Raw genomic sequence first — 57,671 nt, 5'->3', positions numbered from 1 at the left:
GGGAGACACCCCAGGGGTGCGGCGGCGACCTGGGCTTCCGGAGCCTGTTCAGCCACGCTCACGACGTGGCGCCCGGTGCCGGCTGCCGGTTGCGCGGGTCGGCTGCCGCCATCGGTCCTCGTCTCGGCCCAGTGCCCCGGCAGAGAGTGGCTGCTTGACGTCCGGCTCAGGGAACCTCTGTGCCTGAGGCTGTCCAGTTGATCAGCATCACGCCGCCGCTGGCACCGCTGGCCAGACCGAACAGGGCGATCTTCATGCCGGGGTGCAGTCGTTTCTGTTCGGCGGCGAGGGCGAGTTGCAGGGGCAGGGTGGCGGCGGCCACGTTGCCTGTGCGGGGGAAGGTGGGCACGACCGTGTCAGGCTGGACGCCGAGGCGTTCGGAGAAGATCCGCACGAACGGGACGGACGGCTGGTGGACGCAGATGAGGCTGAGTTCGCCGGGATCGGTGTCATGCTCCTTCAGCCACTGGACGGCACGGGTGTCCAGAAAGGCTGAGCAGCAACCGGCGGGAACCCGCCCGCACCCGGTGTGAAGGAGCAGCAGGAATGTCTCGAAGCGGAGTTGGCCTCTCTAACGAGTGCGTGACCAAGTTCGATGAGCTCAAACTGAAGAAGCAGCTCAAGTACGTGGTCTACAAGCTGAACGACAACAAGACCGAGATCGTCGTCGAGAACGACAGCTCGGATGATCAGGAGGCGACCTACGACAGTTTCCTCGAAAGGCTGCCGGAGAAAGACTGCCGTTGGGCGGTGTACGACTTCGACTACCACAACGCGGAGGGCGCCCCGCGCAACAAGATCGTCCTTTTCGCCTGGTCTCCCGAAGGCTCGCCGATCAAGAGCAAGATGGTGTACTCAAGCTCCAAGGATGCCCTCCGGCGCGCACTCAGCGGCGTCGGTGTTGAAGTCCAGGGGACCGACTTTGACGACGTGTCTCACGAATCCGTCCTGGACAAGTGCCTGAAGGGGCGCTGACCAAGACTTGCGGACCATCAGTACAGCCGCGGGCGCCGAGAGCGGCCATCAGCAGGGTGCCGCACGGCGGGCGGGAAAGCAGCTGCCGGCAGGCCCCCTGGTCTTCAGTCTCCGAGGCGCGGGTAACCGCAAACTGCGCAACAGCTCACGAACCCTGCTGAGCTCCGCCGGCTGATCGGTGCCGCGGCCGGCGAACGCCTGAGCGCGGCCGGACGACCCGGCCGCGGTCGAATTTGACGCGGACGACGCGTGAGCCAGGCGAGTCCCCCGGGTGGTTCCCGCCACGCAGGGGCTCGACGCTCGACGGGTGCGCCCAACACGGCCGGGCTGTGGGTCCGGTGCTGGAGTGGCATCCCAGCGGCGGCATCCGCTGCACGACCCTACAGCCCGTGCAGCGACCGAACGCGCCGGCATTGTGCCAGCCTGGCCGGACCCGCCGGAGGTCCCGCCCTACATCTACCGCGGCCGCGCCCACTCCACCTCGAGGGCGGCCGGGGCGGCAGTGGCTGCGCACGCTGAGCGCCGCCTGGCCGCACGAGTGGTGCGTGCAGTATGGGGGGCCGCCGAGCGGCGGCCCCCCATACTGCGGGGTCTAGTCAGTGGAGGGGCGTCACCACAGCTCCGAGAAGTTGACGGCCACGTTCGCGTTGGACTGCTCGATTTCGGTGAAGGCGCTGCCGTTGATCTGCGCCGTGTTGGACCGGTTGGCGCCGTCCGTGATCACGATGGACGAGGTGCGGTCGTTGATTCCGCTGCTGAGGTTCGGTGCGTCGCTGGTGAGTTCGATGCTTTCGCCGTCGAAGTTGCGGCCGTCGAACAGGGTGACCGTCCATCCGGCCGGGACGCGCACGGAAGAGATGGTGTCGTTGAAGTTCTCGTCGAGCACGTGTCGGCCCGGGCCGAGCGCTGCGCTCTTGCCCTGGTGGTTGGTGTCGGAGAAGAAGACAGCTTCAGCCATGACAACTCCATCACTTGAGGTGCTTGGGGTGGCACAAAGAGTAACTAAGATCCATTCTGTGCCAGCCCACCCCGAGGACGGCGAGGGTGGCGAGCTGGTCGGCATCGAGCCTGTCGCGGCGCTGCTTCTGGTTGACGATCCACACGCCAGTGCGATGCTGCGTCCCGTCCGGGAGGTGCTCGACATGGGCCCGTCCGGGCAAGCCGCAGCCTTCCCGTTGGATGTATTGCGTGAGGGCCTGTACGCCCTTGTGGAATCACCCCAAGTTCGGCGAGGCGGCGCTGCTGTTCCTCGAGCGCCGGCCGCGCTGGGGCGGGCGAGTGTGGTGTCGTGCGCTTGCCGGTGGGTGGTTGCGAGGTCAGGTGGTGGGCGGGGTGCACAGGGGGCGGACGGTCTCGGCGGCGTGGAGGATGCGGTCCACGTCCTAGCTCCGGGCGTTCCAGCGTGACGTCCAGGACGTGCTCGTCCTCGGCCGCCACGACCAGGACGGCCGGCTGCGCGCGGTCGGCCGCACGGTCCCGCTACGCCCGGAGGTGGCCCGGCAGGTTGCCGAGCACTTGGCCGCGGTCCGTTCCGGGCACCCCTGGACGGGCGTCACGTTCGCGGCGGCGTGGGGGAGCCGGGAGGGCTCCGCTCAGTAGTGCGCTGGTGCGGCGGGACAGCAGTTGCAGCAGTTCATGACCTGCTCGACTTGGGCCTCCGCAGCTGCGGTGTCAGTGGGCCGGGCTATGCTTCCCCGGCAAGCCCGCGTACCCCGGCGGTTCGTGGCACGTCGAGGGCATGCTGAACGAGCGGATCGTCTCGACCGGCATCTACTACTGGGACAGCGAGAACATCACCGTAAGCCGGCTGGGATTCCGGGCCGCACTCGACGACCCGCATTACGAACAGAACGACGACGCCGGGCTGCGCGAGGTCTACGGCCTTGAGGACGAAGACGCGCTGAACCAGGTGCTGGGCTCGGTACTGACCCCTGCGGGCCGCTGCCTGGCGTTCCCCAACGTCCTGCAGCACCGCGTGGACGCGTTCCGCCTCGCGGACCCCACCCGCCCGGGACACCGCAAAATCCTCGCGTTCTTCCTGGTCGATCCGGCAGAGCAGATCGTCTCGACCTCCGACGTGCCGCCGCAGCAGCCCTGGTCCGACACCTCGACCATGACGCTCGAGCAGGCCAAGACGTACCGCGAAGAACTCATGAAGGAAAGGAAGTTCTTCGTCGACGAACACAACGAGCAGCTCTACGAACGGTAGTTCTCCCTCTGTGAGCACTGAACCGCTGGTGCGGGGACCCGGTGACATCGGCCCTGGGATATCCGTAGGAGTCTCGACGGCCTACGTCCCCCTCCAGACGTCATAACCGGCCGGCGGACGTTGCCGTAGCGGCGGGCCGTGGGGTCTTCGGGACTCGGTCCAGGCTCACGCCGGGGATGGGGGCTGCGCCTGCCGCCTCGGGACAGGGCGGGAGCAGCGCCGGGTAGGCGTCAGCCGGGCCGGCCTTCGGACTGCCTGCGCAGGAAGGCCTCCCGGTCGGGCTGCATCCTGCGCCGGTAGTAGATGCGCTTGGCCCAGGTCGCGGTGAGCCCCTCGATCATGTTGTCGGCGCGCATCGTGAACACGCGAAAGACGGCCAGGAGTACCCACGCGAGGAACGCGAGGGCCGCCGCGCTCTGGTACGCCCAGTCCACGGGTGCTCCCTGTCGCTTACCGGGCGGTTCACCGCAGCCATGGAGGCCGGCACCATGGCACGGAAGCGTCCGAGATTCACCGGGATGAGTACTACCGCGCCCAGTCCACGCCGACCTCGGTGAGGGTTGCGAGCTGCCCGGGATCGGAGCTGGCCGCGGCGAGCTTTGGTGTTCGAGTACCAGGCCCCGATGCGGTGCTCGGTTCCGTCGGGCAGCACCTGCACCACGCCGCGCCCGGGCAGGACGCCCTCCCGCGCAACGTACTGCGCGAGGCCTGAACTGGACGCCGACGCCGCGCCCATCTGCACCGGCTGGCCGGAACGACGCGGACCCGCCCGCCCGCCACCGCCACGGACCAGGTCGAACCCGCCCTGCGCGCACTGATCGGCGGCTACCCGGACACCCCCGCGTTCGTCATCAACCGGGCGCTGGACATCCTGCCGCCAACGCCCTCGCGAGGCCCTCCACTCACCCTTCGGGCAGGCGGACAACCTGGCCAGGATGGTCTTCCTCGACCCGGCGGGCCGCCCGTTCCACACGCGGTGGGACCGCACGGCCCGGGCCGTCGCCGGTCATCTGCGCGAGGCGGACGGACTGAATCCGGGCAGCCCGCGGTACGGCACCTGGTCGCCGAACTCACGGACCGAAGCGCGGACTTCGCCCGCTTGTAGGCTACCCACATCGTCCGCGGCAAGACCCGGGCGGCCAAGGACTTCCTCCACCCGGACGTCGGCCCGCTGCACCTCACCAACCACGCCTTCGACCTACGTGACGCCCCAGGCCGGCAACTGATCGTCTACCACGCCGAACCGGGAAGCCCGAGCGCGAAGGCGCGCAGCCTGCTCGGCTCCCTGCACGCCACGCCGAGCCGACGTACCGCGACGCCACCCGGGGACCGCCGGACCGGCCCGCCCGCCGGCACGCTCGACCAGCCGTGGCGAACCAGCAGCCGGAGGCCGCCCGGCCCCGTACGCTCGGCCGCGCTGTCCGGATGTCCCGAGACCTGTTCGACGTGGAGGCTGCCGTCGACGCGGTCGGCGATCAGATGGGCGACCGGCACGTCAGCCCCCTCGACCGCGGCCCAGGCCAGCCCGGCCTGCCGGCACCGGGGCGAGCCCGTCGAGCCCGATCGGCTCGTCATCGGCGGCGCTCCCGCGGACGGCGGCGACCGCTCGCCGTGGGCGGGGACGGGCTGCTTGGGTCGAAAGTGTGCGCTACCGAGAGACGATCTTCAGTACAGTGAGGGGCAGTTGGCCCTTCGTACTGTTCCAGGCGGGAGAACCATGCAGATCGCCATCACGGCGCGGGACGACGGCGGTCGGGTCGGTACGGACGATCTCAGGGGCTGGCTTGGGAAGCAGCGGGAGCTGCGCGGGCGCGTGCAGCGCGGGGCCGGTGAGCCGCCGGCGCCCGGGACGATGGGGACGGCCACCGAGTTCGTCACCGTGCTGCTGGAGCCGGGGGGCATCGTCACCGTGCTGGTGGCTGCGGTGGTCACCTGGGTGCAGAACCGCAGCGGCAGTCAGACCGTGACCATCACGCGGCCCGACGGCACCGAGGTGACCGTGACGTCCGACCGAGTCAAGGGCCTCAACGCCCAGCAGGCCGGCGCACTCGCCCAGGAGATCGCGGGGCAGCTGGGCGTCCCGATGCAGCGCCGGGAGGCGGCCGAGCGCACCGAGCCGGCCGAGCGCGCCGAGCGTGAGATCCAGGCCGAGCCGGGCGCCGCCCCGGCAGAACCCGGGGCGGCGGACGGAATCGCCCAGGCACCCCGTGACGGACGGCAAGAACCCCGGCCCGACCCCGACCCCGACCCCGAGGCTGACGGCCGCCGTCCGTGACCGCTCCGCCGCGCCGTACCAGCGACCTCACGGGCCCCGGCGTCCGTGCCGTGGTCGTCGGTACAAGCGTCCACGGTGCCGGGTCCCAACTCCCGGACCTGCCCAGCGTCGAAGCGTCCGCCCGCGACCTCGCCCGCGCCCTCCACGAGATCTGCGGCATGGAGCCCTCGCAGATCGAGCTGCTCCTCGACCCCGCCGACGGCGCCACCGTCGTCGAGGCCGTCGAGCAGGCCGTCGCCGACACCCGCGGCCTGGTCCTCTTCGCGTTCATCGGCCACGGGCTGCTGGGCCCGCAGGACCAGCTCTACCTCGCCACCGCCACCAGCTCCGCGCAGGGCATCGCGCGCTCCATCCCGTACCAGGTCATCAGGGACACGCTCGGCAACAGCGGCGCCCGCGTCGTCGTCCTACTCGACTGCTGCTTCTCCGGCATGGCGCAGGCCGCCTCCCGGGGATCCGTCCGCGACCCCTACGTCACCGCACGGCCCGACGGCAGCTTCCTGCTGACCTCCGCCTCGAACTACGCCGTCTCCTTCGCCCCCGAGGGCGAGCGTCACACGCTCTTCACCGGGAAACTGATCGACCTCCTCCACGAGGGCGATCCCTCCGCACCCGCCTGGCTCACCCTGGACGGCGTGTACGCCCACCTCGACCGCCGGTTCCAGGACGGGCCCGTACGCCCCCACCGGCAGAGCGAGGACCGGGCGGGCGAACTCGTCGTCGCCGCCAACAGGGCCTATCCCGCCGCCTCCGTACCGACGCCCGGGCCCGCGCACCCCGCCGACGGCACGGCCTGCCCCTACCCCGGCATGGAACCCTTCCGGGCCGAGGACCACGAGCGGTTCTTCGGCCGCGAGGCGCTCGCCGGCGATCTGATCGCCGAAGTCGTGCGGCCCGCACAGCCGACGGACGCGCCGGAGGCGGCGGCCCCCGCGCCGGTCGTCCTGGTCGGCGCCTCCGGCGTCGGCAAGTCCTCCCTCCTGCGGGCGGGTCTGCTCGCCGGCCTCGAACGCCGCTACGAGTGCGACCCCGCCACGCCCTGGCCCGCGCTGCTGCTCGCGTCCCCCGGACCGCACCCGCTGCGCGCCCTCGCCGACCTGTGGTCCCGGGCCTCCGGCACACCGCGGGCGGAGGTCGAGCGGCAGCTCGGCAACGGCCGCCTGCCCGACGACGGGGCCTGCCGGGTGCTGGTCGTGGACCAGTTCGAGGAGATATTCACCGCCTGCAAGGACACCGACGAGCGCGCCCGGTTCATCCGCGCCCTGTGCCGCGGCGCGACCGCCGCCACGGACGGCGACAGCCCCCGCGTCGTCCTCGGCCTGCGGGCCGACCACTACGGCAGCTGCCTCGAACACCCCGAACTCCGTCCCGCCCTCAAAAGGCAGTGGAACGTCTGGCCCATGGACGAGGACGCCCTGCGCGCCGCCATCGAGCACCCGGCCCACGACGCCGGACTCCGGCTGGAGACCGGACTCGTCGGCCTCCTCCTCCGCGATACCCGCGAGGGCGGCGGCCGCGACCACGGCTCGGCGCTGCCGTTCCTCGCCCACGCCCTGCGCGAGACCTGGACGCGCCGCAGCGGCGCGACCCTCACCCTCTCCGGATACGCGGCGACCGGCGGGATCTGGGAATCCGTGGCCCGTACGGCCGAGGACATCTACGAGGGCTTCGACGAGCCGGGCCGCGAAGCCGTCCGCGAACTGGTCCTCGCCATGGTCACCCTCACCGGCAGCGGCGACGAGGCAGTCCGCCGCCGCATCGGCCTCGACGAACTGCTCGAGGACCGCTCCGGGGCCCGGCGGCGCACGGTCACCGGCGTCCGCGACCGGCTCGCCCGGGCCCGCCTCATCACCGTCGACCAGACCACGGCCCAGATCTCCCACGAAGCGCTCCTGCGTGCCTGGCCCCGGCTCCGGCGCTGGATCGAAGAGGACCGAGCCGGGCTCGTGACCCGCCAACAGCTGACCGACGCCGCGGACGCCTGGAACCGCGCCGGGCGTTCCACCGAGTACTGCTACCGCGGTACGCGCCTGGTGGCGGCCGTCGACTGGCTGGGCGAGCAGCGGCACGTACGGCTGGTACGCCCCCTCGACCGGGAGTTCGTCGCCGCGAGCCAGGCCCTCGACCGCTCCGAACGACTGCGCGAGCGGCGCCAGCTGGAGCAGGAGAAGCGCCGTACGCGCGAGCTCGGGGAAGCGCTGGCACGGGAGCAAGGGCAAGCGGAGGACCTCCGTCAGGCGGGGTTACGGCTGCAGCGCCAGGCGCGCCGGCTGAGGCAGTTCGCCGGGGTGATCGGCGGGATACTGTGCCTGGCCCTGGTCGCCGCGGGAGTCGCGCTCCAACAGCGGTCGAACGCCCGGGCCAACGGCGAACAGGCACAGAACCGCCAGCTCCAGGCAGCCGCCCGCGCCGGCATCGGCACCGATCCGCGCGCGGCCCTGCTGCTCGCGGTCGCCGCCTACCGCGAGGCCCCGTCCTCGCAGACCCGCGACACACTGATGGACGTACTGAGCGGAACGCAGTACGCGGGCTCCCTCGACGCCGGGGGCGCGGTCGAATCGATGGCGTACAGCGACGACGGCCGGACCCTGGCCGTGGGCCATTACGACGGGGTCGTCGGCCTGTGGGACCCGTCACGGGCCGACGGGGAGCCGCGCAAGCTCGCCGAGGTCGTCGCGAAGAAGCCGGGCATCCTCGGAAAGACCGCGCTCTGGATCGGCGACGGCACGTCCCTGCTGCTCACCGGGGCGGACGACGAGAAGTCCGTGGGCGCGTTCTCGCTCGCCGCCGACCGCGGCCGCCCGCAGCCCCGGGGCAGGAACGCGCTGCCGATGGAGGGGTTCGTGCAGCAGGCGGAGTTCAGCCCCGACGGCCGGCTGCTCATGACGGCCTCCTCCTACGAGACGAGGCTCTGGTCGGTGGACCCGGGACGCGGCGCCGTCCGCGCCCGCGCAACCTTCCCGCAGCGCGAGAGCAACGTCCGGGCCGCCGCCTTCGGGCCGGGCGGGGCCTTCGTCGCACTGGCCTGGCAGGACGGCACGGTGGAGCTGTGGGACGTCGGGGACCCCGGCCGGCCGCGCAGCTTCGGCACGCTGGAGGGCACCGGCGGCCCGGCCCGCGCCATGGCCGTCAGCTCGGACGGGAACACCCTCGCCGTCGGCACCGGCGACGCCCAGGTCCGCCTGTGGGACGTCTCCGCGGCCGCCGGCCGAGGCCTTGCCGCCGCGGACCGCCGCCCCACCGCCGTGGTCAGCGGCCACGGCGGCCCTGTAGAAGCCGTCGCATTCAGCCGGGACGGCCGCCACCTCGCCCTCGGCAGCACCGACAACTCGGTTACGGTGTGGGACGTCTCCGGGGCCCGCCCGGCCCGTTCGGCTGTCCTGTCCGGTCACGCCACCACCGTCTCGGCCCTGGCATTCGCGCCCGACGGCCGCACGCTCGCCACCGGCGACACCGACGGGGACGTGCGGTTCTGGTCGCTGACGGACCGGCTGCTCCCCACCGTCGCGGCGCGGCCGTTCACCGCACCCGCATCGGACTACGACCGGTGGCTGCAATCGGAGGTCCCCCACGTCCTGTCCCCCGACGGGAGCGTGCTGGCCGTGGCCATCACCGACGATCAGCTCGGTCTGATTCCGCTGACGGGGCTGTCCGCGGGCCACCGGGCGGACGCGGTCCGCCTGGACGCGGGCGGGGAGTCCCGGTACGGGGCGATGTGGTTCTCGACCGACGGCGGTCGGCTGGCGGCCGAAGGCCCGCCGGGCGTCCTGACGGTGTGGAACGTACGGGATCCCGCCCGCCCGAAGCAGGAGTTCCGGTTCCAGGCGGGCGCGGCGGGCGACACGTACGATCTGAAGGTCTCCATCCGGGACGGCCTCATGGCGACCGGCTCCGAGGCCGGAGTCACCCTGTGGGACCTCTCCCGGCCCGGCCGGCCGGAGCGGCTCGGCTTCGTCAAACGGGATTGGAAGCGCGTCCCGGACGTCCTGCTCGCCCCTAACGACCCCGTCCTGGCCGTCGACGGGGCACTGTACGACGTCGGCGACCCGCGCAAGCCCGGCCGGCTGTCCGCCCTGCCCTCCGCTGACGGCAGCCGTGCCTATCCGACGCCGCGCGCGTTTTCCCCCGACGGCACCCGGCTGGTGGTGACGGATTTCGGTGAATGGGGAGGCTTTCTCTACGATGTCTCCGACCCGGCCCGGCCCCGGTTCCGGGGCCACCTCCCCCAGGGCAGCGAGACGGGGCCGTACGCGTTCAGCGCGGACGGCCGACTGCTCACCGGCGCCGGCGCCAGCTCCGGCACCCGGCTCCTGGCCTGGGACGTGTGGGACCCCACCGCTCCGCACCCCGTCGCGACCCTCACCCTGGACGACGAGGCGGGCGCCCTCGGCATGTCCTCCGACGGCGCCACACTGACCACGTACAACCACCCCGGTCAGGCCGTCCGCTGGAACATCGCCCAGCTCGGCGCCACCCTGCGTGACCCGGTCGCCCGCGCCTGCAGCCTCGCCGCGGCCAACCCCACCCTCGCCGAATGGGAGCGGATGGCCCCGGGCGTCCCCTTCCGCCGCGTCTGCCCCACCCTCACCCCCGCCCCCTCCCCACCCCCCACGGACGCCTTGCCGACCCTCCCTGCACGCCCGACTCCGCTCCCCGCGGGGAACTGAGGACGGCGGGCCCCCGAACCGCTGGATCGGCCTGCCAGCCCTGACCACCCTCATCGCCGACGAGGAAGCCCCCTGACCCCTGCCGTTGCGCTGCGCCCATGGCAGCAGACCGGGACTTCTTCCCGCCGATCCTGCCTGCCGTCACTGAGGCAGAGGTCGCCTGGCGACTTCGCCGCGCCACCCCTGACCCGCACATGGCTGCGCTCCTGGCCACCCCAGTGTTCACCGCGGCTTCGACTACCCAGCTCGATACCGTGCACGTGAGTGACCTCGCACCGGAGGGTACGGCCGTCACGCTTCACGACCACGGGCTCCGCTGGAGCTGCATGACCTATTACGTCCCCGCTTGGGCCCGGGCCCTGCTGCGGCTACAGCCTTCATCTGGAGGATCGAGGAACGTCGCAGCGGTGCAGCGAGAGCTCGTCGAGCGTGCTGCCCGGCAGTCTCCTCCAAGGTTGGCACCGTCGTTGACTACGTTGCAGTGTGCGATCCGGCGGGATCTGTCGCCGGGGGAGCGGGCGGGGCTTGCCGGGGGTGAGCGCGAGGCCCGTAAGCATGACGTGTTCCTGGCCCGGCCGCGGGGCTGACGGAATCAGGTGTGGGAGGCCGATCACGCGTGCAGGCCCCTGTCCTGGTCGATGTCGACGACACCGCTCCGAGGCCGTGGGTCACATGGTTCGTGGACTGCGCCACGAGCAGGATCAAGGATGTCGCGGTCACGCCGGGGCATCCGTCGCGGGAGTCAGTGCTGGCTGTGTGCTGCGGGCGGCGGCCTCCGCACCGCCCCATTGGTTGCTCGCCAGCGGCATGCCGGTGCCCCCTGATCGCCCAGTTGGGGCACGTTGCAGCTGGCTTGGTAGAAGGGGATAGGGATGTCGTGAGCCCTGAGAGCCTCCCGTGTAGCGGGCCAGCAGCTCGTCGAGGCTGGACAGGCGGATGGCCGTCGCCTCTCGGGCCTCACCAACGCCCTGGTCGCAGGCTTCTGGATCCCCTCCGCGGCAGGCCCGTTCGATTCAGCCCGCCACGCCCTCCGCTGCTGCCGGCCCCCGCGGAGCAAGCCGACTCGTGAGCACGCTGCGGGACGCGGCGATATAGGGATCGGAATCAGGGTGTCCTGTTCTGTGTTGCGTCAGCTGGTGGGGCGGGGGCACACGGTCCCGACTGACTGGCCTGGCTGGTACGCCATCCGTTCCTCGCGGGTGAGGTCGTGGTTGACGGCCTGGCAGATCCTCTTCACTGCTGCGGCCGGCTGGGGCAGTACGACGTTCCACAGCCGCATGGTCTTGTCGAAACCGCCGGTGCCGAGGGTGCGTCCATCCGGGCTGAACGCCACCGAAACCACCTTCTCGGCATGCGTGTCGAGGGTGGAGACGACCTTGCCGGCAGCCACGTCCCACACCCGTGCGAACTGGTCCAGACCGCCGGTGGCGAGGGTGCGCCCGTCGGGAGTGAAGGCCACGGAGAGCACCGCCGGGCCCTGCTTCAGGGTGGAGCGTGGTGTGCCGGCGGCAACGTCCCACAGGACGACCGTCCCGTCGCCGCTGTCGGTCGCGAGAGTGTGTCCGTCGGGGCTGTACTTCACTGCCAGCCCCCGTGGTGTGCCCGGTCATTGTGGTGCGGTCGGCCACCTCCCACAGCCGTACGGAGCGGTCGTAACTGCCGCTGGCGAGGGTGCGTCCCTCGGGGCTGAACGCCACCGGCTCCACGGTGCTGGGCCTCTCAGGCAGGGTGGTCCGGGGCTTGCCGGTGGCCACGTCCCACAGCCGTACGGTCAAGTCGTTGCCGCCGGTCGCGAGGGTGCGTCCATCTGGGCTGAACGCCACCGAGTTCACCGGGTCGGTGTGCCCGGCGAGGGTGGCGCGCGTGTGTGCCGACAGCCGCGTCCGACAGCCGCACCTTGCTGTCCTACTGAGGATTTCAGGGTGGGGTCGGTGGGTTGATGGTCAGACCGGTGGCTGTGAGACAGCCGTCGATGAGGTCGGGTCGGAGTTGGATTGTGCGTAACTCGCGGCGGAGTGTGCGGTCGAGGTCGTCGGGGGTGTCGAAGGCGGTGTTGGCCGTAGCTCTGCGCACGAGCGACCAGACGGCTTCGACCGGGTTCAGGTCTGGCGCGTATGCCGGGAGGCGGATGGTGGTGAGCCAGTCGTGCTCGGCCTCATACCGCTTCAGCCCGGTGGCCAGGTGGGTGTTGAGATTGTCCCAAATCACCACGATGGGTCCGCCGAGCTGGATATGGGCCCTCACCAGCAGGTCGCGGTAGTCCTGCCAGGAGAAGCTCTTGCGGGCGCCCTTGAGCAGGAGATGGTTGCGGGGCCGGTGGATGAGACGGCTCTTCTCGCCGGGTTTGTAGCAGCACAGCGCGGCGACCGAGGTCCGGCGGCGGGAGCGACCGCGGACGCGGATGACGGGGGTGTGTCCGCGCCGGCCCCAGGTGCGGGCGCGGGGCGGCGTCATGGAGAATCCGGCCTCGTCCTCGAAGACGAGCCAGCCCCCACACGCCGCCGCGAGCCTTTTACCCGCGGCCACACTTCCTTCTTCCACAGCTCCACCGCGTGCTCGTCGCGCTCGAGGGCTCTGCGGGCGGGTGCCTGCCAGGACCAGCCGTGCCGTTTCAGCAGCCGCCACTCTAAAATTCGACAGGGGTCAGTCGGCAGAGTGCGGCTTGTATGCGGCGTCGGTCATAGGTCCGCTCGATCCAGGTCACGATCGTGATCCGCAGTTCCTCGCGGGTGGTCCAGCTTCGGCGGTCGAGGACGTTCTTCTGCAGCAGGCTGAAGAGACTCCATGGCCGCGTGGTCGCCTGCTGCCCCGACCCTCCCTATCGATCCGGCCATCCGGTGCCGGTCGAGAGCGCCCGGACGAACTTCCGCGACCGGAACTGCGATCCGCGATCGCTGTGCAGGACGCATCCGTCGACGTGTTCACGTCGGGCCACGGCGTTGTCAGGGCGGATCTCCGCGGTGCGAACCTCCAAGCGGACTCCGACACGCGAACCTCTAGAACGCGGACCTCATTAACGCCAACCTCGAAGGCGCGGACCTCCGGGGCGCAGACCTCCGTGGCTCAGACTTCTACGACGCAGAGCTACGCAGGGCAAGACTTGAAGGCGCAAACCTCGCACATACCGGCCTCCACCAGGCGAACTCTGTTGAGGTGAACTTCATTGCCGATGCTCTCATCTACCGGTCGACCAAATTGCCGCCTGATGCGGCCAGTGACGCGACGATCAACACTCGGATCGAGAAGTGCGAGCAGGCGCTGACATGTGAGAGTGCCGAGATCACGGGGACCGAAGCGTAACCAGCAGGGTGGCTCCGAAGGAGCCGGCCATCGAGCATTCGTTCAACCACGGCAGATGATCAAAGCAGACGCCTTCAGCGTCTGAGTCTGCGCCCCGGTGTGCCCTGAGAGGCTAGGACTGTGTCTCCATCGCCAGTGTCCGGCGCAGGGTTTCGCTGATGGGGTTGTCAGCCGTACGAAGTCAGCTTGGGGCTGGCGTACGCGTACGGTCACCCGCGGCCGGTGCTGGCGGTGGCTTCGTCGTATGCGGCCAGGGTCCGGTAGAGGGTGGAGCGGCCGACGCCGAGGTGCTCGGCGATGGCGGTGACGGACTCCTTGGCGTCGCGGCGGCGCAGGGCGACGGCGAGCATGTCGGCATCGACGGCCGGGGGCCGGCCGTCGTGGTTGCCGTTCGCGGCGGCGGTGTCCAGGCCGATCAGGGTCCGTTCGTGGATCAACCCCCGTTCGACCTCCGCCATCGTGGCGAACACCACGAAACAGGACCTTGCCCGCGCCCTGCGGGTCGTGGATGCCGGACAGCGGAGCGCTGAGGATCTCCAGGCGGGGGTCGCGTTCGGCGAAGTCCTGCGCGGAGGTGATGAGCTCGACCATGTTGCGGCCGAGGCGGCCGCCGCCGCCATCGCCCCGACGGCGGACCGGCTCGCTGCGCACTTCGGCCGGACCGTCTGATCCGCTCCTCCGCTGACAGCGCTTGAACCTGAGCGCCGTAGTTGGCCTTACGTTCCTGGGACGGGATGGCCGAGCCCTTCGTATGGTTGGGCCGCCCGGGGGTGCCGGGTGTGGCTTCTAGTTGGCTGCCGTCCGTGGCTGCAGTGGCTTGGCCGCCCGGCGCCCCACGACGACCCGGCCGCCAGATTGGGAAGTGCGACAAAGATCGCTGCGTAAGGCCATGCCGGCGAGGTCGTCTGCGGCTGTACCTGACCTGCGCGCAGGATCGTCTGGGGCACGATGAACCGGATCTGGGCCGGAATCGACAGCGGCAAAACTCACCACCCCTGCGTCGCCATAGACCACGACGGCGCGAAGCTGCTGTCCCGGCGGGTGCCGAACGGAGAGCCTGAGTTACTTCAGCTCCTCCAAGACGTCCTCGCTCTGGGGGATCACGTCACCTGGGCCGTCGACATGGCCGCCAGCGAGCCCGCGCTCCTCCTGGCCCTGCTCACCGGCCACGACCAGGAGCTCCTCTACATCCCCGGCCGGGTCGTCAATCGGGCCAGCGACGGATACCGCGGCGAGGGCAAGACCGACGCCCGCGACGCCCTGGTCATCGCAGACCAGGCCCGCATCCGCCGCGATCTCAAGCCGATGCGGCCCACCGATGAAGCCACCATCGAGCTGAAGGTCCTCACCAGCCGCCGCACGGACCTCGTCCGTGACCGCACTCGGGCGATCAACCGCCTGCGCTCCACCTCACCAGCGTCGGCCCGCTGGTCCTCCTCAACGGCTATCAGACACCGGCGGCGATACGGCGCATGGGCACCGCCCGTCTGACCCGCTGGCTCCGCGCTCGAGGCGTCCGCAGTCCAGAGGAGCTCGCGACGACGGCGGTCGAAGCCGCCGAACAGCAGCACACCGCAGTACCCGGCGAGGCGGTCATCGCCCAGCTGGTGCGGACCCTTGCCGCGGACGTGCGGGTGTTGAATGAGAAGGTCGCGGAGGTCGACGGCTCATCGGGGACCGCTTCCGCGCCCATGACCTCGCGGAGATCATCACGAGCATGCCCGGTATCGGACCGCTCCTCGGAGCCGAGTTCCTCGCCGGAGTCGGCAGCGACCTCACCTTCTTCGAGACCCCGGACCGGCTGGCCGCGTTCGCCGGGCTTGCGCCGGCGCCGTACGACTCGGGGAAAAAGAGCGGCAACCTCCACCGTCCCCGCCACTACCACCGCGGCCTCCAGCGCGTCTTCTACATGTTCGCCCTGACCAGCGTCCGCTACGACCCGAACTCCCGGACCTTCTACGACCGCAAACGAGCCGAGGGGAAACGCCATCCCCAGGCCGTGATCGCCCTCGCCCGCCGCCGAGTGAACGTCTTGTGGGCCCTCATCCGTGACCGCCGCCTCTATGAGCTCATGCCGCCGCCTGTCACAGCGTCGCCCTGATCGTCGGCCACGCTGGGCAAGTTGGGAGGGCCGTGACATCCTGCGGCAGTGCTTTTGAGTGATCAGGCAAACAGCGTCGAGCTCCGTCCGCTGCGCTATCAGCTCGCTGCGGCCCAGGGCGACCGCTACGACGACAACTGGCTCGTCATCGGTGGCACGGTAATGACTCCCGACGGCGGCTGGTCCTTCACCGATCCGGCTTTGCTGACCCACGAAGCCCGTCAGATCAGCGCATGGATGCGCGAGGCAGCCGCAGGGACGGTAGCTGTGACCCGGCCTGACGCCGAAGGCTATTTGTCCCCGGACACCTGGTTCAACGAGCCAGTCCTGGCCTTCAGCCTCGCCGACCGAAACGAAACCGGGGCGACGATTCGCCTTCACCTATCCCTAGAAGCGACGCCCCCATGGCGCCAGGGCGATGACAGGCCGGACATCTACCAGTACTTCGTGGAAGTGCATGTGCCCACAGCTGCACTGCTTCACGCAGCAGACCAGTGGAACCTTGCCCTGGATTCCTTCCCGACCCGCTAATCAACGTCAGTCTCGCCGGACGCGGGCCGCCGGGCCCAACACAGGCGCCGAGGCTCGACTTCTCCATTGGGAAGCCACTGAGCGCGGTACCTGGCCAGCGCGGCCAAGTACCGCGTTCGGACACGCAAGTCCTGCTTGGTGCCCGGCACCGCCAAGGTGTCTTCATGCTGTTGCCTTCGTTGATCAAGGCATGATGAATACACGCACTCTGCTCGCTTCCGCCGTGCTTGCTGTTGGCGTTCTCGCTGTGGCCGCTGTTCCTGCCAGTGCGGATGGTGGACCTCCTAAGCCGGACCAGGACACGTCGATCTACCCCGGCGCGACAAACAAGCTCGACCCGCTCAATCAGGTGGGTCAGCTGAGCCTGGCCACAGGGGCTCTCGACCCTGTGTTCGGCCTGCTCGCGCCGGTCACCGGCGTCGTGCCCGTGTAAGGACTGTCCGGGCCGCCACTGAGCGTCGTAGTTGGCCAGACGGGCCAACTGCGGCGCTCAGTCACAAGCGGCCATACGTCTGGTGGCACAGCGCGGTGACGGCGGGGCTGGTCACGCCGTGCGCGGCGCGGCAGAGCGCGGCCATGTCTGCGGCCTCCGTTCCAGGGCGGGCCGTGCCGGGTGGTGCGGGGCTGGCTGACCAGCCGCTATCACCCCTCGTACCGCGGGTGGATCAAGATCAGGAGGCGCGACACCACCGAGGGGATCATCGGCGCCGGGCACCCCTAGACGGGTGTCACGTTCGCCGCGGCGTGGGGCAGTCGCGACGTTTTGGACGTCACGCTGGCCCGCCCGAATCTGGTGGCGGAGGTGAGCGCGGACAAGGCCGTTGACCAGGGCGTTTTCGGCACCCGCTCCGGTTTCACCGGTTGCGCTTGGACGTGACCGTGGACGACGTCCCGCGGTTCGGGAAGGGGCCGGCCGCGGCAGCTGGCTGACCGCCTACGGGGCTGCCCGCTGCCGAGCTGGGGAACGGGTTCCTCGGGGCCGGCACCGAGGGGTGCCGGCCCCCGGCTTCGTGCACTGAACAAGAGCGCCCGAAAGGGTGGCGGGGTAGTACTGCTGGACGGCTCGCTCATACGCACCCGCCGCCGTACCGGATGCGAGAACCGGAAGAACTACTCCGGCAAGCACAAATGCCATGGCCTGCTCGTGATCGCACTCACCGATGAGCGTGGCCGCTTGCTGGGGGTCTCGGCCGTCCGGCCCGACAGGACCTCGGAGATCACCGCCTGCCGGCACGACAAACTCACCGCCCATCTCCGCGCGGCCGGGCTCGGCGCCATCGCCGCCTTCGGCTTCGTCGGCCTCGACGACAGTGGCCCGGATGCCGACCCGGCGGTGATCACCGGCTACAAGGCCGCCGGGAACCGGCCCCTGACCCGCAGCCAGAAACGCTCCAACAAGGTGCGGGCCGCGGTCCGGGACCGGGTGAGCACGGCTTCGCGCACGTGAAGAACTGGCGCGCGCTCGGCAAGGTCCGGATGGCCGATGATCTCGACGCGAGTCATCCGCTCATGATCAGCCCGAGCACCCCGAAGCCCACGCACACCAGTCCCGTGACCTGCCACTTCACGATGCACACCCCTCACTGAGCCCGGACGGCTTGGGTCACTGCCCGGCCTGCATGGAGTGCCGCATCAGGCAACGTTTTCCGCAACCGTTGGCTCTCGTCGTCATTGATCTTGCGAGCGAGCACTCGTTCTGGGTATGACTCGACGCTTCTGCGCAGAGGGTGCGATCGTGAGGGACCCGAGCGTCGGCTCCTCCGGATGTGGTGACCCGTCAGCTTGCGGCCGGGGCCCGCAAGCCGGGGGATCTGCAGAAGGAACCACCGGACGGTGTCTTCGCCGAGCCCGGTGATGACGGGTTGGGACGCTCGCCGCGGAGGGTTCACCACCAAGCTGCCCCTCGCCGTCGAGCAAGACAAGAGCCGAGGCATGAGAGCCCGGGCTCGGCAGTCGCGCTCGAAGATCCCAGCGAGGCTGAGCGCCGACCGAGCGGTACAACCTTTTGATCAACTCCATGGTCACAGTCTGGTCTGGTCCATTCCCCGGCTCTTGCCGGGCTGTTACAAGGAGTCCTTTGAGAACGCTCAAGTCAGGGTTGGCCATGTTGGGAAGCCTGGTCTTCCTGCTCGTGGCCAGTGCCACTGCTGCACCGACCGCACGCGCGGCAGACGTTGTGGAGCCAAGCACGGCACCGCCCCTCAGGTTTTCCACCTACAACATATGTGGGAGCGCTTGCATGTCGGCCGATGATGGCGGCCTTCGGGTAAACGAGGTCATCGAGGAGACGGATTCGACTTTGCCTGGCTCGGCGTCGCCGGGCTGGAAGGCGGACGTCGTTTTTGTTCAGGAAATCTGCGAGTACCAGTACAGCAGCATCATGGAGAAGCTGGCACCGCGGGGATATCTTGGGAACTATGCGCAGACGATCCCCAAGGCGGGCAAGCCAAATCTCTGCCTGAATAAAACGGGCTACGGGATGGCCGTATTCGTAAAGGGGATTGTGGCCCCGGATGAAAACGGCTGGGACTCCGACAACACCGAGTTGGACCTGAATACCTATCAGGACCCGGTCCGAAAGCAGGGTCGCCTGGAGACGGAGGACATCAAGAGTCCCTGTATCAAGGCCTACGTGCAGCATCGGGCAATGTGGGCTTGCTCGGTTCACCTCTACTGGGGCGATGAAGGCAAGACCGGAGGGACCTACCGCGACGCCGAAGCCAAGAAGCTCGCTTCCACGGTCGACAACTGGCAGGCCGGTGGCGCCCCGGTCCTGCTCGGGGGAGACTTCAACACCCAGCCGTGGAATCCCGGAACGGACCCCTTCTACGAGCGGTTCCCGGTTTTCGACCAAGGGTCCTACGGGAGCATGACCGAGGTCGATGAAACCGATTCGCAATTCTTTCAGAAGGGCGCGTCTGGAACTGACAGGAAGTGTGTCGAGAACAACTTGACCCGCTGCCGCTCCGGTGAGCCGACTCACTACGGGGAAACCGAGCGGAAGATCGACTACATCTTCGCCACATCTCGGTTCTTCAAAAACGTCAAGGGCGATGCGCAGCCTCGCGACACACGCGTCTCCGACCATGCGAAACTGCGCGGTGCGGCCAGCTGGGCGGACTGCGTCCCTGCCACGCCTGCCGAACTTGCCACTGGAGCGGTTTTCCGCGTCGACGCCTCCGGTTCCCTGTTCCGCTACGCCGGCAAGACCGGCGGAGGCCTCGAGAGCGCGTGCAAGGTCGGATTCGGCTGGCGGGACATGCTTTCCGTCTCCCGCCAGGGAAGCACCCTGGTCGCCGTGGACGAGGCCGGTGACCTGTGGAAGTACCCGGTCGATCCGGCAACCGGCTGGTACTCCGCCGGCACCCGCGTGAAGGTGGGAAGCGGGTTTCAGGACATCGAAGACGTGCTCACTCCCGGCGACACCGACGGCGACGGCAATCCCGACCTGCTCGTGCGGCGCAGCGAGGGCAACCTGTGGCGTCACTCCGGCACGGCCGCCAGTGGCTACGACCCCACGGGCGTCCAAGTTGCTCCTCCTGCCCCCGGCAAGGCCTGGGGTGGCTACGACAAGCTGATAGCCGCCGGCGACTTTTCCCGCGACGGTGAGGGCGAGCCCGTCCGCACTGACCTCATCGCCAGGGACGTGGCTGGAGACCTCTGGCTCCACAAGGGCAACGCCACCGGTGGCTACGCTCCGCAGATCAAGATCGACAGCGGCTGGCAGACCTACACAGCTCTTGCCGCCCCCGGCGACCTCGACGGCGACACCCACCCCGATCTGCTCGGTCGCGACCACGTCGCCACCACGGACTCCGGCAACCTCTGGTTCTACAAGGGTGACGGCGCCGGCAGCTATGCCCTGCCGACCCAGATAGGCAACGGCTACCCGGACGCCGACGTACGCCTCTTCTGAACAGGTGAGGCCGTTTCTCGATTCAGATCAGGGGACGGCCTCACTCCGCGACAAGCCCTGGGAGTTCCCTTTCCTCCTGGGCACGAACCGAGCACACGCGAAAGCGTCGCCGAATCGATCAAGGCGCAGCACATCAAGGATGTCAGGGGGACTGCGTTCGAGTACTCCGGGAACGTCGCAGGGCATCTCCCGGACACGACGTGGTCGGGGAAGAAGTCTCCGTACTGCTGGCACCAACACAGGACCGTGATGTGAACTCGAAGGTGGGAGCCTACGCACAGAAGTACCCTGTGGGATACTAACCGACCGGGTTCTACTGCGCTGGCGTGCAGGGCAATCCCACGACGTAAACGACCGAAGCGTGGCGGGATCGGTCTCGCGAGGTCAGTACGGGCTGTGTGAAATTAGCCGCCCCTAGGAATCAGAGGATGATGTGGAACTCCCGCAGTTGATTGGCCGGCTGGTTAGTACACGGGTGGCGCAATATCTTGAGGCCCCGGATCTCCGGCCATTGCCCGGGATCCGCCTCCCGGCTGACGATGAGCAGATTAACATGCTCGAGCAGGAAGCTGGCCAGTCCCTCGACGAGGACTACCGCCGTTTCCTGAAGTTGACGGATGGGATGGACGGACTCTTTCTCTCGATGCCAGTCTTCGGGGCTTGTGACTGGGAAGCTCCAGCAAATCGCGTGGCGGCAGCGTCGAGGTTTGCGAGCATCCTGCTGGAGTCGGGAAGACCGCAAGATGTCGGGTTACCTGAATCTGTACGGCTGTTTCCAGTTTCGGTCAACACTGACGGCTCGCAAGGGATTTTCATGATCGATATTGATGGAGTCCCCGAGCGTTTCTCAACAACGTCCGCCTGAAGCTCAAGCGGCTGGTCGAACGCGGAATCCTGGTCGAGACCGAGCAGGGCTTGTTCACCCAGCCGCGGCCGTAGCCGCTCAGCGAACCCGCGGCCAGGCCGCTCGCCTCAAGCGCCCAACTTCACATAGCGCCCTCTGAGTTGCCGATTAGTCGATGCGGTCGCTCAGGCCCAGCACCTTCGGGTCGTCGCTGGGGAAGTTCCTGGGCATGCCCGGCACATCGATGGTGCGCCCGTACACGCCGGCCAGCAAACTCGACGGCACTGACTGGGAACTGGGTCCAGTCGGCGTTGTCCGTGCGGACGACCACCGGCCATGCGTCCGGATCCGCAGGGCTCGTCCTCCAGTAGAAGGTGTCCCCCGAATTGGATCCGGCAGCCAATACTGCTCACCCCGGTGTCGAACGAGGGCTTGGCGCCGACGATCGCGTTCAGGAGGCGTCACCGAGTGGCGCCCCTGGTGACGCAAACCGCCGAGCCGGGTTTAGGAACAGGCACTGACCTTGTCGTTTATCGTCCGCCGTCGAACGAGGCTCGAACTTTTTCGGTGTTTCCCCAGTTCACCAGACGTGTGAGGGGCCGCGGGCCGATCCTGTGCTGAGCGACAACGCAGCACGGAGGACCGGGATTGTGGGACTGGTCGAGCACGAGGTTCAACGAGACGCGTTGACGGTGGTGGCGGAGTTCCGGTCGGAGTTGTACGCGTGCCTGACCGCTCGGAGCGACGCCCTGTTCGAGCTGTGCGATGCGTTGCTGTGCACCGATGGCCCGGTCCGCACCCTCGTGGACCTGGCCCTCGCTCCCGAGCATCGGCGCGGACACGGAGCCTTGTACTCCGGGATCAACCACGGTCGGATCGACGTCGCCCGGCTCCGGCGGGCACTGACCAGCGTCCCGCTTCCCCGGGCTGGCGACGGTCGGCTGGTGCTGGCAGTGGACGTCTCGCCGTGGTTGCGGCCGGACGCCGACACCTCCTCGGACCGCTCCTTCTGCCACACCTTCGGCCGGGGCCTGGGCAAGCACCAGATGGTGCCTGGCTGGCCGTACTCGATCGTCGCCGCGCTGGAGACCGGCCGGACCTCGTGGACCGCGCTGCTGGACGCGATCCGGCTGGAGCCCGGCGCCGACCTGGCCGCGGTCACTGCTGTCCAGGTCCGCGACGTCGTCGAACGCCTTTCAGAGGCTGGGCAGTGGCGGGACGGGGACCCGCGCGTTCTGGTCGTACTGGACGCGGGCTACGACGCGCCCCGCATTGCCCACCTTCTGGCCGACCTGCCCGTGGAGGTTCTGGGGCGGCTCCGCTCGGACCGGGTGATGCGCATGCCCGTGCCGGTGCCGTGGATCTGCCCGCCGCGGGGTGGTCGACCGCCCAAGCACGGTGGTGAGTTCGTCTTCGGTGACCCGGCCACGTGGGGCGAGGTCACCGCGGTGACCGTGACCAGTACCGACCGGTACGGGGCAGCGACGGCGCAGGCCTGGGACCGGCTCCATCCCCGGCTGACCCGGCGAGCCGCGTGGGATGACCACGAAGGCCCCCTGCCGGTCATCGAGGGGACCGTGATCCGGTTGACGGTCGAGAAGCTGCCCAGCGGAGGCGTGAACAAGCCCGTCTGGTTGTGGTGGTCGAGTACAGGAGCCCGCCCCGAGGATGTCGATCGATGCTGGCAGGCGTTTCTGCGAAGGTTCGATGTGGAGCATACGTTTCGCCTGCTCAAGCAAACGCTCGGCTGGACCCGACCCAGGCTTCGAGACTCCGCCGCGGCCGACCGCTGGACCTGGCTCGTTCTGGCTGCGCACGCTCAACTGCGTCTCGCCCGGCCGCTTGCGCGGGATCTCCGCCGGCCGTGGGAACGACCGGCGGAACCGAACAGACTCACCCCCACCCGAGTCCGCCGGGGGTTCAGGAACCTGCGCGCGAAGACCGGCACGCCGGCCGGTGCACCGAAACCCACGCGGCCCGGGCCCGGCCGTCCACTCGGATCGAAGAATCAGCGGCCCGCTACCCGCTACGACGTCGGACGTGTCCTTGCCACCGGCGAGTCCTACACCCGGCCCGCGCACCACAAGGTCGGCACCAAGCCCAGACGAGTCGCGGGCTGAGCAACCGTGCTACCGCTCTTCGGGAAACGGTGCCCGGACGTACTTGACCCACTTCGGATCGCACGCACCCATCTCTTCAAAGTTGTGCTGGGCCTGAACAAGACTGAGCGATCCGTTTGGGCCTCCTCGGACGACATCATCATCATGCTCGTCCTGGCCGTCGTCCTCCCAGTAGCAGACCGTGCATATCTCGTGGGCGCCACGGGCTTTCAGAGTTAGGCAGCCGCAGCAGGGACATGCGTAGGGACCGTTCTCAGGGCCGAGAACGATGTTGAACCGCTGGGGAGCCGGGGCGCTGTCTTCGCTGGTCACCAGATGACAGATACCAGTACCCACCGACAGCGATGAACGCAGCCGCTCGCAACAGCGGCAGAGGTTAAACGCCAAGCTGACTGCGCCGGGCACGGCGCCGTTGGCGGTGCTGGGGGAGGTGCGGGTGAATCGAGCGGTTCCGGTCGGGATCGGGCGGCCTGCGGGTGACGCTGGCGTGGCCGGCCAGCCTGCGGGGCACCGCCGCGGAGGGGACGGCGGGCGGGGTGGTTCGTCACGGGGTGCCGTCCGCCGGCTCGGGGGAGGGGTGCGCGTGCCGCCGGTACGACTGCGGCGGCCTGGTCCCGGTGCCCTGGTGCGCCGAACACGGGCATGCTGTCGGGCCAGTGATGGAGTGGCACCCCGGCGGCGGCATCCGATGCGCAGCGCTGGCTGCGGGGGAAGTCGACAACGTTCCTCCTGTGCTGGGCATGAGCGAGGCCACTAACGCGGCCATCGGGTCTGTTGACATTCCCATCACCAACGGCTCCGTCCATCGAGGAGACACGCTCTAGCTCTGCTGCGTCCACTCCACCCCGAGGGCGGCCAGGGCGGCGAGTCGGTCGGCGTCGAGCCGGTCTCGGCGCTGCTCCTGGTTGACGATCCACACCCCATGCGGTGCCCGGTCCCGTCGGGGAGGTGCTTGACGCGGGCCCGGCCGGGGAGGCCGCTTTCCCTCTCGAGGTACTGCGTGAGGGCCTGGACGCCCTTGTGGAACGCTTCCGCGCCCCGCCCGGACGGGTGCCGCTGCACTGGTCGTCGTGGCCGCTGTCCGGGCTCGTACAGTCCGCGACGGCTTCACCCCGAGCTCGGCCAGGCGTCGTTGTCCCGGCTCAGTCGAATGGCCTCAATCTCAGATGGCCTGGTCCGGTTCGCTCGTCGTCCTAGGTGATCGGGTCCCCGGGCATGGGAGCTGTCCGTTTTTGATGAAGATGACGGACTCTCGTTGAGGGTGGCGGACGCCGCGCCACGCGTCCAGCTGATGACAGCAGCTGGTTGCGGAGCTGGGAGAGCGGTTCATGTCACCCCTGGGGGTGAGAATCCGCGCAGAGTGGTCCGGCGCAGGGGGGTGCCGCTGACAATTTCTGTCATGGATCTTTCCCAGACGTCGCCTGCCTTGAGTCGGCGGCGACTCTTGCGTCACACGCTGGCTGCCGCTGTTGCGGCCGGTACCGCCCTGGCTGCCTCCCCGGCGGCCTCCGCTACAACGAGGGCCAGGCGTGCCGCGTCCTTGCCCGAGGTCGGGCAGACGTTCACCCTGTCGCTGAACGCCTACGGGGTGACCCTCATTCCCCATGCTCCCCACGAGCAGGGCGGCACGGTGAACTTCATCGGGTCGCAGTCTGTGCGGATCCTCGCCGGTGGTGCGGATTTCGTCCGCTACCAGCTGCTGAACTTCACGATGACAGCCGAGCATCCGGCCTACGGGAGGATCACATTGAAGCTCCCCGACATCGTCGACACACCGGACAGCATCATCCGCCTCACCCCCGACGGCGAGAGCCTCACCGACACCCTCACCGTCGCCCCCACGATGACCCTGGACAAGTCCGGCGACCAGGAGGGGCCGTTCCCCTACGAGGCTGCCGAGCCCATCGTCCTCACAGCCACCATCCCCTCCTACCCGCCACCGGCTCAGGACATCAACCCGGACGGCTCCCCCACTGGCGGTGCCCTGTACCGCTCGTCCGGCCCGGCCCGCTTCACGGCCCCCGGATCCGGCGGACCCGACGCCGTCATCTACATCGAACTTCAGGACTTCAACGTGAACCAGGGAGTCATGCTGCCGTCAGCCGAGTGAGGCGGCAGGGAGAGCCAGGTGGGGCACCTGATGGGTCCATGGCTGCCGCCTCGGAGGCCGCCACGGGCCGCGCCGGTTCTCCCCAACGGCGCCTGTGACGGACACCGGCCTGGCGAACCGCGGCTCACAGCAATCCAACTGCGCGTGGAGCTACACGCTCCTCTGGGGACGCGGTCACCACTTCTGATGACAGTGGTCGCAAACGGCGCTGGTGAAGGCTGCCGAAGATCGATTCTGTATCGAGGTGAGCCGTCCTGGATGGGGCGACCCGTAATCACAGAGGTAGGAGAGAACGTGAGCGACGTTGCTGACGCCATGAAGAGGATGCAGGCGAAGTTCAACCCGCCGGCTGCCGCCGGCCTGGATCTGGTCTTCGGGTTCAACGTGACGGACGGGGACGCGCACTACTCGCTCGTCGTGAAGGACGGCGTCTGCCAGCTGCAGGAGGGCGAGAACCCGGATGCCAACTGCACCTTCGTGCTGGACTCGGCAACCTTGAAGGACATCGTCTCCGGTGAAACAGACACGATGCAGGCTTTCATGGGCGGCAAGATGCGCGTTGAGGGCGACATGATGCTGTCCCACAAGCTGAGCGAGCTGTTCTCGGCGTGATCAAGGCGGGGTGTCTCCGGCCGGAGACACCCGTGCCGCAGACTGAGGCCGGCCGGGTGGTGGGGATGCCGAGGGCGACGGGTGACCGTTGTGCGAGTCGGGCGGCGTCGGCCTGCTTGATGCGAACGAAGGTCAAGGTCATGTCGATGCCTTCGATCTCGCCGAGCCACTGCTCCTCCTCAGCCCGTCTGCGGCGGAGGATCAGGTCCTTCTCGATCTCGGCGGCCGCGGCAGCATCTTGGGGTTGACCTGCAGCATCGGGCATCGGATGCCCCGTTGACTGAACGAACCAGGTTGATTGTGCAGTTCAGGGCACGGGTGACGTTGTCGCCCAGTACGGTCTGCGGTCGTGATGGACGATCGTGTGCCCGAGCGAGATCTGTCGAGGTTGGCCGTTCCTCGGTGGGGTCGGCTGGTGGAGACCGGCGACCGGTACGAGCCCTACCGGCTCGTCGACGCCGACGGCGCGGCCGTGGCGCCGGTTGCGGTGTTCTTCCAGGAACTGCTGGCAGCCGGGAAGGCGGCGGCGACCGTCCGCTCCTATGGCATGGACCTATTGCGGTGGTGGCGGTTCCTGCACGCGGTCGAGGTGTCATGGGATCGAGCGACGCGCGTGGACGCTCGGGATTTCAGCTGCTGGATCCAGCTGACGGTCAAGCGGCGGCGGGCCCGCAGCGTCGGCGCCCCGAGCCCTGGGCTCGGCTATGCCCCATCGACCGTTGCCCACAGCGAGACAGTGCTGCGCAAGTTCTACGATCTGCACCGTGATGCCGGATCTGGGCCGCTGATCAACCCATTCCCACTGGACCTGGCGCGCCGCTCCGGCCGTGCGCACGCACACCACAACCCGATGGACGCCTGGGCACCGGAGCGGAGAGGCCGCTACCGGCCCACCCTTCCGCGCCGGATTCCGCGCTCGATCCCGGACGAGTGGTTCAACACGCTGTTCGCGGCCCTGCCGTCGAACCGGGACCGGGCAATGATCGCTTTTTGGATCTCCAGCGGAGTCCGGGCCTCGGAGCTGATCGGCGTCCGGCAGTGCGACGTCGACGCGGGACAGCAGCTGATCAGCGTTGTGCGGAAGGGCTCCCGAGTACGGCAGCAGGTGCCTGCCTCGGCAGATGCGTTCGTGTGGCTGCGGCTTTACCAGCAGGAGCTGCACGGGCTGGTGCCGCGGGGCCGGACGCAGCCAGTGTGGTGGACGCTGCGGCGCCCGTTTCAGCCGCTGAATACCACGGCGCCCATCGCATGTTCGAGCGGGTAAACGCCGCCTTCGGTGCGGACTGGACCCTTCACGACCTTCGTCACAGCGCCGCCGCCCGCATGGTGCGCGACCCGGCGCTGACCCTGACCGACGTGCAGTGGGTCCTCGGGCACGCGCATCTGACCACGACTGAAATCTACCTCGCACCGCGCCAGGACGAGGTCGTGGCCGAGGTGCTGGCCCACCACGCCCGGCGGGCAGACCGGCACGCCGAGCCGGTGCCGCCGCCGGCCCCCGGCTACGACCCGGAAGACTTGGACGTGCTCTTCGGGCGGTCTTCATGACCATCACCACGAAGCACTCGACGCGCCGACAGCTGCAGACCGCGAATGCAACAGTCGAACAGGCCCGGGCGCGGAACAGCGTACTGCGGGAACGGTTCCCGCCCCGTTCCGCGGAGGCATGGTGGCCGGCGACAGCGCAGCCGGCGGACGACGTGCTGCGTCGGCTGACGGCGCCACCGTTCTTGCCAGCGGCCAACGCCACCCGGGCCGGGCGACGGCGTGGGGTCGCCAAACTTCTGCGCTGGCTGTCCGGCCTCCCAGGGGATACCTGGCAGCAGCGTTGGAAGACCAGCCGCGCCGAGGAGATCCCGGCGCGGACTGGACAGATCTCCCGCTGCGCTTCTTGCGCCAGAGTGGGCCGTCGCCGTCGTATGAGCGCGTTGACCTGACCTCCGGGCTGCTGATTCTGGTCTGCGGCGATGTCATCCGTCCCGAGCTGGCCTGGATGCTCACCCGCACCCACAAGCACCTGGCCCCGGTCATGGCCGCGGTCCGCGACCCCGAGGGGTTCACGAGGCTGGCCCAGCTGGCCGAGTCCGGACCGGCCAGCGCCCGAGGCGAGGCCACCATCGCGGCCACCCGGATCGCGATGCTTCTGGCCTGCAAGGGCGGGGCGATCGCGGACATCACCGTCGGCGACTGCGTTGAGCTGGTCGACACCTTGCGTCGGGTCCACGTCCGTGGGGGTCAGCGCAAAGTTGACTTCTACCTTCGGCTGCGGGCCTTGGGGCTCTTCCCTGAGGACGCCCCGGCTACGATCCGCGCGTTCGGGTTGGCCGCCGGCCGGCTGAGCATCGAAGAACTCGTGGATCGGTATCCGATCCAGTGCCGCCCGGTCCGCGACCTGATCGTGGACTACTTGCGCGAACGGCAGCCGTCGTTGGATTACACCAGCCTGGACGCGGTGTCGCGGACGCTGGCCGGGCTGTTCTGGACCAGGGTCGAAGCGCTCTCGCCTGGCATTGACTCCCTGCGGCTGCCACCGGCACTGGCCCCGGCCTGGAAGACAGACGTCGCCACCAAGAAACGCACCACGATCGGTCCGGACGGCACCGCCGTCGAGGCCGCCAGTCCCAGACTGAACGCCAAGGACGAGCTCATCCGCGTCCGCGCCTTCTATCTGGACATCGCCCAGTGGGCTGCGGAAGAGCCGGTCCGCTGGGCGCCGTGGGTGGTGCCCTGCCCGATCAGTGATGAGGAGATCAGCAAGGCCAAGGACCGCAAACACCGCAAGGCCCGGATGGACCAGCGCACCCGCGAACGGCTTCCCGTCCTGCCGGCGCTGGCCGACACCGTTGATGGCAGGCGCCGGGCCGCAGCCAAACTACTGGCTGCCGCCGAGCACACCCAGCCCGGGGATCTGATCCCGGACACCGCCGGAGCCTTGCGGAGAGCGGTCGCGCCCAAGGCCGCCGGGCACCTGACCTGGGCAGAGGAGACCTCGACCGGGCGGCGGCGAAACCTCACCTACGAGGAGACCGAAGCCTTCTGGGCCTTCGCCGCGATCGAGGTCCTGCGCCTGACCGGCATCCGCAACGAGGAGCTCCTGGAACTGACCCACCACAGCATCACCGAATACCGGCTCCCCAGCACCGGCGAAGTCGTACCCCTGCTGCAGATCGCCCCGTCCAAGACCGACAGCGAACGGCTCCTGCTGGTCAGCCCGGAACTGGCAGACGTCCTTTCCACCATCATCCGCCGCCTGCGGGGAAGCAGTCGCGCGATCCCGCTGGTGACCTCCTACGACGTCCACGAGCGGGTCTGGAACCCGCCGATGCCGCTGCTATTCCAACGCGATATCGGCACCGAACAACGGGCTTTCACCCCGACCGCGCTCCGCAAGCTTCTGATCAACGCGCTGGCCGCCACGAGCCTGACCGATGCCGCCGGCGAACCGCTCGTCTTCTCCCCGCACGACTTCCGCAGGACCTTCGTGACCGACGCCATCATGAACGGCCTGCCACCGCACATCGCCCAAGTGCTCTGCGGACATAAGAGTCTTGATACGACGATGGGCTACAAGGCGATCTACCCGGCCGAGACCATCGAGGCCCATCGCGCCTTCATCGCCCGCCGCAGGGCCACCCGACCCAGCGATGAGTACCGAACCCCCACCGAGGAGGAATGGGACGCCTTCCTCGCGCACTTCGAGAAGCGCAAGGTCTCCATCGGCACCTGCGCTCGTGCTTTTTCAAGCCCTTGTGTTCATGAGCACGCTTGCATTCGTTGCTCGCTGCTCCGGCCGGACCCGGCCCAGCGCGGCCGGTTGGAGGAGATCCGCGACAACCTCATCGCCCGCATCGCCAAAGCCGAACAAGAGGGCTGGCTCGGCGAGGTCGAAGGACTCCGTGTCAGCTTGGCCGGCGCCGAAGACAATCTCGCCCAGGTCGACGCACTGGCCGAGAGACACTCGGCTGCGGTCCAGCTCGGAATGCCGGACTTCAGCCGGTCCGGAGGAACCGCTGGGACGCCGAGACCAACGTCATGATCGAAGCCAGAGCAAGCGAAGACGAAGATCAAAACGGAACCGACAGCCCGGCCTCGCGCAGCTGGGACAGGGCTGTGGACATGCATTGCTGCACAGTCCTCCCGTCAGCACGCATGCCATGTTCCAAGGGACCCCCACTGGCGGCGAACGTCCACGCCGGCGAGTTGTCGGCCACCCTCTCGGCGTCCACTCTGATAGTGGCGTTCACGCCCTGCTCACCCAGCCATTCCAGGATGAGGAGTGTCACGTCCTCGATGCCACCATCCTGGTCGATCTTTGGCCAGCGGCCCTGCTTTCCTGTCATTGCCCAGACTCTACTGAGGGGTCCGAAACGGTCGGCGTCCAGTGGTCAAGTCGGGGGGGCTCAGTGCCTGGTTTCCATTCTGGCAAAGAGTTCAGTGCACTCGCTGGCGAAGGAACAGAGCTGGTCCACGACCTGCCGGTACTTCTGCGGATCCCGCAACAGGTTCGGCGTGGCATCGGTCCAGTGCTGCCACTGGCCACCGGCGGCAAGGCATGGGGATGCTCGCTCGGTCCCAAGGACGGCATCGAGGTGAAGCAGTGTGCTGAGAGCGACGATCTGGTCGTAGACGCGGTCGGGTTGAGGCAAGCAGCGATCAAGGAATCTGCAGACTAGATCGGCGTCCGTGCTGGTGCCGAAGGTGGCAAGAGTGATGCAGTAGGCCCCGCCGCCGGGGCCTTCGCTGGCCAGCAGGAGTTCGCCGATGCGGCTGCGGAACTCGGTCCTGCCGGCTACAGCAACCAGCCAGGAGGCAGTCTTACGCTCTCGCCAGCCGCCTTCGAAAAGGACGCCGAGCTCAGCGGGAGTGATCTCCCCGGCAGCCTTGACCAGCTCCCTCATGAACAAGTCGCGCTCAGGCCCGCTCAACCGCAGCGAGCTTCCACCCAGCCGCAGGTACCGCCGGCCGGGCGTGACGAATCGTCGGACCAGGTCCATGAGCTCGGGGTCGGTGTTGGTATAGCGCATGGCTGCATCTTTGCCCGGCGGGGACCCAGCTGCCAGCGGTTTACCCAGAGCCCCGAGTAGCGATCGCTAGTTCAGAGAAGCAGATCGAAAGAGACTTGGTCCTGCGCCGCAAACGCGCCGAGGAAGAGCAGTGGCTCGGCGAGATCGAAGGCATCGACATGACCTTGACCTTCGTCCGTACCAAACAGGCCGACGCCGCTCGAACCGCCCAACGGGTACCCGTTGCTCTCGGCATCCCAACCACCCGTCGGCCTCAGTGAGCCTGAAGCTCGTCGATCCGAACGCTCGAACTCTGCTGGCGCCTGATCGACGTGGCTGACCCCAACCGCCCATAGCACCGAGACCGTCTCTCGGACACAGGGTCGTCTACGGACTGTCAGAGGCGGGTGAGAGTCTGGACCAGTGCTGATAAAGGGATTCGAGAACGCCCCGATTGTCGCGGGGGAGGAACTGCTGGCACTGCCGGGGTTCTGGGCGGCCTACCTGATGTGGCTGAGCCAGACGGAGGAGCACGACGCTTCTCTATATCCGTTCGGTATTGACGGGGCTGATGCCGATGCAGCCTGCGATGCGCTCGGCGACGAGGATCACTGGCCTGTCTTCCGGATCCCGTTTGATGACGGCCATACCGCGCTGGTCCTCGGACGCAACTTTCCCGACGATCCGGAGACGGAGTACTTCATCACCCACCCCGAGTGGGGACGGCACGGCCACCTGGCCACCGTCAGCGGCCACCAGGCTGGCCCCGGCTTGTCGTGGCAGGAGCTCCACCACATCGCCCGCACGCCTGACCTCAACGCTCCGGGAGTCCACGCCGAATATGCACGCCTGCTTCTCCTACTGCCTGCCCTCGGCGACCAGGATCTGCCCGAGGACGCCGCAACTGTGGTCGGTGGCGCGCTGACGCAAGCAGGCGCACCCGCAGCGCTGGCCCCGCATCTCGCGGCAGCTCTCCTCGCCGACCACCCCTTGTGGGAGCCGGCTGAATGGACGCTTCCTGCCACCTCTCCGCTCTCAGCCAGCCAAGAGCCCTTCCTCGGAATTCTCCACTGTGACGGATACATGAGTCCCCGGTGTGGGACACGCCTCGCCCAGGGCATCACCCGCGACCAGAGCAACCGCCTGGCCCACGCACTCGGCACCTGGCCAGCCTGAACGGCCCACCACCCAGCAGCGACGGGATGGGAGCGGCAACAGGCAGCCTGGGAGCCTCCGATCTCCGGGAAGTTTGACGCACGGTGGGCTACAACTAATGCCGTTCAGATCGGCTCAACTTGACTAGTGCAGAGAAGGTGGCACCGTGCGCAGGGTCCGGTCTGGCTCGGCGCCCAGGTGACGGGTACGACCTGCGAGCGCGGGTTCGTCGTCTGCTGGTTCATGCCGCCTCCCGTCCCGTTGCCGCTGGGGCGTGACTGCGAACGGCGCGACGCAGCTCGACGCCGCCGGTCCGCCAGCCGGCGGGAGCAGTCCAGTACGGGTGGGTGTAGAGGCGCCCGGAAAGGGCGATCAGCCGGCGCCGCAGCACGGTCGGGCTGCACGTGGATGAGCCCTGCGCGAGATCCGCGTAGGTCTGCTGCCACGTCTCTTGGAGGGTGAGCAGGTCATCGGGGAAGCGGAACGGTGGTCTCACCCTTCTATTGCAACACTTGTTCGATTTTTTGCGCGAATGACCCGCCGGGTCATCTGCCGGGTCAGCCAGGCTCGATCATGACGCCCAGGTGTGACCATTCCGCGCGACGGCCATCCCAGGAACCGCTGGCGTCCTGTCGAGCCGCTTCTGCTACGTTCTGCTGCTGATCCATAGCTTTACGTGACGGCTCTCGATTTCCGTCATCGCAAGATCGCTTGTTGGCCGCATTTCAGCTATGCCTGGGAGATCCACCGACATGTCTCGCCGAGCCACCACTCTCGCCCTCGCCTTCGCCGCAGCTCTTTTGTCGGCTGCCCCGGCGTACGCTGTGCTCGCCCCGGATCGCAGCTTGGCTGTGGGAGAGGTCTGCTTCTACACCGAACCTGGCTACGCCGGAGCGAGCTGGTGTTACCGCCCGCCGGGCTATGCCGACGTGCCGGCGCCCCTGCATGACAACGCCGCCTCCTTCGAGTCGAACGCCGATGTCACGGTGTACGCCATTGACTGGGTCAGGCCCGGAGAGTGTCTTTACCGAACGATCTGGTCGGGGGACCGGAGCACCAACTGGGAATGGCGCAACAGGCTGGACGCCGTGCAGAGCGTTCGGCCCACCGACTGCCAGCCGGGCTGACCCATCCATCCAATGGACGGCTTGACCACCGGGCCACGGCCGCATGCTTGCTGAGCGCCGGTGACGTCGTGGACAGCCTCCGCCGAGAACCTGGGCGACTTCCCTCGCGACGACGCCATCCGACGTTGCGAAGGAGTGAGCAGGTGCTGGCCGCCATGCCGGCACCCGGACTCATCGGCCGTGACACGCCGTTCGGCCGACGGAAGCGGTCGGACAGCGTGTACTGCTCGTCGCGCTGCAGATGTCCTGTCTCGCTGAAGATTGAGGGCGTCTCACTGAATCTTGAGCGGCGCTCGTGGCGTTCGCCCCGTTCCGCTGATCTTCGTGCTGCTCCTGCCACAGTTGTCGCATGAGCGGCGTCGACTGGGGGACCGTCCCAGCCTGGAGCAGCAGCATTCTCACCAGCGGATCGTTGGCACTGGGCTTCTACATCCTCCTGCGCGACCGGCGTAAGGCGGAGCGGGAAGAGGCCAACCTGGTGACCTGCTGGCTGGAGGGCTCAGGGGATGCGCTTATGGCGCACGTCCTCAACGCATCGCCGCGACCGATCCCGTATGCAGCGCTGGAGTGGAGGCATGGCCGCGCGGGGACGCTGGTTGCAAGGACAGAGCCCCCGGTGGTCCGACCCGGGCAGGAGCTCAAGCTTCCGGTGTCGGAGATGTTGAAGCATGTTCGAAGTCACGTTGTCGCCGAGCTGCGTAACCCTGAGACCTTCTGTTTCACGGACGCTGATGGACGGAGGTGGAAACGGGATCTGTGGACGAGCGCCCTGTCCCGAGACAGGACGTCCCTCCGCATTCGCTTCCGCGAGTGGTATGGGTCCCGTCGGCAACAGTGGCGCTTGTCACGGATGTCTCGCGCGAAGCGGGGTCAAAACGCAAGGTAGGCACCCCAGCAGGTGGCCGCAGCGACGGCATTCGGGCCCGCCCCAACAGTCTGAGAGGCCGCTGACCTGCGGCAGCCGCGATTCCTCCGGCTACCGCCAACCACGATTCCGTGTTCCCGAGGCCGAAGTACTAGGTCAAGCCAAGCGGGGCGCCTCAATCGTGTCGCTTGAGGTTGAGCCAGCACCCTCGGTTCATAGTGGCCTTGTGGCGTCACCTTCCAGAGATATGTCCGGCAAGGTAGATGAGGCCGCACTGGCGTCGGCTGCCGTTGGCGCGGTGCTGACGACTGTGTTGTCAGGCCCTGAAGGCGAGCCCTACGGGTGGCTCTCAACTGGAGTGGGCTTCTCCCTGGCCACTCTTGTGGCCGCCTACTACAGGCCACGACGCTGCGGGTACCGAACCTGGCCGTGCCGGTTCAGAGCCAGGTGGTACCTGCGCACCGGAGGATGGGATGGGTGGCTTTGTTCACGGGTTGTGCTCATGAACATCCGCAGCCCTCTTGATCGCCCACTGCTGACGGAACTCATCGACAAACGCTGTTCCTAGAAGTGAACGAAGCCACGCGCAGGAGGCGCCCCTATGACGTATACGGATCCGCCTGAGCCAGAGCCTCGACCGGCCCACGTACGCACGCGCGTGAAAAGGAGATGCTGGCTCCTGGCCTGTGCAGGCAGGATCTCTCCATGTCGACCGACGTCAGCGGAATGATCGAATGCCGGCCAGGGGCTCGCCTATGGGGCCCCGACGACGAGGACTCCGTATGGGAGGTCGGCATCGATCTCTTCCTCCTCAACAGGGGCAACGCCTACGACGGCCTGGCCTGCCTCTTCGGAGTCCGAAACTCCTTCGGCTTCCGTCCCCTCGCGGAAGATCGCGGCTTCCCGGACGACGCCTCGGATGGGCTGCGAGGTGAGTTCGCCGGCTACGGCGGTCCCCACGATGTGCACGGGACCACCTGGCTGAACTGGGCCGAGCTGGACACCACGGACTGGCAGGAGACCGACGCCTCAGGCACACGAACCCGCGCTTCAGCCGCGGGGATCGACACCGACTGGGGCCGCGTCTGGAAGGTCATGCGCATCCTCAGCGAAATCCACGGAGCCGAGAACGTACGCCTTGTCGTCTGGTTCCGCTGACTCTCGGCTGAGCGCTTGGTGACCACTGCCCTGCGGGTCGAACGGTCAGCTCGATGCAGATGCACCCTCTTGTGACTGAGCAGGACGGTTGGCCCTGGAAGGTGGCCTGCGGGGCCCGCCTGAGGCTGGGGCGAAGCCTGTCACTAGGCTCCGGCCCTATGACCAGTGATCTCGGGTTCACGTGCGCCTGCTGCGGGGCCCACCACCCTGAGCTGCCAATGAACTACACGGCCGAGGCCCCGGCCGTGTGGGAGTCGGCCTTTGCCGGCGCCGACGACTGCTTGCTCTCGTCGGACCAGTGCGTGATCCGCGCGCAGCACTACTTCGTCAAGGGTCTGATCGAGATACCGGTCATCGACAGCGACGAGGTGTTCTCCTGGGGCGTGTGGGTCTCGCTGAGCCGAGAGAATTTCTCCCGGGCCGCAGATCTGTGGGAAAGCCCCAGTCGGGAGTCCGAGAACCCGTACTTCGGCTGGCTCACCACCGACCTGCCGGTCTACCCAGCCACGACCCTCAACCTGAAGACCTACGTCCACACCCGCCCGGTCGGTGAGCGCCCCTTCGTCGAGCTCGAGCCCACCGACCACCCCCTCGCCGTGGAGCAGCGCACAGGAATCAGCCTGGACCGCGTGCGGGAGGTCGGGGCGGCCGTGCTCCACGCCGGCGACGGCGCGCAGCGGTGACGGTCGGCAGCCCGGTATCGCCTATCCCTGTCGGGCCCACCGGCCTGAGTTCCAGGGCCCGGCAATTCGTCGAGGTGGAGGGCATCCGCGTCCCGGGACAGGGCATCCGGCGACACCGCGACGCGAGGATTGGGCACGGGATCCCCGTTGCTGAGGCCGACCGGGCCACCGCCTTCCAGGACCGCTGGGGCGGCCTCGCACTGCCGCCGGCCCCGTTCTACGAGGGCGGCCCCCGCATCCTGGACGCTGGCTGCCCCGAGCGGGTGCCCGGGCAGGGCTGGTCCTTCGAGGCGGGCCAGTGTCGGGTCTCCATGGCCTACGGTGATGGGGATATTTGGATTTCCCCACTTGTCGCTCTGGGGTGGGACAAACCTGCTCTCTTGATCTCCCCATCCATTGTGTGAACCTCCCGGCGTGTCGAACTGGTGTCGGCGTGTCGTGGAGAGCCTGCGTGAGCTAGGAGTTCGGCCTGTTCGGGGGCCCGATTGCTCACTCGGGAGGAAGACGTGGACGCTCACGCTCTGCGTCGTCAGGGATGGACGATCTCGGCGATCGCACGGCATCTGGGCCGTGATCGCAAGACGATCCGTGCCTATCTGAACGGCGACCGAACCCCCGGCCAGCGGCGTGAGGGCCCGGACGCGTTCGTGCCGTTCCTGCCCTACTGCCGGCAACGCCTGGCCGACGACCCGCACCTGTGGGCCTCGACCTTGTTCGACGAGGTGTCGGAACTGGGCTACGAGGGTGCCTACTCGACGTTCACCCGGGCCCTGCGCCGATACCAGGTCCGCCCCCACTGCGAGCCCTGCCACGCGTCCACCGGCCGGAACGTCGCGGTGATCGCGCACCCGCCCGGCGAGGAGATCCAGTTCGACTGGCTGGAACTCCCGAACCCGCCAGAAGGGTGGGGAGTGGGTGAGCACGCCCACCTGCTGGTCGGCGCGCTCGCTCATTCCGGCCGGTGGCGGGCAGTGCTCTCGGAGTCCGAGGACTTTCCCCACCTGGTCCAGGCCCTCGACGAGGTCATGCGCAAGCTCGGCGGGACCGCCCGCCGGTGGCGCTTCGACCGGATGGCGACCGTCTGCTACCCCTCCAGCGGCCAGATGACCTCATCCTTCGCCGCCGTCGCCAAGTACTACGGAGCCGGCGTGGACATCTGTCCCCCTCGTCGCGGCAACCGCAAGGGAGTGGTGGAGAAGACCAACCACTCCGCTGCCCAACGATGGTGGCGCACGGTCCCCGACGGGCTCAGCGTGGTCCAGGCCCAGTCTGGCGTCGACAAACTCGCTGTCCGGATGGACGAGCGTCGCCGCCGCATCGACGGAGTCGCCACCACGGTCGGTGAGCTTGCCGCGGCGGAGCCGATGCTGGACATCCCGGTGCGGCCGTTCCCGGCCGAGCTGGAAGTCGAGCGAACGGTCAGCCCGCAGAGCCTGGTCCAGTTCGACGGGAACTTCTACTCCGTCCCGCCCGGCCTTCCAGGCGTCCAGGTCAAGGTGCTGATCCGCCTGGGCGACGACGTCCTTCGGATCGCCACCGCGGGCCGAGCGGTCATCGCCCAGCACCGCCGGGCTGCCCGGGGCTCCGGCCAGACCGTCCGGGACGACGGTCACGTCATCGCGTTGGAGCGAGCTGTGCTCTCGTCGTTCTCCGACCGGGCGCCATGCAAGACGAAGGTCCGAAGGCCGCCCTCAGCGGCCGCGCTCGCCGAGGCCGAGCGACTGCGCGGGCTTCCGGCGGTCGGGGATCCGGCCGAACGGGTCGTGATCGACCTGTCCCACTATGCCGCCGTGGCCGACCGGCTGCGGACAGCCCCCTCACCGAAGGAGGAGAACGAGGAGTGAGCACGCCATCGTCACCGATGCAGATGAGCGAAGCACGCCGCTTCCAGCAGCTGCGAGGCCACCTGTCCTACCTCAAGCTCAACGACGCGGCCGAGGCCCTCAACCGGGTTCTCGACCAGGCCCGGACCGAACGGATGTCGCTGACCGCGGCTCTGGAACGGCTGCTGGAGATCGAGATCGAGGTCGAGGCCACCGAGGCCCGCCGGCTGGCCGCCCGGCTCCGGTTCGCCTGCCTGCCCGAACCCTGGACCCTGAACGACTTCGACTTCGCGGCCCAGCCTGGCGTCGATGAGAAACTCATCCGCGACCTGGCCACCCTTCGCTTCCTCGACGACGCCTCAAACGTCCTGTTCGTCGGGCCGCCCGGAGTCGGCAAGACCATGCTGTCCGTCGCGCTCGGGCGGGCCGCGGTCGAAGCGGGGCACCGCGTCTACTTCACCACCGCCGCCGAGCTCTCGGCCCGCTGCCACAAGGCCGCTCTCGAAGGCCGGTGGAAGTCCTGCATGAACTTCTTCGCCGGCCCGAAACTCCTGATCATCGACGAACTGGGCTACCTCCCACTGCCCGAGGACGGCGCTTCCGCCCTGTTCCAGGTGATCAACCAGAGGTATCTGAAGTCCTCCACGATCCTGACGACCAACGTCGGCATCGCCGACTGGGCCGGCGCCTTCGGCGACGCCACGGTCGCGGCCGCCATGCTCGACCGCCTCCTGCACCGGGCTGCGGTCGCCGGCATCGACGGCCCTTCCTACCGGCTCCGGGGCCACCGGAACCAGGCGGAAGCCCTCCGCGCCGGGGTGAACGCCCGTGTCTCCTGACCACCCTCCCGTCTCCGAGGTCGAATCCGAGATGGCCCGCCGCTGCCCCGTCTGCGAATCGGTCTTCACCGTCGCCACCCACACCAGCCGCCAGGTCTTCTGCTCGCCCACCTGCAAGGAAACCAACCGGCAACGCAGGCCCGTCCAGCAGGTCTGCCCCTCCTGCGACACCGAGTTCGTCACGACGGCCGCCCTCCGGCGGATCTATTGCTCGGAGGCGTGCCGCATCACCTCCCGCACCAGCGAGGATGCCCGCGAAACACGTACCTGTCCCGTCTGCGACGGCACCTTCGAGTCGCTCAGGACAGTCCGCCAGATCTACTGTTCCCCCGCCTGCCGCAAGGACGCCGAACGCCAACGGGACCAGGCCAGGGACGAAGACCGGGCCCGCCGGCTCGGAGGAGCATCACGGCCGGCTCCGGCTGCCACCCCGCCTCTCTCTGATCTCCCGCCGGCCCCCAAGCCGGCGGCACGAACCTCGCGACAGGCACCTGAGCGAGACCCGCTCGAACCCACCGCAACCCGCAACTGCCCGCACTGCCAGCAGCCCGTCACCATCGTCGCTCTCCTGGCGACACCTGAAGCCGCCCGGCCGTCGATGCCGACCGGCCTTCCCGATGTCGTCCCGCTCCGCAGGGCTCCATGACAGCCAGACCGATGGGTCGGCAGTCCGGAAAACCGGCTGCCGACCGCAGGCCCTGATGGCAGGCTCTGCCCATGGTCTTCTTGCGTTGCGAAGCGGTCCGATGGGTCGATGACGAACCCCAGCCCGGCCTGGTGGAGGTCCGCTTCGCCGACGCACACCAGCAGCAATGGGCCTTCGTTGACAAGTGGCCCGTCTTCACCGGCGACGACCTGACCCCCGACTCCGACTATCCCCTCGAGGTCGGCATCCTCTGCGACATCCTGACCACCGACAACACCGCGGACACGGTCACAATCTCCGTCACCCCTTGGGGACTCGAATCACTCGACGGACGCATCGAGTTCGAAGTCCGATCTGATCAATTGATCACGAGCTGAGGTTCACGATCACCGGGCCCCGCCGACCTGACGGTCGGCGGGGCCCACGCACGCTCGCCGATCCCCACTTTCCCCGCACGGTTTAACCAACAACAAAGTGAGGCGAAGAGCGGCTCCGGCCGTTTTCAAGGATCCCCATCAGCTTTGCACGAACACCTTCAACGACGTCTCGAAAGCCACCGACTCCACGGTGGTGTCCCCCGGCCACACGGTGGGGTCCACGACCGAGTCGAGCACCATCCGTCCGGTCTTCGCCGGGAACTGCTCGGCGTAGAACTGTCCGAGAAGAGTGCCGTAGGAGACCCCGTAGAAGTTCAGCTTGTTGTCGCCGAGGACGGCGCGTACGACATCGAGGTCCCGGGCGGCGTTGTCGGTGCCGACGAACGGAAGCAGATCGCCGGCCCGCTTCGTGCAGGCCGCTGCCAGCGCTTTGCCGAACGCCTGGAAGTCCTCGCCAACCTTTTGTTGCAGCGCGGCTTGTTCCTTCTGTGTCTGGCAGCGCACTTCCCGGCTTTTGCCGACCCCGCGCGGGTCCATGCCGATGATGTCGTAGCGCGCCCGCAGCTGTGGGGTGAAGCCATCAGCCGCGAAGTTGTAGAGGAAGCCCAGTCCGGGGCTGCCCGGTCCGCCGGGGTTGGTCAGCAGCGACCCGATCCGCTGCTTTTTGTCGCTGGCGGGAAGACGGTTGACAGCGATGTCGATCGTCTTGCCGTCCGGGCGGGAGTAGTCCAAGGGAACCTTGACCACGGCGCACTCGAACCGCAGGAAACCTGCGACCTCATCAGGCACCTCATCAGCCGGACATGCCCGCCACACGATCTTCTGCTCATGGAACGGCCTCAGATCGGAGCGCGGATCCGGCGCCGCACGGCCCGCCACGGCCGAGCCGCCACCAGAGCACCCGGCGGCCACAGCCCCGGCCAGGACGGCACTGGCCGCACGCAGGATCCCGCGCATCGAAAAGGCCCGCCTTCCCGTTAGCACTACGTCAGAGCCCTGTCGTGGATCGCGGCCCCCGTGCCGCAACACGGCACGCTCGTTCACCGTTCCTTTGGATGCTAAAAGGCACAAAACCGGCTCGCACTTCTGATGGTCCATTCGCCCCGAGCAGCCGAGCCGGAGCGGGTATGGCTGACTGCGGGCCACCGGCGACCTGAGACGGGCGGGCCAACCGCCACCGGCCTGACGAATGGGCGGCAGCAGCCGGCGCGGACGCGGCCTCAGCCCCACCGTTGCGCTCCGGTTCCCTACCTCGGAGAGGCCGGGAGGCGGGCCGGTTCGGTGGCCTGTTCCGCCGACTGACCTCTGGAGCCTGCCGCAGTCCCCCGGGGCCAAGCCCCTTCCCGACAGTTCCGGGCCTCGGCGTCCCGCTGGATGCCCTCTATGGCCTCGTGACATGGCTCCAGGATTCCGCCGCGGGCGCGGCTCTCGCGTCGGCCGATGATTTTGTGCTGGTCGGCCCCCGCGGGTCGCCGGCGCTGGCTGTCCACCGAGCCGATGCGTGTTTGCATCCATTTGTCGCGGCCCTGTGTCTGCTGGGCATCGTCCGTCCCTGTTTACGATCAAGGTGCTTTCAAGGACGTGGAAGCGGCCTGCCGGGGCGGGTTGACGCATCGGAGATCGCTGAGAGGCCCAGGTCTCCCCCGGGCGGTGCGGACCGGACACAGAGTAAGGAGTGCAAGCATGGACAAGCGGCAGGAGCCGGGGCGGCGGACGGTGTTGGCAGCCGCGGCCCTGGGCACCGGAGCGGTGGTACTGGCCGGAGCGGGACCGGCGAACGCGGTAGGTCTAAAACCGTCGGACCGGGCTGCCCGGCCGGCGGCCGTCAGGGGGCCCGAGCGGCTGCCTGTACCGTTCGTCGTCGGCCACCGAGGTGCCAGCGGCTACCGCCCGGAGCACACCTTCGGCGCCTACCAACTCGCCCTCGACATGGGCGCGGACGTCATCGAAGCCGGTGACCTCGTCCCCACCAGGGACGGGCACCTGGTCTGTCGGCACGAGCCCGACATCTCCACCACCACTGACGTCGCCGACCATCAGCAGTTTGCCGGCCGCAAGACCACCAAGACCGTGGACGGCGAGAAAATCACCGGCTGGTTCACCGAGGACTTCACGCTCGCCGAGCTCAAGTCCCTGCGCGCCAAGGAGCGCATCCCCCACATCCGCCAGCACAACACCTTGTACAACGGCTACTGGGAGGTACCCACCTTCGAAGAGGTCCTTGAGTGGGCGGAGCGTGAGGGACGCCGCCGCGAGCGTCCCTTGTGGATCTGCCCCGAGATCAAGCACCCCACCTACTTCCGCAAACTGGACCTGGGCATCGAGGAGCCGCTCGCCAAGCTGCTGCGCCGCTACGGCCGGCACACCGCGCACGCTCCGAACCTCGTGCAGTCTTTCGAGCCCAGCAGTCTCGAGCGGCTCAACGAGCTGGGTGTGCAGTGCTCCAAGGTCCTCCTGCTCGACGAGCCGTCCGTCAGGCCCGCGGACTTCGTCGAGTCCGGCGACCCGCGTACCACGGCCGACCTCCTCAGGCCCGAGGGGCTCAAGTGGATCGCCGACTTCGCCCAGGGCATCGGCCCCTCGCTGACGCAGATCATCACGCAGGACGCCCAGGGCAGACTCGGCAAACCCACCACGCTCGTCCGCGACGCACACGCCGCGGGACTGTTCCTCACCCCGTATACCTTGCGGAACGAGAACAGCTTCTTGCCGCTGGACTTCCGAGTCGGCAACAACCCCGGCGACTACGGCAGGTCGCTCGCCTACTGCAAGGAGCTCTTCGCGACCGGCATCGACGGCCTGTTCTCCGACGACCCGGATACCGCGCTGCTGGCCGCCGAGGAATTCCGGCGGCACTGACCCGCACGAGTGCTCGGGCGGATGGAATCCGGACGCTGGTCGGGAGCGGGCCGAATGATTCCCTGTCACCATCCCGTGGAAGCCGTAGCAGTTGCCATGTGTGGAGCTGCGCATTCGGCTCATCCTGACGTGCTGTCCGACTGTCCGAGGTGTGTTCTGAAGCCGCACCCGAGATGTCGTCCATGTCATTACCCCCGGTGCCCGGTGCCCGTCAGCGCCTGGTCGGGCCGGCGGTTCCCCACGTCGTTCCATCCAAGGAGTCGTGATTTCCATGCGTCCCGCACCCCGTTTGGCCGCCGTCTGTACCGGCGCCGCCCTCGTTTTCACCAGCCTGGCCCTTATCGCACCGGCCGCACACGCAAACGCCAGCCACTGCATCTCCTACCTCGCCACGGCCGCCCCCGGCACGGACACGAATGTGGTCAATTACGCCTGCTTCGCCGGCGCCAGTGGCGACACGGAGAATTGCGTCGAACCTCTGATCGATGAAGGCGTCCCGACGATCGTCGCGCTGGAGGCATGCGTACGAGCCGCTCGGCCCTGACATCGACGTGGCTGAGCAGTTGAGCGGGGCCGCCGGTGTGCGGCGGCCCCACCCCGCGCCCCCAGCCATCGTGGCTGCCCTTGGCCGCCGCGGTGGCCTGGCCTTCCAGGGTCTTGGTGCACGGGTCGAACGTATGAACGCGCACACCATGCACGGCAGCGCCAGATGACTGCATGGCCCGAGAGGGAGCACCTATCGCCGCTGTAGTCGGTGCAGAGAAGGACCAAGATTCACCGCGGGACACCATCGAGGCGGTCATCGGCGCCGTCACCGGCACGATGCCCGCCCCGGGCTGCTGCCGGTGATCGGTGAGGCCGTGTGCGGCATAGTGCGCGGCACCGCGGACTACCCGCCCGAAGACCTGCGCCCATTTACGCCCGATCGGCACATCAGCGGGAAACCTCCGTCCGTTCCGCCGGGCTGGACCCACGCTAAACATCGGGCCAGGACAGACCTGACAACGTTGCGCGGCCCAGGTCGAGCGCGACACCCGCGGACCGGCGTTGCGTCGGCGATGACGAAGGCGCATTCGGATTCCGCCCCGTCGACGTCGATTCCAATGCGGTCCATACCGCGGACCGGGCACCGTCCGCGGCAACGAGGTGCCTACCGGTCCGTTAAGGAGGCCGTTCCCCCGCGAGGCCCGCGCGGTCAACGGCGGCTGAGACGATCTCCATCAGGTTTTCCGTGCGGCCCGCGGCTGACGTCCTAGTCCGGCCTTGGGGCACAGAGGCGCGGGATGGCTGACCGTCGGCGCCAGCGGCGTCCCGCACTGACCAGTCTCACCCGCGCCTTTCCACTGGCTGATCCGCCATACGGCCAGGGGAAGGAGCCGGGGTACACGAGTGCGGTAGGTGTCGTATTCCTGGCCCAACACTTCGCGCAGCAGTTGTTCCTCGGCGTGGATCTTGACCCTCAGCGTGACCGTCGCCAAAACAAACAGGGCCAGTGCCCAGCTGTGCTGGGAGATCACCGCGGTGCACAGGATCATGGCGAGCACTCCGGTGTAGATCGGGTGCCGCGTCACGGCGTAGGGCCCCTCGGTGCGCAGGACATGGTCGCTGCGTGTCGCGGGCATGGGGGTCCACATCGTGCCCAAGCTGATCCGCGACCAGACGGCGAACGCGGCGCAGAGCGGAAGGGCGCAGGCCGCTGCCGTGGCGAGCCACTCGTGCCCGGGCGGCAGTGCGGGCCACCGCTCGAACGGGTAGAGGGCGTTGACCGCCGCCCACGTGAGCGCGATCGCGACGAGGGGCCGCTTCCCGAGGGCCGGCCGTGAACGGGTCTGCTTGCGTGGTGCCCGCCGGGCGGCGTGCACCGCGCCGGCGATCCAGAACAGGGTGAACAGGCCCCAGCACGTCGCCGCGATCGACCAACGCCACGCTTCAGTCATGTCCGCTCCTTAACCGTAGAGGTGGTGACGGCGGACCTCAGGGACCCGGGGGAGCCTGGCCGCCGGGGGGTCCTGTGCCGGAGGGGGTCGCGTCCACAGATGCCGGGTCCAGACCGGCCGGCCGCGGGCGGGGCCGGGGGTGATTTCGCCTACGCAGTGCAGCCGGATCTTGGGCACCTGGGCCTGGCGGCCTGCTCCCGCACCGGTTGTCCGGCCGTCAGCGGCGCCTCTTGCCCCTGACGGCCCACCACGTCACCGATCACAAAGTGCCGGCAGCCCGAACTCTGCCGGATCGTTCAGTACAGCTGGGCAAGTGACAACCTGGTCCAGCGGAACCGGTGCACTCCCGCGCGCTACAGGAGGCCGAGTGCGGCGGCGCCGCCGATGGCGAGGACACTGCCGAGGCCCAGGGAGAGGGCGAGGGTATCAAACAGCCACATTTCGAACTCCTTCGAGAAGACGGATACGTACACGCGGGTAACTACCCAGTGTGATAGGTCCAATGTCGAGCGTAGTCAAAGGTTCAGGTGTAATGCCCTTGCGACATTGAGCCTTTTCGGGGGTCTGGAGGATCTTCCGTTCCGCCCGGGGCAGCCCCAATCGAATGACGTTGATCGCCAAGGCCGTCCTCACCTGGAGCGGCAACGCTGAAAAAGCGCAGTGAGGCTGCCTGACACGGGCGAGCCAGGAAGTTGCCCCACACGGTCTGGCATATCGGCCTGGATCGTATGGCGTTCGGTTTTGTCTACCGGCCCGAGTGGGGATTCAGGCATGTGACGGCAAAGCGGCTGTGTCGTTTGTAGGGCATGATCACACGTAGGACGGTCGCGACTCTGTCCCTCGCCACGGCAACCCTCGGCGGCGCACTCGCGACGGCGGCCCCGGCGTCCGCAGGCGGCATCGGCGACTTCCTGTCACCAGCGTTCGGTGTCTCATGCGCCAACCTCAACAACAGAGCCCACGCGAACGGGGCCACCATGCACGGCACCGGCGCCGCCGACGGCAACCTCGCCAGCCTGCCCGTCGGTAACGCACTCAATCAGTGCGGTGGAGCCGACCTACTGCCGCAGAAGCCCAAGCTGCCCGTGCTGTCGGATATTGCGGGCATGGCCTCCGAGCTCTCTCTTTGAGCCTTTTCAGTCTGGTCACTGATCGGGTGACGGCGAGGAAGTACGCAACGCACCAGGCACCCGTGCCGTTGAGGGAGCTCTTCGAAGTCTCAACTCAGCAGCGCAGATGCCTCATTGATTCCCCTATCCTGCCGCACTCGACCTGCCGCACACCGTGCTCGAGTGGGTCACGATGCTCATCGTCCCCCGCGAGGGTGGGGCCCGCCGCTGCAAGCTCGCGCCGCACCAGCGTGCCCTGATCGGTCTGGTGTACCCGCGCCGCCATGACACGCTCGCGCAGCTGGCGGCCGGTCGTGTGCCTCACCAGCGGGACCCAGGCCGTGCCTGACTCCCTTGGCGGCGCCCTCCTGTGCTCGTCACTCAGGCAGCTGCTGCAGCCGGCCCTCGGGCTCGCCGTCAACGTTGATGAAGGTGTAGAAGTCCTTGATCTCCAAGTCAGCTGTCTTGGGGAGGCCCGCCTTCGGCGACCACTGAAGGGCCGCGCGGGGCCGGGTTCCCCTGCGGAGGGTGGGCGTCTGTCCTAGTGAGTGACACCGTGGTGTGCCTTTCACGGGTCGTGATTTTCGCATCATGAGCGGGCTATCGACCCGGATGCCGGTGTCGACATCCCCGAGCCGCACCTGGCCTACCTCCCGGCAGCGCTGGCACACGAGGCACGGTGCGGTCTCGACGCACGTACCGCGCCAGCACGCGCGGACCTTCCCTGGAACGGCCCCTCACTCCACCACGCACTGGCTGACCTGGCCACCACGGCCGCCCGCCCATCCCCCCTCACGCGCGGCCCTCGAGGGATCTGCGCGCAATGACCGGCCGACAGCAGGGGCTGGTCTGATGCTCACCGCAGCCGCCCCTTGTCCCGCCCGACGCGTGCGGGTGCGGGTGCGCGGCGGAGTTCGGCATCAGCCGCGCGCAGGCGTATTGGCTCCTGGACGTCGCCCGCGCCCTGGACGCGATCCACGGCGCAGTCACAGCCGGCCTCGAGGCGTCTCACACGCGAGACACCGATCCGGCTGGCTGCCGCAGCCGCGCTCGACTACGGCCTGTCCCAGCGGGCCCTGCGCGCCGTCTCCGGCCGTAGCGGCGATGCGGCCGGAGCTTGAAATCACCACCCGGCTGGCCGCACTCGCCCACAGCGGCCTGAACGCTTCTTCTTTGTCCATGGAGGGAGGGCAGAAGGTTGGGGATTGCGCCGACGAGCGAGTTTGCCAGCCCAGCAGCAATGCGATGTGCACAGCGAAGGCGCCGGGCGGGAGGATTGGCGCCTTCGCGGTGCCGGTCAGGCCCAGTCGATGCCGAGCTGCGCGAGGGCGGCAAGTTGCTCCTGGGTGAGTTTGTTGCGTCGAGTTTTGGTGTTGGAGACCCACACGCCCAGCTTCACGGTCATCGGCTCTCCTTCGCCGTCGACGGTGATCTGTTCGCTGTGGGTGCGGGGCACCGGCCGGTGGGCGCCTTCCCGTTCCACCCACTGCGTGAGGGCTGCCAGGCCCCGTTGGAACGCCTGCTGTGCCTTGCTCGGCCCCTTCGCCGCACGGCTGGCCGCGGGGACCGGAGGCGGCGCTTGGGCAGGCTCCACGCCTAGTGCGGTCAGCCGCTTCTGCTGTTCGGGCAGCAGCCGCGTCCAGGTGGCCGGCTGCTTCTGCTGCTGGAGCCAGCGTCCGATGTCGTCGCCGTCCATGAGCACGCCGGGGGCGATGTCGGGCAGCTGGCCGTCGGCGTCGGCCAGGTCGGCCAGGACGCGGTGGTGGCGCTGCCAGTCCAGGGGCCAGGGGCAGTTCCAGTCCTTGTCGATCGCGGTCAGCTGTGCGGCGCGTTCCGCGGCCCGGTTTGGATCCTTGCCCAGGCCGTTCTTGGCGCCTTTGCGGCGGAGGTTGGCCATGTGCTGTCCGATGGGCACCATCTCGTCGTTGCGATGTGCCGGTTTGGTGTCAGTGGGGGATTGGCAGTGACGGTCCGTCAGTCAGGTGCGTTCGTGCTGGTCGTATGACTAGGGGGCACATCTGCTACTGACATGGAAGCGGTGCTTGGGGTGGTTGCCGCTGTCATGGGGCGGTACACCAACACAATCTCTACTGCCACGAAAACGGTGCTTCTTATCCAAGGTGGATGTGGTGGCCAGGAGGGTTGGGGCCTGTGAAGGTCTTCCCGGTCTTGGGGTGTGTAGTGGTGGGGGAGCGGAGTGCGCTGCCGGAAGCCGCGCGGGTACAGATGCGCGGCGCGGCGGTGGGCCGGCTGCTGGATTTGCGGGCAGCGGGTCGGCTAACGGCAGGCCATGTGCGAGTGGCCGCAGGGGCGCTGGGGGTGTCGGAGCGGACGGTGTGGCGCTGGCTCGCTGCGCCCGATCCCAGGCCCGGGGTGGTTCCGGGTGCTCGGCTGGTGCGGGTGGACCGGTTCGTCGTGACGGACGAGGTACGTGCGTTGCTGGCCTTGTGGGGTGGGAACGTCGCTGCGGTACAGCGGGAGCTGGCCGAGCGTGCTGCCCTGCAGTCGCCTCCGGGGGTTGCGCCGTCGTTGACGACGTTGCGTCGTGCGATCCGGCGGGATCTGAGTGCGGGGGAGCGGGCGGGGCTTGCTGGTGGTGAGCGTGAGGCCCGGAAGCATGATGTGTTTCTGGCCCGGCCTCGGGGCTGGCGGAATCAGGTGTGGGAGGCCGATCACGTCCAGGCCCCGGTCCTGGTCGATGTTGAGGGTGTGGCCCGGCGGCCTTGGGTGACGTGGTTCGTGGACTGCGCGACGAACACGGTCATGGGGGTCGCGGTCACGCCCGGGTATCCGTCGCGGGAGTCGGTGCTGGCCGCGCTCCGCGCGGCGGTACTGCGCGAGGACCCGTTTGGGCCGCAGGGCGGACTCCCCGAGAAGGTCCGGGTGGACCGGGGCAAGGACTTCTTGTCGAAGACGGTCGCGGCGGCGTTCGGTGCGCTGGTGGTCGAGGTGGAGGACCTTCCCGCCTACACCCCGCACCTCAAGGGCACAGTCGAGGGCCTGAACCGGGCGGTGGAGGTGATGTTCCTCGTCTCGTTGCCCGGCTACGTACGCCAGCCGCGCCCGGGCCGGCGCCGGGCGCGTCCGAAGGACGAGCTGCTGCTCGGGTTCGAGGACTTCACCGCTCGTCTGCTGGGCTGGGTGGAGTGGTGGAACACCGTGCACCAGCCGGGCCCGCTGGGCGGGAAGACCCCGCTTCAGGCCTGGGAGGCGGATCCGACTCCGGTGCGGGAGGTCAGCCCGGAGGAGTTGTGGACGTTCACGCTGGAGGACGACGGACGAATCAGGGTGATCTCCACCCGCGGTGTCCGGTTCCGTCGGCGGGACTATGTGGGGCCGTGGATAACGGGCTTGGCCGGTACGGGAGTGCGGGTGCGGTTCATGCCGCACCATGATCACCGGATCGAGGTCTTCGACGCCACGACCGGCCGCTACCTGGGCCCCGCGACCGTCGCGGATGAGGCAAGCCCGGAACAGATCACCGCGGTCCGCACCGCGCGTGCCGCGCGCAGCCGGCGTCTGCGCAAGGACCTCGCCGCGGCGCAGCACGAGCGCTACGCCGCGGTGACGCGGCCGGGGAAGCCAGAGCGGCTGGACGCTGTGTCCTCGATGGAGGCTGCTGCCGAGTTGGCGGTTGCCGACCGGGCGGATCTGTCGAGGCTGGCCCTGCCGGACCTGATCCCGCCGGCTGCGGCGCCTCCCACTTGGCGCACCCCGCCCTCGCTCGCCGCCCGCACCCGCCCAGACCCCGTGCCCCCGGCATCCGACGCGGGCGACGCAGAGGCGGGGGCTGAGCGGTGACCACACCCACCTACCAGTACGTAGACTTGCCCGACGCCTCCATCGTGACCACGAGGGCCCTGCTCACTGCGCGGGAGAACATCGCGGACACGGTCGCCGCGCGGGCGATGATGTGCATCCACGGCAACGCCGGCTTCGGCAAGACCCTCGCGGTCAACACCTGCCTGCACGAGCTGGAAGACACCTGCGGCGAGGAAGTTTGCCGGGTCACCTTCCGGGCCCGCCCGACCGCCCGCGCGGTCCGCTACGAGCTGTTCGAGACGCTCCGCCTGCCCGGGGAGCCGCCGCGCCATCCCAGCGAGTTCGACCGCCTGTTGAAGACCTCCCTGTCCGAGCGGCCCCGCACCTTCCTCGTCGACGAGGCCCAGTGGCTCAACGGCGAGGCGTTCGAGTACTTCCGCTACCTCTGGGACGAGCCCGCCACCCAGATCGCGATCGTCTTTGTCGGCGGCGCCGGCGCCCACAGCGTCCTGTGCCGCGAGCCGATGCTGTCCTCCCGCATCTTCGTCTGGCAGCAGTTCACCCGCCTCACCCCCGACGAGGTCCTCGATGGCTTTGTTCATGTTCAGCAGCAGCGTTTGTCTGCCGGTTTGGGCGTCAGTTGGTGATCACTGAGCCTCGGAATGTTCACGAGAGATAGCGTCAGCGCATGGACCAGCGTGGCGGCCTGGACCGCTGGCCCGGGTGTCAGGGGGACATGTTGGCGCCCCGGAGAGATGTTCGCCGCCTGCCGTCTAACCTCTCCTCTTGGGGAGGGTGGGATCATGGAAAAGTCGATCTTGGTTGAGTCCATCAGGTACTCCGCTGTGTGCCAGGGGTGCGGTGCCGAGGCGGAGTGGTGCGGCGTTCAGGCGCTGGTGGGCGAGGTGCTGAGGTGGGATGTTGAGTCGACGTGTCCGGCCTGCGGGTTTGCCCTGGCTGTGTGTGGCGGTGACCTGTCGGAGGAACTGCGTGGCCGACTGCTCTCCGAGCACGGGCGGGCAAGGTTGCGGGTGGTCCCGCCGACGAGGAACGCCGCCATCATGCGGGTGCTGCGGGCGGAACTCGGCATCGGCCTGGACGGCGTCCGGGCCGTGCTGGAGCAGGTCTTGACCGGGCAGTACTCAGGGACCCTGCCCGAGATGGAGCTCCTGGCGCGGAAGCTGCGGGCATCAGGCATCGAAGCGGCCGCTTCACGGACGGCGGATTGAGTGAGCCTGCCGGGCGGAACGACTGGGTTCGGCGAGGACGGCCCGCCGCCCGGAGGGCGGCGGGCCGTCGAGTTAGGTAGCGGCAGGGATCAGCCGGCCTTGGCCGACTCCTCGGCGCGAGCTCGGGTGCTGGCGAGGCGGTAGGAATCGGTGCCGGTCTCGATGATGGTGCCGTTGAAGGTGAGTCGGTCGACGATGGCCGCGCAGAGGCGGGGGTCGGTGAACGTCTTGGTCCAGCCTCCGAATGACTCGTTGGAGGCGATGGCCACGCTGTTCTTCTCTTCGCGTTCGGTCAGGACCGGGAACAGGAGTTCGGCGCCGCGGCGGTCGAGTTCCATGTAGCCGAGTTCGTCGATGCAGAGCAGGTCGACGCGGCCGTAGCGGGCGATCGTCTTGGAGAGCTGCTTCTCGTCGGCGGCCTCGACGAGCTCGTTGACCAGCTTCGTCGCCAGCACGTACTTGACCCGGTAGCCGGCCATCGCCGCCTCGGTTCCCAGAGCGATCAGCATGTGCGACTTGCCGGTCCCTGAGTCTCCGATCAGGCAGAGCGGCTGACTCTTCTTGATCCATTCACAGCTGGCGAGCGTGTGGATGGTGGCCGCGTCGATGCTCGGGTTCGCGTCGAAATCGAAGGTCCGCAACGACTTGTCCCGGGGGAACCCGGCCGCCTTGATCCGCCGTTCCGAACGGCGCCGGGACCGGTCGTCGCACTCGGCCATCAGCAGCTCGGCGAGGAAGCCGCGGTAGGTCATCTGGTCCTTCAACGCCCGGTCGGCGATGTCGGAGAACTCATTTCTGATCGAGGGAAGCCGCAGCAGGCGGCAGGCGGTGTCGATGGCCGTGGTGGCGGCCTGCTCGGTCAGTCCTCGCTGGCGGGGCAGGGTCACTGTGCTTCTCCCTCGCGGTGTTCACCGCCGCTGGCGCGACGGCGTCGGAGCAGTTGGTCGTAGTGGGTCACCGAGGGCAGCGGCCTGGTGTCCGGGGGAAGATGCGCGAGCCGCCATTCGTGCAAAACGTCACGGTCGCCCCCGCGGCACCGGCCGGCGAAGGATTCCCGGCGGGTTCGTCTTCGGCCTGGGCGATCTTGCGGGCTTCGAGGGCGACCGCGTCCGCGGTCAGTGCCCCGGCCCGCAGAGCCATCGCGAGGCCGGCGACGAGGTGCTCGTGCGAGACGTGCCTGGCCAGCAGCAGCACCTCGATCAGGGACCTGGTGCCGGCGGTGTCGCCGTGGGCCTTGACCGCCGCGGCCCACCAGGCGTCGTGGACCGGGGTGAACTTGCCCGCAGAGCGGGCCTGTTCGAGTGCGGTGGCGCCGGGGAAGGCACCAGGCTTGCGGATCAGGGCCTCCAGGTAGTGGTCCAGATCCAGGCGGCAGCCGCCTTTCGCGATCAGGCGCTCGTGCCGAGCCACTTCCACGTTCCGGTCGTAAACGACCAGGTGAGAGGCGTGCAGCACGACCCGGACCCGCTTGCCGATCAGCCGGACCGGCACCGAGTAGCGGTTCGTGCGGACCGCGATCTGGCTGTAGCGGTCGACCCGCGGAGTGAAGAGCCGACCTGTCTCGAACGGTTCCTCGGGCAGCGGCATCAGCAGTGGCCGCTCGACCTCGAAGTACTCGTCGATCGTCCTCGGCCGCGAACCGATCCGGCGCCGTCCGTCACGCAGGTCCCACTGGTCGACGAGTTCGTTCAGCTCGGCCAGCGAGTCAACCTCGGGCCCCGGGGTGAAGTGGTTGCGGCGGAAGTAGCCGATCTGCCCCCTCCACTCCGCCCTTCTCGTGGGCGCCCTCGATACCGGGCCGGCAGTAGAAGCTCTCGATCCCGAAGTGCGACCTGAACGCGATCCACCGGTCGGCCTCCACCCTGGCCCGGCTCAGCCCCAGCACCCGGGCGACGGCGGCCTTCAGATTGTCGTAACGGACCTTGCTCCGTGGGACCCCGCCCAGCGTCCGCAGCGCGTGGACGTGCCCTTCGAAGAAGGCTTCCTGGCCGCAGGAGGCGAAGACGCGATGGACGGCCTTGCCCGAGTAGGACAGGCGGAACGAGAACAAATAGCAGGTCACAACCTCGCCGGCGAGCCGGATCGTGACGTCGCCAAAGTCGACCTCGGCCTCCATGCCGGGCTGGTGGGCCTGCGGCACGAATGCCTCGACCGGCGCCTTCCCCGACTCGACGAGGATCTGCGGCTTCCGGTCGGAGACGTAGCGCCGGACCATCTGGTAGGAGACGTCCGCGGCGTGTTCCTCGACCAGGCGGTGGAAGATCCGCGTGATCGTGTGCCGCTGCTTGCGCGGCGCGTCCAGATCCGTCCGCAGCATCTCATCGACGAGGGGCTTGTACGGATCCAGCGCGGTCGGCCGCGGCGGCAGCTGCTTCCTCGGCTCGGGCCAGACCGAGTCCACGGCCTTGCGGACCGTCCTCCATGACACGTTGTACTTGCGCTCGATCTCCCGGATCTTCATACCGCCGCGGTGGTCGCGACGGATCGCCGCGTACAGCTCGACCTTCGACATCTGCGGCATGACCAGGCCCTTTCACCAGGAGCATCCCGATGCTCCCGTGGCAAGAACCATGGCGACTTCAAAACTCGTGAACATCACCCGACGGTGGATCTGGGCGCCTCCCAAACCCGTGAACAACGGGCTTCGCAACCCGTGAATAAAGCCACCTCGACGTCGTCCCGCTCTTCCACCCCGTCTGGGAAGACGCAGACCCCGCCGACATCACCTTCGCCGACGAACAGGCCGCCCACGGCAACTTCCGCGCCTGGGCCCAGCTCACCGCCCACATGCGCACCGCCCTGGAACGCACCGGCCGCCCGCGCCCGGACCGCGACCTGCTCCGCTGGGCCTTCAGCCGCCTCGCATGAGCCCACCCGCCACGCCCCGCCTGGCCGTCGTCCTCGACACCGGGGACGACGCCGCCTTCACGCACGCTGCCCTGGCCGCCCACGCCCCCCACGCGGGCCGCATCACCCTGCATCCCGCGCCGGGCACGACCAGCGACACCGCCCTGGCCAGCGACCTGCTCTTCGCGCTGGGCAAGCCCGCCCACCTCCCGGGCCGCTTCCCGCACGGCCGCCCGCCGCTGTGGGAGGCAGCCTCGGCATGGACAGCGGCCCTGGCTCTCGCCCGCCTGACCGTCCTACGCGCCCACCTGCTCGACGAGCGCCGTCTTGAGCGCCTCATCGGCCTCCAGCGGCAGACCTGCATCCACCTCACCCTCGTCGTCCACCGCCCCCGCCTGACCGCAGCCCTCACCCGAGCTCTGGCTGCAACCCGGTACACGACCGTCTCCACGCTCACCGAAGCCCGCACCCTCTACCTGGGCGAAGACGCCACACGCAGCACGGCCCCGCCGTCACCCTCATCGTCGGCCGCCCGGCGCTGGATCACCCTCTCCGCCTTGGACCGCCTCGTCTCCTACGACAGCCCCCGCCCCTGCACCGACGTCTGCGCTCCGCAGCCGATCGTCTACCACCAGCGCCCGGCCCCCATCCCGCCGACCGACGCCCAGGCCGGCCAGCTGGCCCACCACCTACACGCCGCGACAGCCCACCCACCCCGCGCCGCGGCCCTCGCGGCGACCGTCGCAACCAGGGCCTCGTTCCAGCAGCTCACCACCGCTCGCGCAGACGGCTTCCACCTCACCGACCACACCCTGACCCTGCACGACCGCACCCGCTACACAGACGGCTGTGCGATCTACCCCTTACCGGGCTGGGCAGTGGTCTTCCTCCACGCCGCCGCCCACTTCGCCCACCTCACCGGCACAACCCACCTGCTGGCCGCTCCCGCCGACCGCCCCGCCCTGCTGCGCCTTGCCGAGGACATCAAGGTGCGCCCTCCCCAGCCTCCGGGCCGGATAGAGGCACGGCCCGGCCCGGTGATCTGGGACTGGGGCGAGAAGCGCGAGGCGCTCCGCTGCGAGCGCCTCCTACCCGCCCGTGCCGAGGCTTGGTAGTTGTCACCGTCGGCACCACGTAGCCTGCGGAGGGAGCAGGTCGAAGCAGTCGGGCTGTCACTGGAGAGGCGCTGCAGTTGTCACACGAGGCCGATGAGTGGGTCGTTCGAGTACCTGTGCGCAGCATTCCTCGCGGGGAGCTCATTGCCATGCTTGGCGAACAGACTCCGGCCTGCGGACCTGCCCGTGACGCCTTGGTTGCCGGGGGTGCCTTCCGGGTCGGGGACGGTCTGGTCCCCGCCAGCCGGCACGCGGGTGTGTTCGCAATCCGTATCCGCACAGCTGCTCGGCGTGGGCACACAGTCGGGGGCCTTGCCGCGTCGGTTGACATCCTCCGGCAGGCCGGGGAAGAGCGTGTGCGTACCGGTTTCATCGACTCCGTGGACCGATCGTCCGTGTTCACGATCTTCCTGAACTCTTCGGCGACAGAAGTGCTGGCCTGCGCAGGTGGACTCCGGCCCCACCCCCTGCCGCCGCCGGCAGACGCCCCCGAGTGACCAGGCCTGCCTTGGTGTCAACTCTCATGCTTCGGCTGACCGCCTTGCTGCCCGAAGGCGGCAGCAGAGCCGCTAGGCGAGGCCGAACTCGATGAAGTCGATCTCTGTGAACTCCGTCTTCAATGCGTGCGCGCGCTGTCCCGCCTGCCGGAAGTAGACGTGTCCCAGCGCCCGGGCCAGGATCGCGGTGTGCTGCCCGTCGGGGGCCCCTGCTTCCCAGGCGGAGAACAGCTCTCGGGCCACCTCGCCCGGCACGATCGAGGTCAGCAGCCGGTGCCTCGGATCGTCGGAACTCTTGGCGCCGGCTGAGAATCCGAACCGGGCCCGGGTGTGCACCACCAGCCCCCGCTGCTCAGCGACAGCCCGGCGCCTGGCCCGCACCAGCGGCTGCCATCTCGCCCGCACCCGCGCCTCGATCAGCGCCAGATGACGGACACTCGGCCGGGCGCGCGCCGACGCCTTTCGAGCCGTCCACCGTTGAACTGTCCGTAGTGACACGCCCAGCTCCTGCGCCACGATCTGCTTGGAGCCCTTCGCCCACCTGAGCAAAGCACGCAGCTGTTGCTCGGTGGTACCCGGCACTGGTTGCGTGAACAGCACCTGCTCCAGCCCCGCCCCGATCACTGTGCTCCTCCGCCTGCCGACCCGTTGTTGTACCGGGTTTTTCACGTGACAAGGCACAGGGCGACTGGAACACGGATCTTCCGGCGAGCAACGGCAAGATGCGGTAGAGGCCTGTGAGCGGAGCGGTTGCCTGGAGCGGGTGGGCTTGATGGGTGTGGGTCAGCGTGAGTGCAGCCAGGTGCTGGCGTAGAGGACGAGTGCGCCGCCTGCTGCTGTGGCGGCACCTCGGAGGAGGTGTACGCCGGCCTCGTTGCGGACTCGCCGGGCCAAGTGGGCCCAGCGCCCCGTGTTCAATGGCGGTTCCGGTGCGGGGGGTTTCTCACTGCGGGCGATGACCGTACGCTCAGTTTGGGACATGAGGTTCTCCTTTGTCGGGGACTGTCCTCTGCTGACGGCTCCCTGCGCTACCAGGGGGCCGTCGCCCGTTTTCGGGGACAGCCACGCCGTCGTCCACTTTCTGAGACGAAGAGGCGTCTCAGGGGTGGACGCCACAACGAAAGCACCTCGAAACACGCTCTGACCAGCGGAAACGGCAGGTTGTTCAATCAGGTCTGTCGAAGCTGCGGAGACATCACCATGAGGCACACCTGGTGGTGGATGTATCGGTGTGTGTCTGGGCATGCGCATGACGGTCATTCAGGGTTCATGTGTGTCATTGGTCGAATCGTGCAGAACCACGCCTGTGTGTGGGGTGGTGTGTTTATCCGTGGCGTCAATGTGTGTGAGTTCAGGTAATCGGGAGACATGGCAAGTGCTCCCCTGGCAGGGTGTGTCGAGGGCTCAGTTGCTGCGTATGCCGGGCACAGATGTGCTCCCACCAGGCCCTCGCCGGAACCTGGTCCTCGAACTGCGCGTACACCTGAGGGAAGCCAACCGCCCTACCCTCGTCGCCATCACCGCAGCCATCGCTGGGCTAGACGGCGTCAAGCCCGTGAGCCGGGAGACGGTACGCCGGCTGTTCGTTGGGAAGACGCTCGCAAATTGGCCCACCCTGGACTCCCTCCTGCGTGCCCTGTGTCAGCTGGGGAACCAGGATCCGGACCGACCGCGCTGGTCCGAGAGCGAAGACAGGTGGACTGCTATTCCAACCTGCCGAGAGCATCTTCGCCTTGTCTGGGACCGTGCGGTCGAAGAGGACGCGACCGAGGAATTTCCAGAATCGCCGCCCTCGCAGCCCCCTCCTGCTCCGCGTGCCGCTCCAATCCCCTCACCGTCCCAAGACGATCCGTGGGCAAGCAGTCAGCCCTCCGGTGGTGGCTGGGGAGCTTCGAAACCTTCAACACCTACGCCCGGTGGCTACAGTGACGAGCCTCCGTTCTGACCTGCGGAGTTCCTAGGTCTGGGGCCGGTTGTGCAGTTGGGTTGAGTGCTGTGCCGCAGTTGCAGCGATCCTCGACACGTCGACACGCTAGGGCGCCTTCCGTCTGCGCGACAAGAGGTCTGTTCCAGTCAGAATCCGGATTCTACTTTGAAGCACACTCACTCTCGAGTGGCGGGATCAGTTCCGGAATCGCTGGACGTCCCGCCGCGTCGATGTCATGATCAAGTCTTATGACTGCATTCCGAAAGGCTCATGCCGCGTAATCGGCCGAGAGTGCTGCGCGGGCAGCGGGTGCCGCGACAGGTGTACGCGGATACCGGTTCATGGGGGCGTTGGATTGCCCAAGCGTTGGCGTCCGTCCCGGCGGATCGTCTCCGCGATCCGCCGGGAGGAATACCGGCGCCCGTTCGGCGATGGATGGTGGCCGGGGGCGGCTTTGGAGGCCATCGATGCCTATCGGGCCTTCCTCGCGCGCCCGGGTAAGTACCTGTACCTTCTCTTGTCGATTAGCGGTAGTCGGGACCAGGAGCTCCGGGAGAACGTTGCGGTGGCCCGGGACCTCCTCGAAGTGGTCGTGCAGAGGCTCCCCACGCGTGCCCGCCGCGACCTGGAAGCGCTGCTGGCAGAAATGGATGACGAACTGCGGCGCAGGACCCTCCCCGACCCGCTCGCTTACCGCCAGCCGTACCGCAGGGGAGGCTGGTGGCACTGGCGTCTCTATCACGAGACCAACCACCTCTGACACCCGTCGATCCCCGGCGGCTCCCTGGTTGTTGCTGCCGGCGCCCGCGCAGCGGGCTAGTCCTGAAGGCGAAGCCGGAAGGACCGGGCGGAGGAGCGAAGCGGACGCACCCAACGGGCCGAAGGCCCGAACCCCGTGAAACGGGGTCACACAGGCTCGCGAAGCGAGCCGTTCGAGACCGAGCGAAGCGAGGCCCCGAACCCGTCCGCAGCGAAGCGGAGGACCCCGGCCCGAAGGGCCGGCTCTGGCCCGGCGAAGCCGGGCCAGCCGAGCGCAGCGAGGCGGTTCATTGC

General features: G+C 68.4%; 46 protein-coding genes and 9 pseudogenes. 35 read left to right on the top strand and 20 right to left on the bottom strand.

The window, feature by feature from the left end; all coding sequences use genetic code 11:
* Positions 1–166: 166 nt before the first annotated feature.
* The gene (locus tag AB0447_RS28860; RefSeq protein ID WP_366479767.1) at positions 167–463 is read right to left on the bottom strand and encodes a 3-oxoacyl-[acyl-carrier-protein] synthase III C-terminal domain-containing protein; all 297 of its coding nucleotides are present in this window, start codon (positions 461–463) and stop codon (positions 167–169) included.
* A 119-nt stretch (positions 464–582) separates the two neighbouring features.
* Here AB0447_RS28860 and AB0447_RS28855 point away from each other — a divergent pair, with 119 nt between their 5' ends.
* On the top strand, positions 583–975 hold the full coding sequence (locus AB0447_RS28855) for an actin depolymerization factor/cofilin-like domain-containing protein (protein ID WP_366479754.1): 393 nt from the start codon (positions 583–585) through the stop codon (positions 973–975).
* 610 nt (positions 976–1,585) lie between these two features.
* Here the strand turns inward: AB0447_RS28855 and AB0447_RS28850 are convergent.
* The gene (locus AB0447_RS28850; RefSeq protein ID WP_366479753.1) at positions 1,586–1,933 is read right to left on the bottom strand and encodes a beta/gamma crystallin-related protein; all 348 of its coding nucleotides are present in this window, start codon (positions 1,931–1,933) and stop codon (positions 1,586–1,588) included.
* A 458-nt stretch (positions 1,934–2,391) separates the two neighbouring features.
* On the opposite strand from AB0447_RS28850, the gene AB0447_RS28845 reads away from it, so the two are divergent.
* Together AB0447_RS28845 and AB0447_RS28840 are read left to right on the top strand one after the other, a co-directional pair.
* Positions 2,392–2,574: a hypothetical protein gene (locus tag AB0447_RS28845; RefSeq protein WP_366479752.1), complete on the top strand. Its 183-nt coding sequence runs from the start codon at positions 2,392–2,394 to the stop codon at positions 2,572–2,574.
* A gap of 100 nt (positions 2,575–2,674) precedes the next feature.
* Positions 2,675–3,184 (top strand): annotated as a pseudogene (locus tag AB0447_RS28840) (DUF4246 family protein); the annotation flags it as partial.
* A 230-nt stretch (positions 3,185–3,414) separates the two neighbouring features.
* Here the strand turns inward: AB0447_RS28840 and AB0447_RS28835 are convergent.
* Positions 3,415–3,618 carry a hypothetical protein gene (locus AB0447_RS28835; RefSeq protein WP_366479751.1) on the bottom strand — a complete coding sequence of 68 codons (204 nt, stop codon included), beginning with the start codon at positions 3,616–3,618 and terminating at the stop codon, positions 3,415–3,417.
* A gap of 293 nt (positions 3,619–3,911) precedes the next feature.
* Between AB0447_RS28835 and AB0447_RS28830 the strand changes: the two are divergent.
* Positions 3,912–4,490: pseudogene (locus tag AB0447_RS28830) on the top strand (transcriptional regulator); the annotation flags it as partial.
* A gap of 107 nt (positions 4,491–4,597) precedes the next feature.
* On the opposite strand, the pseudogene AB0447_RS28825 reads toward AB0447_RS28830, so the two are convergent.
* Positions 4,598–4,763 (bottom strand): annotated as a pseudogene (locus AB0447_RS28825) (GNAT family N-acetyltransferase); the annotation flags it as partial.
* A gap of 138 nt (positions 4,764–4,901) precedes the next feature.
* Between AB0447_RS28825 and AB0447_RS28820 the strand changes: the two are divergent.
* Both AB0447_RS28820 and AB0447_RS28815 read left to right on the top strand, forming a co-directional pair.
* Positions 4,902–5,459, top strand: coding sequence for a hypothetical protein (locus tag AB0447_RS28820; RefSeq protein WP_366479750.1), 558 nt, complete (start codon positions 4,902–4,904; stop codon positions 5,457–5,459).
* The gene (locus AB0447_RS28815; protein WP_366479749.1) at positions 5,456–10,126 is read left to right on the top strand and encodes a hypothetical protein; all 4,671 of its coding nucleotides are present in this window, start codon (positions 5,456–5,458) and stop codon (positions 10,124–10,126) included. The genes AB0447_RS28820 and AB0447_RS28815 overlap by 4 nt, the downstream gene beginning before the upstream one ends.
* Before the next feature lie 1,129 nt (positions 10,127–11,255).
* On the opposite strand, the gene AB0447_RS28810 is transcribed toward AB0447_RS28815, so the two are convergent.
* The 4 genes and pseudogenes from AB0447_RS28810 to AB0447_RS28795 form a co-directional block, all read right to left on the bottom strand.
* Positions 11,256–11,708, bottom strand: a complete 453-nt coding sequence (locus AB0447_RS28810) for a WD40 repeat domain-containing protein (protein ID WP_366479748.1) — start codon at positions 11,706–11,708, stop codon at positions 11,256–11,258.
* 335 nt (positions 11,709–12,043) lie between these two features.
* A complete protein-coding gene (locus tag AB0447_RS28805) occupies positions 12,044–12,580 on the bottom strand; it encodes a transposase (RefSeq protein WP_366479766.1) in 537 nt (178 codons plus the stop codon).
* Positions 12,577–12,747 (bottom strand): annotated as a pseudogene (locus AB0447_RS28800) (winged helix-turn-helix domain-containing protein); the annotation flags it as partial. The pseudogene AB0447_RS28800 and the gene AB0447_RS28805, both read right to left, overlap by 4 nt.
* Positions 12,748–12,752: 5 nt before the next feature.
* Positions 12,753–13,031, bottom strand: a pseudogene (locus AB0447_RS28795) (IS3 family transposase); the annotation flags it as partial.
* Positions 13,032–13,138: 107 nt separating this feature from the next.
* Between AB0447_RS28795 and AB0447_RS28790 the strand changes: the two are divergent.
* Entirely contained in the window at positions 13,139–13,426 is a 288-nt protein-coding gene (locus AB0447_RS28790; RefSeq protein WP_366479765.1) for a pentapeptide repeat-containing protein, read from the top strand.
* Between the two features lie 209 nt (positions 13,427–13,635).
* Here AB0447_RS28790 and AB0447_RS28785 read toward each other — a convergent pair whose 3' ends face one another.
* The gene (locus tag AB0447_RS28785; RefSeq protein WP_366479747.1) at positions 13,636–13,899 is read right to left on the bottom strand and encodes a recombinase family protein; all 264 of its coding nucleotides are present in this window, start codon (positions 13,897–13,899) and stop codon (positions 13,636–13,638) included.
* On the opposite strand from AB0447_RS28785, the gene AB0447_RS28780 reads away from it, so the two are divergent.
* The 8 genes and pseudogenes from AB0447_RS28780 to AB0447_RS28745 all read left to right on the top strand — a co-directional run bounded on the left by AB0447_RS28780 (position 13,886) and on the right by AB0447_RS28745 (position 22,938).
* Entirely contained in the window at positions 13,886–14,095 is a 210-nt protein-coding gene (locus AB0447_RS28780) for a hypothetical protein (protein ID WP_366479746.1), read from the top strand. The genes AB0447_RS28785 and AB0447_RS28780 overlap by 14 nt on opposite strands.
* A 279-nt stretch (positions 14,096–14,374) precedes the next feature.
* A pseudogene (locus AB0447_RS28775) lies at positions 14,375–15,527 on the top strand (IS110 family transposase).
* Between the two features lie 48 nt (positions 15,528–15,575).
* On the top strand, positions 15,576–16,058 hold the full coding sequence (locus AB0447_RS28770) for a hypothetical protein (RefSeq protein WP_366479745.1): 483 nt from the start codon (positions 15,576–15,578) through the stop codon (positions 16,056–16,058).
* A 190-nt stretch (positions 16,059–16,248) separates the two neighbouring features.
* A complete protein-coding gene (locus tag AB0447_RS28765; RefSeq protein WP_366479744.1) occupies positions 16,249–16,491 on the top strand; it encodes a hypothetical protein in 243 nt (80 codons plus the stop codon).
* A 489-nt stretch (positions 16,492–16,980) separates the two neighbouring features.
* On the top strand, positions 16,981–17,505 hold the full coding sequence (locus tag AB0447_RS28760) for a transposase family protein (protein ID WP_366479764.1): 525 nt from the start codon (positions 16,981–16,983) through the stop codon (positions 17,503–17,505).
* A gap of 570 nt (positions 17,506–18,075) precedes the next feature.
* The gene (locus tag AB0447_RS28755; RefSeq protein ID WP_366479743.1) at positions 18,076–19,974 is read left to right on the top strand and encodes an endonuclease/exonuclease/phosphatase family protein; all 1,899 of its coding nucleotides are present in this window, start codon (positions 18,076–18,078) and stop codon (positions 19,972–19,974) included.
* A gap of 433 nt (positions 19,975–20,407) precedes the next feature.
* A complete protein-coding gene (locus tag AB0447_RS28750; protein ID WP_366479742.1) occupies positions 20,408–20,839 on the top strand; it encodes an SMI1/KNR4 family protein in 432 nt (143 codons plus the stop codon).
* Between the two features lie 629 nt (positions 20,840–21,468).
* On the top strand, positions 21,469–22,938 hold the full coding sequence (locus AB0447_RS28745; protein WP_366479741.1) for an NF041680 family putative transposase: 1,470 nt from the start codon (positions 21,469–21,471) through the stop codon (positions 22,936–22,938).
* 9 nt (positions 22,939–22,947) lie between these two features.
* Here the strand turns inward: AB0447_RS28745 and AB0447_RS28740 are convergent, their stop codons facing one another.
* A complete protein-coding gene (locus AB0447_RS28740) occupies positions 22,948–23,250 on the bottom strand; it encodes a CPCC family cysteine-rich protein (RefSeq protein WP_366479740.1) in 303 nt (100 codons plus the stop codon).
* A 1,228-nt stretch (positions 23,251–24,478) separates the two neighbouring features.
* Between AB0447_RS28740 and AB0447_RS28735 the strand changes: the two genes are divergently transcribed.
* The 5 genes from AB0447_RS28735 (at position 24,479) to AB0447_RS28715 (ending at position 29,696) form a co-directional block, all read left to right on the top strand.
* Positions 24,479–25,048 carry a hypothetical protein gene (locus AB0447_RS28735; RefSeq protein ID WP_366479739.1) on the top strand — a complete coding sequence of 190 codons (570 nt, stop codon included), beginning with the start codon at positions 24,479–24,481 and terminating at the stop codon, positions 25,046–25,048.
* Between the two features lie 294 nt (positions 25,049–25,342).
* Entirely contained in the window at positions 25,343–25,660 is a 318-nt protein-coding gene (locus tag AB0447_RS28730) for an SCP2 sterol-binding domain-containing protein (protein WP_366479738.1), read from the top strand.
* Positions 25,661–26,012: 352 nt separating this feature from the next.
* A complete protein-coding gene (locus AB0447_RS28725; RefSeq protein ID WP_366479763.1) occupies positions 26,013–26,924 on the top strand; it encodes a site-specific integrase in 912 nt (303 codons plus the stop codon).
* A complete protein-coding gene (locus AB0447_RS28720) occupies positions 26,909–27,208 on the top strand; it encodes a site-specific integrase (protein WP_366479737.1) in 300 nt (99 codons plus the stop codon). Before AB0447_RS28725 ends, AB0447_RS28720 begins: the two co-directional genes overlap by 16 nt.
* A 280-nt stretch (positions 27,209–27,488) precedes the next feature.
* Positions 27,489–29,696: a site-specific integrase gene (locus AB0447_RS28715; RefSeq protein ID WP_366479736.1), complete on the top strand. Its 2,208-nt coding sequence runs from the start codon at positions 27,489–27,491 to the stop codon at positions 29,694–29,696.
* A gap of 28 nt (positions 29,697–29,724) precedes the next feature.
* Here the strand turns inward: AB0447_RS28715 and AB0447_RS28710 are convergent, their stop codons facing one another.
* From AB0447_RS28710 to AB0447_RS28700, 3 genes are all read right to left on the bottom strand, one after another.
* Positions 29,725–30,000 carry a hypothetical protein gene (locus AB0447_RS28710; RefSeq protein ID WP_366479735.1) on the bottom strand — a complete coding sequence of 92 codons (276 nt, stop codon included), beginning with the start codon at positions 29,998–30,000 and terminating at the stop codon, positions 29,725–29,727.
* Positions 30,001–30,060: 60 nt separating this feature from the next.
* On the bottom strand, positions 30,061–30,684 hold the full coding sequence (locus AB0447_RS28705) for a DUF6000 family protein (protein WP_366479734.1): 624 nt from the start codon (positions 30,682–30,684) through the stop codon (positions 30,061–30,063).
* Between the two features lie 71 nt (positions 30,685–30,755).
* Positions 30,756–30,896: a hypothetical protein gene (locus AB0447_RS28700; protein WP_366479733.1), complete on the bottom strand. Its 141-nt coding sequence runs from the start codon at positions 30,894–30,896 to the stop codon at positions 30,756–30,758.
* A 190-nt stretch (positions 30,897–31,086) separates the two neighbouring features.
* Here AB0447_RS28700 and AB0447_RS28695 point away from each other — a divergent pair, with 190 nt between their 5' ends.
* Positions 31,087–31,839 (top strand): hypothetical protein, encoded by a 753-nt coding sequence (locus AB0447_RS28695; RefSeq protein WP_366479732.1) that lies wholly within the window; start codon positions 31,087–31,089, stop codon positions 31,837–31,839.
* A gap of 220 nt (positions 31,840–32,059) precedes the next feature.
* Here the strand turns inward: AB0447_RS28695 and AB0447_RS28690 are convergent, their stop codons facing one another.
* Complete coding sequence (locus AB0447_RS28690) at positions 32,060–32,314, bottom strand: hypothetical protein (protein ID WP_366479731.1); 255 nt, start codon at positions 32,312–32,314, stop codon at positions 32,060–32,062.
* A gap of 2,201 nt (positions 32,315–34,515) precedes the next feature.
* Here AB0447_RS28690 and AB0447_RS28685 point away from each other — a divergent pair.
* From AB0447_RS28685 to AB0447_RS28665, 5 genes are all read left to right on the top strand, one after another.
* Positions 34,516–34,968: a hypothetical protein gene (locus tag AB0447_RS28685; RefSeq protein ID WP_366479730.1), complete on the top strand. Its 453-nt coding sequence runs from the start codon at positions 34,516–34,518 to the stop codon at positions 34,966–34,968.
* Between the two features lie 218 nt (positions 34,969–35,186).
* Positions 35,187–35,651, top strand: a complete 465-nt coding sequence (locus AB0447_RS28680; RefSeq protein ID WP_366479762.1) for a DUF2199 domain-containing protein — start codon at positions 35,187–35,189, stop codon at positions 35,649–35,651.
* Positions 35,652–36,157: 506 nt separating this feature from the next.
* A complete protein-coding gene (locus tag AB0447_RS28675) occupies positions 36,158–37,495 on the top strand; it encodes an IS21 family transposase (RefSeq protein ID WP_366479729.1) in 1,338 nt (445 codons plus the stop codon).
* Positions 37,492–38,313: an IS21-like element helper ATPase IstB gene (gene istB, locus AB0447_RS28670; protein WP_366479728.1), complete on the top strand. Its 822-nt coding sequence runs from the start codon at positions 37,492–37,494 to the stop codon at positions 38,311–38,313. The genes AB0447_RS28675 and istB (AB0447_RS28670) overlap by 4 nt, the downstream gene beginning before the upstream one ends.
* Positions 38,314–39,030: 717 nt before the next feature.
* The gene (locus AB0447_RS28665; RefSeq protein ID WP_366479727.1) at positions 39,031–39,336 is read left to right on the top strand and encodes a hypothetical protein; all 306 of its coding nucleotides are present in this window, start codon (positions 39,031–39,033) and stop codon (positions 39,334–39,336) included.
* Between the two features lie 138 nt (positions 39,337–39,474).
* On the opposite strand, the gene AB0447_RS28660 is transcribed toward AB0447_RS28665, so the two are convergent.
* Positions 39,475–40,293 carry an alpha/beta fold hydrolase gene (locus AB0447_RS28660; protein WP_366479726.1) on the bottom strand — a complete coding sequence of 273 codons (819 nt, stop codon included), beginning with the start codon at positions 40,291–40,293 and terminating at the stop codon, positions 39,475–39,477.
* Between the two features lie 726 nt (positions 40,294–41,019).
* On the opposite strand from AB0447_RS28660, the gene AB0447_RS28655 reads away from it, so the two are divergent.
* Together AB0447_RS28655 and AB0447_RS28650 are read left to right on the top strand one after the other, a co-directional pair.
* A complete protein-coding gene (locus tag AB0447_RS28655) occupies positions 41,020–42,195 on the top strand; it encodes a glycerophosphodiester phosphodiesterase (protein ID WP_366479725.1) in 1,176 nt (391 codons plus the stop codon).
* Between the two features lie 262 nt (positions 42,196–42,457).
* Complete coding sequence (locus AB0447_RS28650) at positions 42,458–42,739, top strand: hypothetical protein (RefSeq protein WP_366479724.1); 282 nt, start codon at positions 42,458–42,460, stop codon at positions 42,737–42,739.
* Between the two features lie 676 nt (positions 42,740–43,415).
* Here AB0447_RS28650 and AB0447_RS28645 read toward each other — a convergent pair.
* Complete coding sequence (locus tag AB0447_RS28645) at positions 43,416–44,132, bottom strand: isoprenylcysteine carboxylmethyltransferase family protein (protein ID WP_366479723.1); 717 nt, start codon at positions 44,130–44,132, stop codon at positions 43,416–43,418.
* Positions 44,133–44,938: 806 nt separating this feature from the next.
* Here AB0447_RS28645 and AB0447_RS28640 point away from each other — a divergent pair.
* Both AB0447_RS28640 and AB0447_RS28635 read left to right on the top strand, forming a co-directional pair.
* Entirely contained in the window at positions 44,939–45,262 is a 324-nt protein-coding gene (locus tag AB0447_RS28640; protein WP_366479722.1) for a hypothetical protein, read from the top strand.
* Between the two features lie 172 nt (positions 45,263–45,434).
* Positions 45,435–45,554, top strand: a pseudogene (locus AB0447_RS28635) (IS5/IS1182 family transposase); the annotation flags it as partial.
* Between the two features lie 984 nt (positions 45,555–46,538).
* Here the strand turns inward: AB0447_RS28635 and AB0447_RS28630 are convergent.
* A pseudogene (locus AB0447_RS28630) lies at positions 46,539–47,162 on the bottom strand (helicase associated domain-containing protein); the annotation flags it as partial.
* A 230-nt stretch (positions 47,163–47,392) separates the two neighbouring features.
* On the opposite strand from AB0447_RS28630, the gene AB0447_RS28625 reads away from it, so the two are divergent.
* The 3 genes from AB0447_RS28625 (at position 47,393) to AB0447_RS28615 (ending at position 50,232) form a co-directional block, all read left to right on the top strand.
* A complete protein-coding gene (locus tag AB0447_RS28625; protein ID WP_366479721.1) occupies positions 47,393–49,042 on the top strand; it encodes a Mu transposase C-terminal domain-containing protein in 1,650 nt (549 codons plus the stop codon).
* Positions 49,039–49,650, top strand: coding sequence for an ATP-binding protein (locus AB0447_RS28620; protein WP_366479720.1), 612 nt, complete (start codon positions 49,039–49,041; stop codon positions 49,648–49,650). The genes AB0447_RS28625 and AB0447_RS28620 overlap by 4 nt, the downstream gene beginning before the upstream one ends.
* A gap of 156 nt (positions 49,651–49,806) precedes the next feature.
* On the top strand, positions 49,807–50,232 hold the full coding sequence (locus AB0447_RS28615; RefSeq protein WP_366479719.1) for a hypothetical protein: 426 nt from the start codon (positions 49,807–49,809) through the stop codon (positions 50,230–50,232).
* An 89-nt stretch (positions 50,233–50,321) separates the two neighbouring features.
* On the opposite strand, the gene istB (AB0447_RS28610) is transcribed toward AB0447_RS28615, so the two are convergent.
* Positions 50,322–51,119, bottom strand: a complete 798-nt coding sequence (gene istB / locus AB0447_RS28610; RefSeq protein WP_366479718.1) for an IS21-like element helper ATPase IstB — start codon at positions 51,117–51,119, stop codon at positions 50,322–50,324.
* Positions 51,116–52,744: pseudogene (istA, locus tag AB0447_RS28605) on the bottom strand (IS21 family transposase). Before istA ends, istB (AB0447_RS28610) begins: the two are co-directional and overlap by 4 nt.
* A gap of 352 nt (positions 52,745–53,096) precedes the next feature.
* On the opposite strand from istA, the gene AB0447_RS28600 reads away from it, so the two are divergent.
* A complete protein-coding gene (locus AB0447_RS28600) occupies positions 53,097–54,194 on the top strand; it encodes a hypothetical protein (RefSeq protein ID WP_366479717.1) in 1,098 nt (365 codons plus the stop codon).
* 569 nt (positions 54,195–54,763) lie between these two features.
* Here AB0447_RS28600 and AB0447_RS28595 read toward each other — a convergent pair.
* Entirely contained in the window at positions 54,764–55,315 is a 552-nt protein-coding gene (locus AB0447_RS28595) for an XRE family transcriptional regulator (protein ID WP_352218439.1), read from the bottom strand.
* 1,658 nt (positions 55,316–56,973) lie between these two features.
* Between AB0447_RS28595 and AB0447_RS28590 the strand changes: the two genes are divergently transcribed.
* Positions 56,974–57,378 (top strand): hypothetical protein, encoded by a 405-nt coding sequence (locus tag AB0447_RS28590; RefSeq protein WP_366479716.1) that lies wholly within the window; start codon positions 56,974–56,976, stop codon positions 57,376–57,378.
* Positions 57,379–57,671 lie beyond the last annotated feature (293 nt).

It is taken from the genome of Streptomyces sp. NPDC051211 (assembly GCF_040689505.1).
In the GTDB taxonomy this organism is placed as follows: domain Bacteria; phylum Actinomycetota; class Actinomycetes; order Streptomycetales; family Streptomycetaceae; genus Streptomyces.
Note: the sequence above shows the minus strand (reverse complement) of the source record. Positions and strands in the feature narration are given on the sequence as shown.

Coding starts and splice junctions, on each gene's coding strand:
- AB0447_RS28850 (WP_366479753.1), bottom strand. CDS start 1,933: ATGGCTGAAGCTGTCTTCTTCTCCGACACCAACCACCAGGGCAAGAGC.
- AB0447_RS28820 (WP_366479750.1), top strand. CDS start 4,902: ATGCAGATCGCCATCACGGCGCGGGACGACGGCGGTCGGGTCGGTACG.
- AB0447_RS28805 (WP_366479766.1), bottom strand. CDS start 12,580: ATGACGCCGCCCCGCGCCCGCACCTGGGGCCGGCGCGGACACACCCCC.
- AB0447_RS28765 (WP_366479744.1), top strand. CDS start 16,249: ATGATGAATACACGCACTCTGCTCGCTTCCGCCGTGCTTGCTGTTGGC.
- AB0447_RS28755 (WP_366479743.1), top strand. CDS start 18,076: ATGGTCACAGTCTGGTCTGGTCCATTCCCCGGCTCTTGCCGGGCTGTT.
- AB0447_RS28725 (WP_366479763.1), top strand. CDS start 26,013: ATGGACGATCGTGTGCCCGAGCGAGATCTGTCGAGGTTGGCCGTTCCT.
- AB0447_RS28720 (WP_366479737.1), top strand. CDS start 26,909: ATGTTCGAGCGGGTAAACGCCGCCTTCGGTGCGGACTGGACCCTTCAC.
- AB0447_RS28710 (WP_366479735.1), bottom strand. CDS start 30,000: ATGACAGGAAAGCAGGGCCGCTGGCCAAAGATCGACCAGGATGGTGGC.
- AB0447_RS28705 (WP_366479734.1), bottom strand. CDS start 30,684: ATGCGCTATACCAACACCGACCCCGAGCTCATGGACCTGGTCCGACGA.
- AB0447_RS28685 (WP_366479730.1), top strand. CDS start 34,516: ATGTCGACCGACGTCAGCGGAATGATCGAATGCCGGCCAGGGGCTCGC.
- AB0447_RS28680 (WP_366479762.1), top strand. CDS start 35,187: ATGAACTACACGGCCGAGGCCCCGGCCGTGTGGGAGTCGGCCTTTGCC.
- AB0447_RS28665 (WP_366479727.1), top strand. CDS start 39,031: ATGGTCTTCTTGCGTTGCGAAGCGGTCCGATGGGTCGATGACGAACCC.
- AB0447_RS28660 (WP_366479726.1), bottom strand. CDS start 40,293: ATGCGCGGGATCCTGCGTGCGGCCAGTGCCGTCCTGGCCGGGGCTGTG.
- AB0447_RS28655 (WP_366479725.1), top strand. CDS start 41,020: ATGGACAAGCGGCAGGAGCCGGGGCGGCGGACGGTGTTGGCAGCCGCG.
- AB0447_RS28645 (WP_366479723.1), bottom strand. CDS start 44,132: ATGACTGAAGCGTGGCGTTGGTCGATCGCGGCGACGTGCTGGGGCCTG.
- AB0447_RS28640 (WP_366479722.1), top strand. CDS start 44,939: ATGATCACACGTAGGACGGTCGCGACTCTGTCCCTCGCCACGGCAACC.
- AB0447_RS28615 (WP_366479719.1), top strand. CDS start 49,807: ATGGAAAAGTCGATCTTGGTTGAGTCCATCAGGTACTCCGCTGTGTGC.
- AB0447_RS28600 (WP_366479717.1), top strand. CDS start 53,097: ATGAGCCCACCCGCCACGCCCCGCCTGGCCGTCGTCCTCGACACCGGG.